Raw genomic sequence first — 57,119 nt, 5'->3', positions numbered from 1 at the left:
TGCTGCTGCCCGTGACCATGCCGGACATGCCGTCGCCGCCCGTGGTGTCGGCCCCCAGCGCGCGTGTGGTGCGGGCGGTCAGCTCGTTCAGGCTCCACACGTCCATGCCGGCCAGTTCGTCGGCGGCGCGCCGCAGCCGCTCCAGGTGCACCGTGCCGCCGTAGGTCTCACCGACGCCGCTGACCCCCGACTCGGTGGTGATCTCCACGATGGTGCGCAGCGCGTAGGGCTCGTGCACCCCGACCGTGTTCAGCAGGGGGTGGTCCCGGAAGGCCACGGGGGTCACGGTGACGCCGGCGATCCGCTCTGAGGTCCGAACCATGAATGCCATCCTCATATGTAGTCGGCGTTCTCATTTGTAGACAGCCGGGTGGGGCGGTGTCAATGGGCGGACTCCGGTACCGGGGTGAGCAGCACCCCCTCGGTCATGAACCGCTCCACGTTGCGCAGCACCAGGTCGCCCATGGCCTCGCGGGTCTCCCGGGTGGCGCTGGCGATGTGGGGGAGCAGGACCACCCGGTCCGAGTCCAGGAGCGCCCGCGGCACGTGCGGCTCGTCGGCGAAGACGTCGAGCGCCGCTCCCGCGATCCGTCCCGCCTCCACCGCCGCGACCAGGGCGGATTCGTCGACGACGCTGCCCCGCGCGACGTTCACCAGATACCCGTCGGACCCGAGTGCCTCCAGCACCTCCGCCGAGACCAGGCCCTTGGTGCCGGTGCCTCCGGCGACCGTGACGACGAGCGCGTCGCACCACTCCGCCAGCGCCCGGGCGGTCGGCAGGCGGCGGTACGCGACACCGGGCACCGGGACGCGCGAGCAGTACGCCACCTCCACACCGAACCCCTCGAGCCGTCGCGCCACGGCCCGGCCGATCCGGCCCAGCCCGAGCACGCCGACCCGCTTGCCGCTCACCCGCGAGGCCAGCGGGAAGGGCGCGGTGCTCCAGCGGCCGGCCCGCACGTACCGGTCGGCCTCCGACATCCGGCGCATGACGTCGATCAGCGCGCCGACGGCGAGGTCGGCCACGCAGTCGGTGAGCACGTCCGGGGTGTTGCTGACGTCGATGCCGCGTGCCCGGGCGCGGACCACGTCCGTGGTCTCGTGGCCGACGCCGAAGTGCATGATCGCGCGGAGGTTCGGCAGGGCGTCCATCAGGGCGTCGCCGACCCCGAACCGCGCGCTGGTGACGGCGGCGACCACGTCCCCGCCGCGGTCGCGCAGGAAGCCGTCCGGGTCGGGCAGTTCGTGCAGCCGCACCGTGCGGTGGCGCTCGGCCAGGGCCCGCTCCAGGCGGGGGAGCAGGGGGGAGACCTGGAGCAGGGTGGCCGGGCCGGCGGGGACGTCGGGGGTGGTGCCGGGGCTGGACATGGTGTTCTCCTGTCGTCGGCGAGGTTGCGGAATGCGGCGCTCCGACCTCTGGGGCGGGATCTCGTGGTCGTCGCGACGGGTCGGCGCGGGCGCCCGGCCGGGCCCGGAGGGTCTGGGGGGCAGGGGCGGGGCGGGGCGAATCCGTTCCTGCGCACGTCTTGACGCTGCCACGGTGCCGGTTTAGCTTCGGCGTTCACAGATGCGGACCGGGTACGCAAGTGTAGACAGCCTCTCGCAGTCGCCGTACGTGGAACGCGACACACCAGCACTCACCGGAGACAGGCCGACGATGAAGTTCTCCGTTTCCTCCCACCCGCCCACCGGACGAAGGCGCCGCCGCGCGCCGACGGCGACACTCCTGGCGGGCACGGTGCTGCTGTCCAGCGGCTGCGCCGTGGCGGGCAGCGCCGCCGGTGACGCCGGCCGTGCCGACGGACGCACCCTGCGGGTGGTGCTCACCCAGGAACCACCGACCCTGGAACCCTGCGAGGCGTCGCTGACCGGCACCGGCGTGGTCGTCCGGTCCAACATCACCGAACCCCTCGTCGAACGCGACCCCGACTCCGGCGAGCTGCACCCGCTGCTCGCCACCGGCTGGGAACGGACCGGCGACCGCACCTGGACCTTCGACACGCGCGAGGGGGTGACCTTCCAGAACGGCGAGCCGTTCACCGCGCGGGACGCCGCCTTCTCCATCGACCGGGCCGTCAACTCCGACCTCGCCTGCAACGTCGAGGGCTATGTCTTCGGCGACGAGGACCTGGAGGTGAAGGCGGAGAGCGACACCCGGCTGACCGTCACCACCGAGCAGCCCGACCCGATCCTGCCGCTGCGCCTGAGCTTCGTGGAGATCGTGCCGCGCACGACGGACGCCGAGGCCAAGGTCCGTGTCCCCGTCGGCACCGGCCCCTACGCCGTCAGCTCCTGGCAGCCCGGAGCGGCGATCGACCTCAGCCGCCACGACGGCTACTGGGGCGAGGCCCCGGACTTCCCCCGCGCCCGCTACGTGTGGCGCAGCGACGCCAGTGTCCGCGCCGCCATGATCGACAAGGACGAGGCGGAGATCGCCGTGGCCCTCGACCCCGTCGAGGCGGAGAAGGACACCACGGTCGCCTACCCCAACAACGAGACCACCGCGCTGCGGCTGGACGGCCGCGAGGCACCGCTCGACGACATCCGGGTACGCCGCGCCGTCGACCTGGCGGTGGACCGGGACGGCATCATCGACGCCCTGCTCGGCGGACTCGCCGAACCGGCCGGCCAGCTGGTCCCGCCCGGAGTGGTGGGACACGACGAGGAGATCGAACCGACCCCGCAGAACGTGGCGGAGGCCAGGGCCCTGATCGAGGAGGCCGAGGCCGACGGCGTACCCGTCGGCCGGCAGATCACCCTGGTCGCCCGCAACGGCATGTTCTCCGGGGTGTCGGAGACGGCCGAGGCGCTCCAGTACCAGATGCGGCGGATCGGACTGAACGTCAAGGTCCGGATGGCGGACACCGCCACCCAGCTCCAGTACCAGCTCCGGCCGCTGCCCGAGAACGTCGGCCCCATCGCCCTGCTGATCATGCACGGCAACCAGGCCGGTGACGCGGCCTTCACCACGAGCCAGTACCTGCTGAGCGACGGCCCCCAGTCCACCTTCGGCACCGGGGAACTCGACCGGCGCATCGCCGACGCCGGCGCGCTCTCCGGCGAGCAGCGGCAGCAGGCCTTCGCCGGCCTGCTCGCGGACCAGAACAGGTCGGTCGTCCAGTACGCCCACCTGGCCCACATGAGCGGACTGCTCGGCCTGTCACCGTCCATCCGGTACGAGCCGAACTCCGCCACCGGCGACGAGATGCGGCTGGCAGAGGTCAGCCCGGCGAAGGCGGGACAGCACTGACATGGTCACCTTTCTGCGCAAACGCATCCTCTCCAGCGCCGTCCCCCTGGTGTGCGTGGTGCTGGGCGTGTTCTTCCTGGCCCGGATGACCGGCAACCCGGTCGACCTCTACCTCCCGCTGAGCGCCACCGCCGAGCAGCGCGCGGAGTTCTCCGCCGCGCAGGGCTTCGACCTCTCCGTCCCGGCCCAGCTGTGGAACTACCTCGTCGACGCCGCGCACCTGGACTTCGGCACCTCGCTGCGGACCGGGCAGTCCGCCACCGAGATGGTGCTGGACGCCTTCCCCGTCACCCTCCAGCTCGCCGGCGTCACCATGCTCCTCGCGATCACCGGGGCGGTGCTGATCGGCAGCCTGGCCGCCTACCGGCCCAACTCCCTGGTCGACCGGATCGCCAGCCTGCTGTCGATGACGGCCGCCAGCATCCCCGACTTCTGGTTCGCCGTCATGGGCGTCCTCGTCTTCGGCGTGAGCCTCGCCTGGCTGCCCACCTCGGGCACCCTGGGCGGACCCGAGGTCTGGGTCCTGCCCGTCGCGACCCTGCTGATCCGCCCGTTCGGCGTACTGGTCCAGGTGGTGCGCGGCAGCATGGTCTCCGCGCTCTCCGCGCCCTACGTCAAGATCGCCCGCAGCAAGGGCGCCACGCCCCGGCGGGTGATCTTCGGCCACGCCCTGCGCAACGCCGTGACGCCGGTGCTGACCGTCGCCGGTGACCTGACGGTGGGCCTGGTCAACGGCGCCGTCATCGTGGAGACGATCTTCGGCTGGCCCGGCATCGGCAAACTCATGATCGACTCCATCCTCCAGCGCGACTTCGCGGTCCTCCAGGCGGCCGTCCTGCTGACCGCCGTGACGATCTTCGCGCTGAACATCCTCGTCGACGTCTGCCACGCGCTGACCGACCCCCGAGTACGTCAGGCGGTGCCGGCGTGAGCGAAGGAGGCATCATGACCGAAGAAGAGACCGCGGCCGCGGACGGCCGTGCGGACGCCCCCGAGTCCGCCCCCGCCCGGAAGAGCCCACCGCGCTGGTGGCGGCTGCTCGGCCGGGACCGCACCGCCGCCGTCGGAGCCGTCGTCCTCGCCGTGGTCGTCCTGGTCGCCCTCTTCGGCCGGCTGTTCATCGGCGACCGCGCACAACGCCAGGACCTGGACGCCTCCCTGCGGGCGCCCTCCCTGAGCGACGGCTTCTACGGACTGCTCGGCACCGACGTCCTCGGCCGCAGCGTGCTGGCCCGGCTGATCGACGCCGCCGCGACGACCCTGTCCGTGGCCGTCCCCGCGGTGCTCTGCTCCCTGGTGATCGGATCGGCGATCGGCCTGTGGGCCGGCTACCACGGGGGCCGCCGGGAGAGCGTGGCGATGCGCGTCGCCGACGTCATCCTCAGCTTCCCCTCCCTGCTCATCGCGGTCGTCGTGCTGTACGTCTTCTCGCCCTCCGCACTCAACATCGTGCTGATCCTCGCCGTGGCCCGCATCCCCGTGTATCTGCGCACCTCCCGCGCGGAGGCGGCCGAGCTGAGGAGCCGTCTGTTCGTCGACGCGGCCCGCACCTTCGGCACCCCCAGCCGGCACATCATCCACCGGCACATCCTGCCGATCGCCCTGCCGACGCTGCTGACGGTCGCCACCCTCGACTTCTGCTTCGTGATGCTCACCGAGTCCTCGCTGAGCTTCCTCGGCATCGGCATCCAGCCCCCGGACGTCAGCTGGGGCCTGATGGTCGCCCAGGGCCGGCAGTACCTCCAGACCGCCTGGTGGATCACCGTGCTGCCCGGGCTGGCCATCGTGCTCACCACCGTGTCCGCCACGGTGCTCGCCGCCTGGGCCCGCATCGCCACCGACCCCGCCCAGCGCTGGCGTCTGACGCTGCCCCGCAAGCGCCGCGGAGCCTCCGCCGCCGTTCCCCCGGAGATGATCCCGTGACGACCGCATCCGCATCCGTGCCCGCCCCGTCCGTCCCCGGCCCCGCCCTCGACGTCGAAGGGCTGTGCGTGGACCTGAGCACGGCCTCCGGGACGGTACGCGCCGTCGACGGCGTCAGCTTCAGCGTCCGCCGCGGCCGCACCCTGGCCCTCCTCGGCGAGTCCGGCTGCGGCAAGTCGATGACCGCGCTGTCGGTCGTGGGCCTGCTCGACCCCGCGGCCGAGGTGACCGGAGGCGCCGTACGGGTCAGGGGCGAGGACACCCTGCGGCTCAGCCCGGCCGAGCGCCGCAAACTGGCCGGCCCCGTCCTGTCCATCGTCTTCCAGGACGCCCTGACCGCCCTCAACCCGGTGCAGCCGGTGGGCCGGCAGATCGGCGAGCCGTTCCGCATCCACCGCGGACTCTCCCGGCGCGAGGCCCGGGAGAAGGCGATCGAGCTGATGACCCGCGTCGGCATCCCCGAACCGAGGCAACGGGCCAAGTCCTACCCGCACCAGTTCTCCGGCGGCATGCGCCAGCGGCTGCTGATCGCGATGGCCGTCGCCCTCGACCCCGACGTGCTCATCGCCGACGAACCGACCACCGCCCTCGACGTCACCGTGCAGGCCCAGATCATGCGGCTGCTGCGGGACCTCCAGGACGAGCGGGACATGGCCGTCGTCCTGATCACCCACGACCTCGCCGTGGTCGCCCAGCGCGCCGACGACGTCGTCGTGATGTACGCCGGAACGGTCGTGGAGCAGGGCACGGTGCGCGACGTCTTCTCCGCACCCCGCCACCCCTACACCCGCGGACTGCTCGACTCCGTCCCCGAGGACGCCGAACGCGGACAGCCGCTGCCCGCCGTCCCCGGCAGCCCGCCCGAGCTGAGCGCGGTGCCGCCCGGCTGTGTCTTCCAGGCCCGCTGCCCGCTGGTGCGGGAACGCTGCGTACGGGAACGGCCGTCCCTGCGCGCCACCGGCGACGGACGGTCGGCCGCCTGTCACTTCTCCGAGGAGCTCGACCGTGACTGAGTCCCGCACCACCACCGAGACCGCCGGGCCCCGGGCCGACGGACACCCGCCGCTGCTGGAGGTCCGCGGTGTCACCAAGAGCTTCGGCAGCGGCCGCCGCCGACTGACCGCCCTGGACGGGGTGGACGTACGGCTCGGCCGGGGAGAGACCCTCGGGCTCGTCGGCGAGTCCGGCTGCGGCAAGTCCACCCTCGCCCGGGTGCTGCTCGGCCTGGAACGCCCCGACGCGGGCACGGTGCGGTACGACGGCGTCGACCCGTTCGCCCTGCGCGGCAAGGAACTGCTGAACTGGCGGCGCCGCGTCCAGATGGTCTTCCAGGACCCCTTCGCCTCGCTCAACGCCCGCATGTCGGCCGCCGATCTGATCGGCGAGCCCTGGCGCACCCACAAGGACGTCGTCCCGGACGCGAAGGCGCGCGAGAAGCGGATCCGCGAACTGCTCTCCCTGGTCGGGCTCCGGGACAGCGACGCCCACCGCTACCCCAACGAGTTCTCCGGCGGGCAGCGCCAGCGCATCGGCATCGCCCGCGCGCTGGCCCTGGACCCCGACCTCATCGTGTGCGACGAACCGGTCTCCGCCCTGGACCTGTCGGTACAGGCCCAGGTCCTCAACGTGCTCTCCGAACTCCAGTCCCGGCTCGGCGTCGCGTACGTGTTCATCTCCCACGACCTGTCCGTGGTGCGGTACATCTCCGACCGGGTGACGGTGATGTACCTGGGCAAGGTCATCGAACACGGCGGGACCGAGGACGTCTTCGACCGCCCCCAGCACCCCTACACCGCCGCGCTGATGTCGGCCGCCCCGGTCCTGGACGCCACCCGTGCCGCCCACGACCAGGAGATCCGGCTCAAGGGCGAGATCCCCTCGCCCTTCGACATCCCCTCCGGCTGCCGCTTCCGCACCCGCTGCTGGCGCGCGGAGGACACGTGCGCCACCGAGGTGCCCCCGGTCGTCGTCCGGGAGTCCGAGGGCGACGGCGACGACCACACCGCCCTGTGCCACTTCCCCCTGGAGGCGCGGCCCGCGTGGGCATGACCGGCGCGGAGTTCGCCCTGCTCTCCCTCACGGTGGGCGTCGGCGCGGTGCTCCAGGTGTCCGTCGGCTTCGGCCTGGGCATGATCGCCGCGCCGGTGTTCTCCCTGGTCGACCCCACCTTGGCACCACCGGTGGTGCTGCTGCTCGCCGCCGGGGTGACGGCGGCGGTGCTGGCGCGGGAACGGGGCGCGGCGGACCTGCGCGGCTGCGGCTGGGCCCTCGTCGGACGGGTACCGGGCGCGGCCGCGGGCGCGCTGCTCGTGGTGGTGCTGCCGGCGAAGTACCTCGCACTGCTCATCGCCGGGGTGGTGCTCACCGGCGTCGCGGTGAGCGCGGCGGGGTACGTACCCCGGGCGCGGCGCTCCTCGGTGTTCCTGGCCGGGATGGCGTCGGGGCTGATGGGCACGGCGACCTCCATCGGGGGCCCGCCGATGGCGATGGTGTGGCAGCGGCTGAGCGGGCCGCGGCTGCGGGCCACGATGAGCGCGTTCTTCCTGGCCGGCTCGCTGATGAGCCTGGTCGCGCTGGCGGCGGCGGGGGCGGTCGGGGCGCACACCCTGCAGCGCACGGTACTGCTCGCGCCGGCGGCGGTCGCCGGCGTGCTGCTCGCCGGTCCGCTGACCCGGCGGCTGAACGCGCGGCACACGCGTACGGCGGCCATGGCGCTCGCGGTCGCCGGTGCGGCGGGGCTGGTGGCGCAGCAACTGAGGGCTTAGGCGGCCTAAGTACCTCCTAAGGCCCCGCGCCGGCCGGAAGATACGGAACCCTCCCGATGTGGCGGACCCGCCTCGGAGACGAAGGTGGAGACATCGCGGAAAGCGATGACCGACACCGACTCCTCCGGGGGGAACACACCATGTTCGAGTACGCACTCCACCAGCTCCGTCACGACGACCTTCTCCGCCGCGCGGAGCACGAGCGCCAGGTCCGGCAGGCCCTCCGTCTCCGCCGCACCACCCGCCGCAACGCCGCCCCACACCACACCGAGGCGGAAAGCCATACCCGGCGGCACCGCTTCCCCCGAGCCGCATGAGCCGCCGCTCCTGCCCCTCCTGCCGCTCCCGCGGGCAGTCGTGCCTCCCCCAGTGCCTTAAAGGCCTGGGAGGTGCCCCCAGGGCGGCACGGGTGGGCTGGGGGTACCCCCTCTGGGGGAGGCACCCCGCAAGCGCCGGGCTGCGTAACACCCCCCGCCCAGCCCGGACATGCGCCGGCCCCGCCGACGGGGGAAGATCGACGGGGCCGACAGGGTGGTGCGGCAATGGCTCAGTGCACGGAGTGCGCCTCCGTCGGGAAGGTCCCGCCGACCACGTCCTCGGCGAACGCCTTCGCCGCCCCGCTCATGACCTCACGCAGATCCGCGTACTGCTTGACGAACTTGGGCACACGCCCACCCGTCAGCCCCAGCATGTCGGTCCACACCAACACCTGCGCGTCCGTCTGAGGCCCGGCCCCGATCCCGACGGTCGGGATGTGCAGCACCCGCGTCACCTCGGCCGCCAGCTCCGCCGGCACCAGCTCCAGCACCACCGCGAACGCCCCCGCGTCCTGCACGGCCTTGGCGTCCCGCAGCAGCTGCTGCGCCGCCTCCTCGCCCCGCCCCTGCACCCGGTAGCCCATCGCGTTCACCGACTGCGGCGTCAGCCCGATGTGGGCCATCACCGGGATCCCGGACTCCACCAGCAGCTCGATCTGCCGGTGCGACCGCTCGCCGCCCTCCAGCTTCACCGCGCCGACCCCCGCCTCCTTCACCAGCCGGGTCGCCGAGCGCAGCGCCTGCACCGGACCCTCCTGGTAGGAGCCGAAGGGCAGGTCGCCCACGATCAGGGCGCGCGAGGTGCCCCGTACGACCGCGGCGGACAGCATGGTCATCTCGTCGAGGGTGACGGGCACGGTGGTCTCGTACCCGAGGTGGCAGTTGCCCGCGGAGTCGCCGACGAGCATCACCGGGATACCGGCCTCGTCGAACACGGACGCGGTCATCGCGTCGTACGCGGTGAGCATGGGCCACTTCTCGCCGCGCTCCTTGGCGGCGGCGATGTCGCGGACAGTGATACGGCGCGTGCCCTTGCCCCCGTACAGCGTCCTGCCGTCGGAGGGGGAACCGGACGTCGTCCCGGTCTGGGCAGCCGAAAGCTGCGTCATTGAACCGTCTCCCAACACGTCATCTCGAGGCGCCCTGACGGCGTCCCCGGACCACATCCATGGTGGCACCTCGCCCGGACGAGGGCCAGAGGCATCCCTGTGAGTTCCACCGTGCAATATTCCGGCAAGAACTGGGCGAAACGCTTTCGATACGAGACGGTCTCGTATCGTAAATGACTACTCTGGACCGCATGACTCCTCCCCCCACCCCTGCCCGCCGGGTACCGGAGGCCGTGCACCGGCGCCGTTGGGCGATCCTCGGCGTACTGATGCTGAGCCTGCTGATCGTCGTACTCGACAACTCGATCCTGAACGTCGCCATCAAGACGATCTCCACCCCCGCACCCACCGGCCTGGGCGCCACCCAGAGCGAGCTGGAGTGGGCGATCAACGCCTACACGCTCGTCTTCGCCGGTCTGCTCTTCAGCGCGGGGCTGCTGGGTGACCGGCTCGGCCGCAAGAAGATGCTGATCGGCGGTCTCGTCGCGTTCGGCACCGGCTCGGCGCTCGCCGCGTTCTCCGGCTCACCGGCCGAGCTGATCGGCTTCCGCGCGGTGATGGGGCTGGGCGCGGCGTTCGTCATGCCGGCCACTCTGGCGGTCCTGATGAACGTGTTCGAACGCGACGAACAGCCCAAGGCCATCGGCGTCTGGACGGGCGGCGTGGGCCTGGCCATCGCCATCGGCCCGATCACCGGCGGCATCCTCCTGGACCACTTCTGGTGGGGCTCGGTCTTCCTGGTCAACGTGCCCATCGTGGTCCTCGCCGTCGCCCTGATGCTGTGGCTGGTCCCCGACTCCCGCGACCCGAACCCGGGCCGGATCGACCCCGTCGGCGTCGTCCTGTCCGTGGCCGGACTGGTCCTGCTGGTCTACGGCATCATCAAGGGCGGCCAGCTCGCCGACTTCACCGACGTCACGGTGGTGTCGACGATCGGCGCCGGTCTCGCCGTACTCGCCGCGTTCGTGGCGTTCGAGAAGCGCAGCGACCACCCGTCCGTCGACGTCACCTACTTCAGGAACAAGGTGTTCTCCGCCGCGATCGCCGCGGTCGCGCTGGTCTTCTTCGCGCTGATGGGCGTGACGTTCTTCGCGGTGTTCTACCTCCAGAGCGTGCGCGGTTACTCGCCGCTGGAGACCGGGCTGCTGATGCTGCCGCTGGCCGCCACGCAGATGATCTTCGCGCCCCAGGCCCGCCTCCTGGTGGACCGCTTCGGCGACAAGGCCACCACGGCCACCGGCCTGGTGGTGCTCGCGGGGACACTGGCCGCGTTCGCCACCCTGGACGGAGACACGCCGATCTGGACGCTGGAAGTCGTCTTCTTCCTCATGGGCACCGGCATGGCGTACGTCATGACACCGGTCAGCGTCGTCATCATGCAGGCCCTGCCCCGCGAGAAGGCCGGCTCCGCCTCCGCCCTGAGCAACACCTTCCGCCAGGTCGGCGGCGCCCTCGGCATCGCCGTACTCGGCTCGGTGCTGTCCACCGCCTACCGCAACGGCGTCGAGGACGAGCTCGGCCTGCTGCCGCCCGGCGCACGGCACGCCGCCGGTGAGTCCATCGAGGCCACCCTGGCCGTGGCGGACCGGCTGGGCGCGCGCGGCGAGGTCCTGGCCGGCGCGGCCGACGACGCGTTCCTGCACGCGATGCACATCACGGCGCTGTGGGGAGCGGGCATCACGGTGCTGTGCGCGATCGTCGCCGTGGTGTTCCTGCCCGGCCGTACGCCGACGTCCGAAGGGGACGGGGGGAAGCGGGAACTGGTCTCGGCGGCGGACTGAGAACCCCTGGGCGGTGGACCGTTCCCACCACCCACCGGGGAGAATCGTCCCAGCCCACCGAAAGGACCCGACGACGTGAGCCCGGCCGGCACCGACCCCCGGCGGGACGGCCCCGCACGGGGGCGCCCCCGCAGCGAGGCGGTCGAACGCGCCATCATCGAGGGAGTGATGGAACTCCTGGAGGACGGCGTGCCCCTCGCCGAGCTCTCCATCGAGCGCATCGCCCGCACCGCCGGCGTCGGCAAGGCCACCATCTACCGCCGCTGGAGCGGCAAGGAGCAGCTCTTCGTCGACGTCATGCGCGCCGCCGAGCCGCCGGACCCCCAACTCCCCGGCACGTCCCTGCGTGACGACCTCGTGGTCCTGCTGGAGTCCCTGCGCCGGCGGGGCCTGGCGGGCCGCACCTCGGCGATCCTGCACAACGTGCGCGCCCAGATGAAGAGCAGCCCCGACCTCTGGGCCGCCTACCACGACACCGTCATCGTGCCGCGCCGCAGACTCGGCCTGGAGGTGCTGCGCCGGGGCCGGGAGACCGGCGAACTGCGCGCCGACGTCGACATAGAACTCCTCAACGACATCGTCGTGGGTCCCCTCCTCGTCCGCACCGTCCTGCGCCCCGACGCCGACCTCCCGGACGACCTCGCCGAACAGGTGGTCGACACCCTCCTCGAGGGCCTACGCCCCGTCAGCGGCTGACCGCAGCGTGCGCGTTTCGTCACAGAGGGCGCTTTCACCACCCCCGCCCGGAACTCCCCGAGCGCCCCCGCGCGTCCTCGCCCCCGTACGGCCGTCGCGGGGCGGCAGGAACAGAACCGATCATCCCCTAGGGTCTTCACGAACACGGGGTGACGGCGTGCACGGCAGGTTGTGAGGCGACGGTATGGCGCAGCAGGCGTACATGACGGAGACGGACAACGGCGGTTCGGGGTCCGGGCCGCAGCCGACCCGGTTCCGGCGCCTGCGCGAGCGCCTCACCAGAGGCTGGCGCGGCGACCGCCGCATCTGGCGCCGCGGCCTCGTCCTGGCCGCCTGCGCGGTCCTGCTGGCGCTGGTCATGCTGGCCCACGGCCACATCCCGAACGCGATCGGCAACCTGGGCAGCCTGGTGGACACCTTCCTGCCCTGGCTGGGGCTGCTGATCCCCGTGCTGCTCGTCCTCGGCCTGATCCGCAAGTCGGCGACGGCACTGATCGCGACGATCCTGCCGGTGGCCGTCTGGCTGGACCTCTTCGGCGGCCTGCTCACCGACAAGACCGCCACGGGCGGCGACCTCACGGTGGCCACGCACAACGTCAACGCCGACAACCCGGACCCGTCCGCCACCGCCCGCGACGTGGCCGCCTCGGGCGCGGACGTGCTGGCCCTCGAGGAGCTGAAGGCGTCGCAGGTCCCGACGTACGAGCGGGCGCTGGCGTCGACGTACGAGTACCACGAGGTGGTCGGCACCGTCGGCCTGTGGAGCAAGTACCCCCTGAGCGACGTGAAGGCGGTCGACATCCGCCTCGGCTGGAAGCGCGCGATGCGCGCCACGGTGGACGCCCCCGCAGGCCAGGTCGCCGTCTACGTCGCCCACCTCCCCTCGGTCCGGGTGAAGCTGGAAGCGGGCTTCACGGCCCGTCAGCGGGACAAGAGCGCCGACGCCCTGGGCGAGGCCATCGCCGACGAACCGCTGCCGAACATCGTCCTGCTCGGTGACCTGAACGGCACGATGAACGACCGCGCCCTGAACGCCGTCACCTCCCAGATGCGCTCCACCCAGGGTGCCGTGGGCAGCGGCTTCGGCTTCAGCTGGCCGGCGTCGTTCCCGATGGCGCGGATCGACCAGATCCTGGTCAAGGGCGCCGAACCGGAGAGCTCCTGGACCCTCCCGGCCACGGCGAGCGACCACCTCCCCATCGCGGCCCGTGTGAGGGTCACCACACAGGACGACTGAAAACCGCAGGTCAGCCGCCCTTCCTTCACCTGCTCGTCATTCAACGGAATACCGGACCTGCGAGACTTTGTTCCGCACGTGAACATATTGCGTCCCTGAAAGGTCCGTACGTCATGCCCCTGGCCCTGCTCGCCCTTGCCGTGGGTGCCTTCGGCATCGGTACCACCGAGTTCGTGATGATGGGGCTGCTCCCCGACGTCGCGGACGACCTCGGCATCTCCCTCCCCAGCGCGGGTCACCTGGTCTCGGCCTACGCCCTGGGCGTGGTCGTCGGCGCCCCGCTGCTGGCCGCCGCGACCGCGCGGATGGCCCGCCGCACGGTCCTGATCGCCCTCATGGCCCTCTTCGTGGCGGGCAACGCCCTCTCGGCGTTCGCCCCCGACCACACCTGGCTGCTGGCCGCCCGCTTCCTCAGCGGCCTCCCGCACGGCGCCTTCTTCGGCGTGGGAGCGGTGGTCGCCACGACGATGGTGGCCCCGGAACGCAAGGCCCGCTCGGTCTCCCTGATGTTCCTCGGCCTGACCACGGCCAACGTGGTGGGTGTCCCCGTGGCCACGCTCATGGGCCAGAACTTCGGCTGGCGGGCCACCTTCCTCGGGGTCAGCGCCATCGGCCTGGCGGCGATAGCGTCCCTGGCCCTCCTGATCCCCCGGGACCGCACCCCCGCCCCCCGGTCCGCGCTGCGCGGCGAACTGGCCGCCCTGCGCTCCCTCCCGGTCTGGCTGGCCCTCGGTACGACGGTCGCGGGCTTCGGAGCCCTCTTCGCGGCGTACAGCTACATCACGCCGATGCTGACCGAATCCGCGGGGTACGCCGACACGAGCGTGACGCTGCTGCTGGCCCTGTTCGGCGTGGGCGCCACGGCCGGCAACCTGCTGGGCGGCCGGCTGGCCGACCGCTCCCTGCGCGGGACGCTGTTCGGCGGTCTGGTGTCGCTGACGGTGATCCTGGCGCTGTTCCCGCTGCTGATGCGGACGGAGGTGAGCGCGGCGCTCGCGGTGACCGTGCTCGGTACGGCGGCGTTCGTGACGGGGTCGCCGTTGCAGCTGATGGTGATGGAGAAGGCGTCCGCGGCACCGTCCCTGGCCTCGTCGGCCAACCAGGCGGCCTTCAACCTGGCGAACGCGGGTGGTGCGTGGATCGGGGGCCTGGCGCTGTCGGCGGGCTTCGGGACGACGTCGCCGGCGCTCGCGGGGGCGCTGCTGTCCGCCTTCGGCGTCGGGGTGGCGACGGTGGCGTACGCGGTGGACCGCAGGGTGACGCCGGTCGCCGGCCGCGAGCGGGTGGTCGCGGGGCGCGTGCCGCGGCAGCACGAGGCGAGCGGCGTCTGAACGGGGGGCGCCCGGCGCCTTGCCGGGTGCGCCGTGTCGGTGTGGGCCGGGGGTAGGTCGCGCGGCCCGGCGCCAGCGGGGTGCCTCCCCCACTCTCGACTTCTCCCCCACTCTCGACTTCGCTCGAGCGGGGGGACCACCCCCATGAGCGGGAGGTACCCCCACCGCCCACCCGTGCCGCCCTGGGGGCACCTCCCAGGCCTTCAAGGCACTGGGGGAGGCACGACCGCCCGCGGTGGCGGCGGTAGGTAGCCGCTCTCGACACGGCTCCGACCCACCCACCCACCGCAGGCGCTACCGCAACCCCCACCGAAGCCGCAGGCGTCTGACGCGCGTCAGACGCGCACCCCCTCGCGCCAGCCGTTCGTGATCGGCAGCCGGCGGTCCTTGCCGAAGCCCTTCGGGGAGATCTTCGTGCCCGGCGGATACTGCCGCCGCTTGTACTCCGCCCGGTCCACCATCCGCAGCGTCTTCGTGACCAGCTCCGCGTCGAACCCGGCCGCGACGATCTCGTCCGCCCCCCGGTCCCGGTCCACGTACAGCGCCAGGATCGCGTCCAGCACCGGATAGTCCGGCAGCGAGTCCGTGTCCACCTGCCCCGGCCGCAACTCCGCGCTCGGCGGCTTCGTGATCGAGTTCTCCGGGATCGGCGGCGTCTGCCCCCGCTCCGTCGCCGCCCGGTTGCGCCACTCCGCCAACCGGAACACCGACGTCTTGTACACGTCCTTGATCGGCCCGTACGCCCCCACGGAGTCCCCGTACAGCGTCGAGTACCCCACCGCCAGCTCCGACTTGTTCCCCGGCGCCAGCACGATGTGCCCCTCCTGATTGGAGATCGCCATCAGCAGCGTCCCCCGCAGCCGCGACTGCAGGTTCTCCTCCGCCAGCCCCGTCAGCCCCAGCGCCCCCATGTACGCGTCGAACATCGGCTCGATCGCAACGGTGCGATAGTTCAGCCCGGTCCGCCGCGCCAGCTCCGCCGCGTCGTCCTTCGAGTGCTCCGACGAGTACTTCGACGGCATCGACACGCCGTACACGTTCTCCGCGCCCACCGCGTCGCACGCGATCGCGGCGACCAGCGCCGAGTCGATCCCCCCGGACAACCCGATCAGCACCGACCGGAACCCGTTCTTCGCGACGTACGCCCGCAGCCCGACCACCAGCGCGGAGTACACCTCCTCGTCGTCGTCGAGCCGCTCGGCGTACCCCCCGGACGACGAGGCGTCGTACGCGGGCACGGGCGCCTCCGACAGCACGACCCGGTCGATCCGCAGCCCGTCGTCGACGATCCCCGTCGGCGCGTCGGCCTCCGCCGCCGGAAGCTCGAGATCGACCACGACACACGCCTCGGCGAACTGCGGCGCACGCGTCACGACCTCGCCGTCACGGTCCACCACGATCGAGTCCCCGTCGAAGACCAGCTCGTCCTGCCCGCCCATCATCGCGAGGTACGCGGTCGTGCATCCGGCCTCCTGCGCACGCTTGCGCACCAGCTCCAGCCGGGTGTCGTCCTTGTCCCGCTCGTACGGCGAGGCGTTGATCGACAGCAGCAGCCCGGCCCGCGCGGACCGCGCCGCCGGCACCCGCCCCCCGTCCTGCCACAGGTCCTCGCAGATGGCGAGGGCGACGTCGACCCCGCGCACCCGCACCACCGGCATGGTGTCGCCGGGCACGAAGTACCGGAACTCGTCGAAGACGCCGTAGTTCGGCAGGTGGTGCTTGGCGTAGCTCAGCACCACCTCACCCCCGTACAGCACGGCGCCCGCGTTCTGCGGCGCACCGGCCGGCTGCCCGTACTTCGGCTGGGCGGCGGCGCTGCGGTCGAGGTACCCGACGACCACCGGAAGGTCCCCGAACCCCTCCTCGGCGAGCCGCGCGGCCAGCGAGCGCAGCGCCGCCCGCGAGGCCTCCACGAAGGACGACCGCAGGGCGAGGTCCTCGACGGGATACCCGGTCAGCGCCATCTCGGGGAACGCCACGAGGTGCGCTCCCTGCTCGGCGGAGTGCCGGGTCCAGCGGACGATCGTTTCGGCGTTGCCGACGAGGTCACCGACGCTCGAGTCGATCTGATTCAGGGCGAGACGTAGTTGAGGCACGGGCCCAGTGTAATCGTCAAAGCGACGCGATGTCCCGGAGCCCCGTCCGCTACGGCCGGGCCGCCGCTCCCCGCTCCTCCAGCATCCCCGCCATCAACGCGATCTCGGACTCCTGCCCCTCCACCATCCCCCGGGCGAGCCGCTTCTCGACCGCCACCTCGCACGCCCGGACGCACGCCTGGGCCATGTGCACCCCGCCCTTGTGGTGGTCCGTCATGAGCTGCAGGTAGAAGACCTCCGCCCGCTCCCCGCTCAGCGACCCCAGCCGCTTCATCTCGGTGTTGGTCGCCATCCCCGGCATCAGCGCCCCGTCCTTGCCGGAGGCCGCGTCCCCCATGCCCATCCAGGTCATGGGCGGATCCGCGGACACCTTGGGCAGCTCCCACAGGTCGAGCCAGCCCAGCAGCATGCCCCGCTGGTTGGCCTGCGTCTGGGCGATGTCGTAGGCGAGCCGCCGGACCTCCTCGTCGTCCGTGCGGTCCCGCACGACGTACGACATCTCGACGGCCTGCTGGTGGTGCACGGCCATGTCCCGGGCGAACCCGGCGTCCGCGGACTCCGCGGACGGAACCGAGCCCGAGGACCCCTCGTCCCCGGCCACCGCGTAGGTGATCGCCCCGGCCGCGACCAGCGCCGTGGCCGCGGCCCCCGCGATCAGTCCCACCTGCCTCACTCGGACAGCCCGTTGGTGCAGGCGGCCCCCGGCTCCGGCGTCTGCTCCCCCTGGACGAACTTCTCGAAGAACGCGTCCACGTTCGGATCCTCCGCGCCGGTCACCGTGCGCTGGTGCCCCCAGGCGGACAGCATGATCGGGTCCTTCTGACCGTCCACCGGGCTCATCAGCGTGTACGGCGTCTTCTTCACCTTCGCCGCGAGCGCGTCGACGTCCGCCTTGTCGGCCGAGGCGTTGTACGTCACCCACACGGCACCGTGCTCCAGCGAGTGCACGGCGTTGGTGTTGTTGATCTCGTCGGTGTAGACGTCCCCGTTGCAGTTCATCCACACCGGGTTGTGGTCACCGCCGACCGGGGGCGAGACGGCGTAGTCCACCGCCTTGGTCACGTGGTTGCGCCCCAGTTCGCCCTCCCACTTCCGCACACCGTCGGCATCCGTGACGAACTTGCCCGAGTTCTTCGAGTCGGCGGCCGCGCCGCCGTCGTCGTCCGACTGGGACTGGACGAGCACCACACTGCCGGCGACGAGTCCGGCGACGACCACCACACTGGCGGCGATGACGAGGAGCCGGTTGCGGCGCTCGCGGGCCTTCTCGGCGCGCCGCATCTCCTCTATGCGCGCCGAACGTGACGCGCTGCTCTTCTTGGCGGAGCCCATGGGAGTGTCCTTCGGGAGAGGAAGAGTGTGACGAACGGATCAGCTGATCGTAATGGGGAAGGCGGGGCGAGCCGTAGAGGGCGCGGGAATCCGGCCCGGCACCCACGCGCACGCCCTCCGCACACATTCTCCACGCCGAATAATTTGAACCCCAGATGCGTATTACTTACGCTGCGTGGTATGCGGCTCCTCCGCTCCACCGACCTGGCTCTCCGGGTCCTCATGCGCCTCGCCGTGGCCGGCGACTCCCATCCGACGACACGCGACGTCTCGGAAGCCATGGACGTGCCCTACACCCACGCCGCGAAGGTCGTCGCCGAACTCCAGCGCAGGGGCCTGCTCACGGCCCGTCGCGGCAGGGGAGGTGGCCTCGCGCTCACGGAGGAGGGCCGCACCGCCTCGGTGGGCGCCCTGGTCCGGGCCTTCGAGGGCGAGGGTGACGTCGTCGACTGCGAGGGCACCGCCACCTCGTCCCCCTGCCCGCTGAGCTCGGCCTGCCGGCTGCGCGGCGCCCTGCGCCAGGCCCAGGAGGCGTTCTTCGCCTCGCTGGACCCGGTCACGGTGGCGGACATCGTCACGACCCCCACGGGCCCCCTCCTGCTGGGCATCTCCCCGAGGCCGTGAGCCACCGGCCGTAAGTCGCCGGTCGCGAGCCACCGGCCGTGAGCCGCCCATTACGGATGCCGGTCCGAACGGGCAAGATGGGCCCCGGAGCGGTACACCTGTCGTGTGCGAGGCGTTCAGGCCGCGGCAAGCCGGCCGATCGAGGTCGGCAACGCGTGTGAAACGCTGGTGTGGTGGGATGCTCGGGACGCCCGGCCGCCTCCCGGGGGCGTGGGAGCGGACAGGCGGCCTGACCGGCAAGGATGGGGAAGCGGAAGATGGACAAGCAGCAGGAGTTCGTGCTCCGGACGTTGGAGGAGCGCGACATCCGGTTCGTGCGCCTGTGGTTCACCGACGTGCTGGGCTTCCTCAAGTCGGTGGCCGTCGCCCCCGCCGAGCTCGAACAGGCATTCGACGAGGGGATCGGCTTCGACGGCTCCGCCATCGAGGGCTTCGCCCGGGTGTACGAGTCCGACATGATCGCCAAGCCGGACCCGTCGACGTTCCAGATCCTCCCCTGGCGCGCCGAGGCCCCCGGTACGGCCCGCATGTTCTGCGACATCCTCATGCCGGACGGCTCCCCGTCCTTCGCCGACCCGCGCTACGTCCTCAAGCGCGCGCTCGCCCGCACCTCCGACCTGGGCTTCACCTTCTACACCCACCCGGAGATCGAGTTCTTCCTGCTGAAGAACAAGCCGCTGGACGGCAGCCGCCCGACCCCCGCGGACAACTCCGGCTACTTCGACCACACCCCGCAGAACGTCGGCATGGACTTCCGCCGCCAGGCGATCACCATGCTGGAGTCGATGGGCATCTCGGTGGAGTTCTCCCACCACGAGGGCGCCCCCGGCCAGCAGGAGATCGACCTCCGCTACGCGGACGCGCTCTCCACGGCCGACAACATCATGACGTTCCGCCTGGTCATGAAGCAGGTGGCCCTCGAGCAGGGCGTCCAGGCGACCTTCATGCCGAAGCCCTTCTCCGAGCACCCCGGCTCCGGCATGCACACCCACCTCTCCCTCTTCGAGGGCGACCGCAACGCGTTCTACGAGTCCGGCGCGGAGTACCAGCTCTCCAAGGTCGGCCGTTCCTTCATCGCGGGCCTGCTGCGGCACGCGGCGGAGGTGTCCGCGGTCACCAACCAGTGGGTCAACTCCTACAAGCGCATCTGGGGCGGCACGGAGCGCACGGCCGGCGCCGGCGGCGAGGCCCCGTCGTACATCTGCTGGGGCCACAACAACCGCTCGGCGCTGGTCCGCGTGCCCATGTACAAGCCCGGCAAGACCGGCTCGGCGCGCGTGGAGGTCCGCTCCATCGACTCCGGCGCCAACCCGTACCTGACCTACGCCGTCCTGCTGGCCGCCGGCCTGAAGGGCATCGAGGAGGGCTACGAGCTCCCGCCGGGCGCCGAGGACGACGTGTGGGCCCTGTCCGACGCGGAACGCCGCGCGCTGGGCATCGAGCCACTGCCGCAGAACCTGGGCGAGGCCCTGACCCTGATGGAACGCAGCGACCTGGTCGCCGAGACCCTCGGCGAGCACGTCTTCGACTTCTTCCTGCGCAACAAGAAGCAGGAGTGGGAGGAGTACCGCTCCGAGGTCACCGCCTTCGAGCTGCGCAAGAACCTGCCGGTGCTGTAGGCGCGGGTCGCCGTCAGGTGTCCGGCTGACGGGGCGGAAGGGACCGATGGCCGTGGGCCCCGGCCCCTTCCGCGGGCGCCCCGGCGGTCAGCCCATGCTCTTGGAGCCGTCCAGCGACTCACGGATGATGTCGGCGTGGCCGGCGTGCTGGGCGGTCTCGGCGATGACGTGCATCAGCACCCTGCGGGCCGACCACCGCGCGTCGGACTCGAACCACGGGGCCTTCGGCAGCGGCCACGTGGCCCCCAGGTCGGGCAGGGCGGCGACCAGGTCGTCGGTCCGGCGGGCCACGTCGGCGTACTCGGCCAGCACACCGGCCAGCGTCTCACCGGGCAGCATCCGGAACTCGTCGGCCCGCCGGGCCCAGTCGTCCTCGGTCATGGCCGTGAAGTCCCCCATCGCCGAGGGGCCGTTCAGGATGAAGTCCACCCAGTTCCGCTCGACCGAGGTGACGTGCTTGATCAGACCGCCCAGGCAGAGCTCGCTGGCGGTGGTCCGCAGCCCGGCCTGCTCGTCCGTGAGGTCACGGGTGGTGAAGCGCAGGAAGTGCCGGTGCTTGGCCAGCGTCTCCAGCAGGTCGGCGCGCTCGCCGGTGACGGCCGGGGCTCCGGCCGGTTCCTGGGTGGCCGGTTCGTTCACAGTCATGATCTCCGCCTTCCGGGGTTCTTCCGTCGGTCGAGGACCACGCTAGGAGCCATTGAGGTCAGATCTTGTCCTAGAACGCACGGAGGCGGCGGGCCGCACTGCGGAGGCGGCGGGCCGCGCTGAATCGGAAGGCTGTATTCCGTAACTGCGCGGAACCTTGCCAGTCCCTCGGGCGTGCCCCTACTGTCATCGACAGACCAAAAGAAAGCGCTTTCCCGCCGATGAGTCCGGCTCACCCCGCCCTCTCTCATCGGTCTTACTGTCATGCCCATGACATTCAGTCCGGCGCAACTCGGAGTACGAAAGGCGAGACGAGAATGAGACGATCAGTCGCCGTGCGACTCTCCGCTCTCCTGGCCACGGGCGCCCTCGCGGCGGCGACCGGTATGGCCCTGTCCACCTCCACGGCGTCCGCCGCCACCGGCGGCGTCACCGGCTACGCGACCCAGAACGGCGGAACCACCGGCGGTGCGGGCGGCCAGACGGTCCGCGCCACCACCGGCACCGCGATCCACCAGGCCCTGTGCAGCCGGGCCAGCAGTTCCACCCCGATCGTCATCCAGGTCGAGGGCACCATCAACCACGGCAACACCGCCAAGGTGTCCGGCGACAGCTGCAGCACCGCCGCCGGTGTCATCGAGCTCAAGCAGATCAGCAACGTCACGATCGTCGGTGTCGGCAACGGCGCCGTCTTCGACCAACTGGGCATCCACATCCGGGACTCCAGCAACATCATCATTCAGAACGTGACGATCCGGAACGTCAAGAAGTCGGGCTCGCCCACGTCGAACGGCGGAGACGCCATCGGCATGGAAAGCGGTGTCCGCAACGTCTGGGTCGACCACGCCACCCTGGAGGCGTCCGGCGGTGAGTCGGAGGGCTACGACGGCCTCTTCGACATGAAGGACAACACCCAGTACGTGACGCTGTCCTACAGCATCCTGCGCAACTCCGGCCGCGGCGGCCTCATCGGCTCCAGCGAGAGCGACACCTCGAACGGGTACGTCACGTTCCACCACAACCTGTACGAGAACATCGACTCGCGTACGCCCCTGCTGCGCGGCGGCATCTCGCACATCTACAACAACCACTACAAGAACCTGAACGAGTCCGGCATCAACTCCCGTGCCGGAGCCCGTGCGAAGGTGGACAACAACTACTTCGAGGACTCCAAGGACGTCCTCGGCACCTTCTACACCGACCAGGCCGGCTACTGGCAGGTCAGCGGCAACATCTTCGACAACGTGACCTGGTCCGAGCGGGAGGGCGACAACAACCCCGCCGGCCCGAACCCGACGTCGAACACGTCGGTCGGCATCCCGTACGCGTACACCCTCGACGCGGCCAACTGCGTGCCGAGCGTGGTGAGCCAGACGGCGGGAGCCAACAAGGGCCTGAAGGTCTCCGACGGCAGCTGCACCCCGCAGACCCCGGACCCGACCGACCCCGACCCGACGGACCCGGACCCGACCGACCCGGACCCCACTGACCCGCCCACCGGCACCAACCTCAGCATCGGCGCGGGCGCCGACGGCTCCTCCAAGGCCTCCGGGACGAGCTACGGCAACGTCGTCGACGGCAGCACGAGCACGTACTGGTCGCCGTCCGGCTCGACCGGCTCCGTCTCGGTCAAGTGGGGCTCGGCCACCACGGTCTCCAAGATCAACATCCGTGAGGCGTCGGGCTCGGGAGCCGTCGGCTCCTACCGCGTCATCAACCACGACACGGGCGCCGTCCTGGCCTCCGGCAGCGGAACGGGCGTCATCAGCTTCTCCGCGACCTCCCTGAAGAAGATCACCTTCGAGATCACCAGCGCCTCGGGCACCCCGAGGATCGCCGAATTCGAGACGTACGCGGGCTGACGGGTACCGGGGGCCGTCCTCGCGGCGGCCCCCGGTCCCGGTCGGTGTCGTACGCCACGAAACGGGCCCACGCCGCCGGAGGGCATCGCGACCGCTTCGGGCCGGTCACCGGCCGTCCGGCCAAGGCCCCGTCGAAGCGCCCCACCGCGGCGCCGTCCGCGGACTCCAGCACCTCGGTCACCCCGCCCGCCCCGACGTGTTCCTCGGCCTCGGTCGGCGGCACCTGGACCGACACGCGCCGCAACTTCCCCAGCCCCAGCAGGCGTTCGAGTTGCCGACGCCACACCACTGTGCCCCCGACCGGGCGGCGGAGTGAGGCGGACGAACCCCGGGGCACGCCGACGAGTGACATCCCTCGACGGCCGATGTCAGTGACGTGCCCTACATTGCGGTTGACCGAGTGAGCGGGAACAGCGGGAACGAGGAGGAGCCATGGCCGGGATCACGATTCAGATCGCACCGCCGGACGATCCCCAGTGGGACAAGGCATGGCCGGTCGCCCTGGCCACGGGGGAGTACCTGTCGAAGGTGCTGGGGATGCCGGTGACCGTGAGCGACAACTACGGGAGCGCGCACGACTTCGAGCCGGAGAGCGGCTGACGGGCCGGACGGCCGGAGCCCCGCCTCCGGGCCCGTGCGGGCGCCGCAGACAGGGCTCTCCCCGTTCTCTCCGTTCTTCTCGGTCTTCCCGTTCCCGCCGCCGCGTCGCTCACGCGGGTCCGGAGCGGCCGCCGGCCTCGTCCTTGAGGCTGCGGCCGGAGTCCTTGGCCTGGTCGGTGACCTGGCCGGCCTGGTCGCGGGCCTCGTCCTGAGTGGTGCGGGCCGCCTGCTGCGCGGTGTCCTTCACCTCCGCGGCCGCGCTCTGCGCGGCCTCCTTGGCGTCCTCCTTCAGGTGCTGCGCGGACTCGGTGGCGGCCTGCTTGACCGGCTCCAGCGCCTCGGCGCCGCGCTCCATCAGCTCGGACGCCTTCTGCTGCTCCTTCTCGGAAGCGGGCACCATCGAGGCGGCCAGCAGGCCGACGCCGAAGGCGACCAGGCCGGCGGCGATCGGGTTGCCCTGCGTCTGGCGGCGGGCCATCTCGGGCGTCTGCTGGACGGCCTCTCCCGCCTGACCGGCGACCTCGCGCGCCGAGTCGGCCGCGCGTCCGGTGCCCTCCTGCACCGAACCGGCCGCCGAGCCCGCCGCCGACTGCACCGAACCGGCCGCCGACCGGGCGGTGTCGGCCACTCCGTGCGCCGTGTACGAGGCGGTTCCCATGACGCGGTCGCGGACGCCCGACACCGTGCGGCGCATCCTCGCCTTGCGGCGGCGGGCCATGCGGCGCGGGCTGGCCCGGTCGGCGAGCCGGTCCACGTCCGCGGACAGCTGGTTGCGGGTGGCCGCTATCTCGGCCCTCATTTGGTCGGGTGACGTGCCCATTCCGCGTCCTCCTTCAGGGTCTGGACGGTGCGCTCGGGCTTCGGCGAGACGGTGCGCATCTGCGCTCGGCCCTTCTGGTACAGCACGGCCGCGGCGACGGCCCACAGCGCGGCGATGATCAGCGCGGCCCAGCCGTCGTCCATCACGTTGGCCAGACCGAACATGGCCGCCAGTGACAGGAACAGCAGGACCATGTAGCCGGCGAAGCCGGCACCGCCGTACATGCCGGCCGCCTTGCCCGCCTTGCTGCCCTCCTCCTTGATCTCGGCCTTGGCCAGCTCCACCTCCTGACGGAAGAGGACCTGGAGGTCGGAGGTCACCCGGGACAGCAGCTCACCCGCGGACCGCTCTCCTTCGTACGGCTCGGCCGAGCGGGCCCGGGACAGCGGTGACATCGTGGCCATCTCACGCCTCCGGGAACGGGCGGCCCGGCGTGCCGAGGCTCGGCGGAGCGGACGGTGCGGGCGGTGCGGTCCCCGGCGGGGGAGCGACCGGCAGGGCCTCGGAGGCCGGGGCCGCGGTGACCCGCCGCTGCCCGTCCCCGTCGGCCCGGGACGCCGTCTGCGTCACCTTCGCCAGGCGTCCGACGGCCAGCCCGGCCAGCAGCGCGCCGCCGAGGAAGGCGCCGGGGCGGCGCCGGGCGAAGCCCTGGAGGTCGGCGACGATGCCTTCGACCCCCTGCCGCTCCAGATAGTCGGCCGCCCGCTGCCCCTTGTCGCCCGCCCGGGCCGCCAGGCCCCGGGCGGGCGAGTCGTGCTCGGCGTGCGCGGCCAGGTTCGAGAAGTCGTTCGCCCACTGCCGCAGCGTGCCGGCCGCCCGCCTGGTCTGCCCGTCGGCCTCGTCGATCGCCCGGGTGCGCAGGTCCTCGATGACCGTGCCGGCCTGCTGCCGCGCCTCACCCACGACGGTCCGGGCCTGTTCCGCCGCGGTCCCCGCGACCTGGCCGGCGGCCTGCCTGGCCTGGTCGGCCGTCGCGGAGGTCTCTGCCTTGACCTTCTCTCCGGTGCTCCCGGATCCGGTTCGTACGGACTCACTCATCGGCGACTTCCCCTCATCGGATGTGTGCGTACGGCCCGTGCCCGATGACCCGGTGTGGGCCGGAACTCGCGTCCCGGACCGCACACGTGGCCGTCCGTCTCGGCCCGAGTGGCCATTTACGACGGTTTGACACGCTATGAGGGAAACCTGTGCCATGTCGTGGGGCGAGTGTGGCGGGCGGTTCGCCCTCCGTTCCCGCCGCGCCTGACCCATGAGCGAGCCGTACCGTGCGGGTACGGCTCTGAGGTGCACCGTTATCTGTGCCGACGACGGTGATCGAGGGGCGTGCGGGGGCTACAGATCGTCGGGCAGGAGCCGGAACGCCGGGTGTGCGGTGAGTGGGCGGATGGCGCGGAAGTCCTTCCGGTCGAGCGTGAGCACGGCGTCCGTCGCGTACTCGCGGGCCATGACCGCGATCACCGAGTCGGTCAGGTCGAGCGCGAGTTCCCGGTACCTGCGCTGAACGTGCCTGGCGTCCGCGAGGAGATCGGCGTGCGCGTCACCGAGGACGTAGCGCCCCGTCCTGGCCTGTGCCACGAGTGAGTCCATGACCTGCCCTGCGGCATCCTTGTTGAACCGGCGGCTCAACAGGTGGTCCAGTTCGGCGAGGACGAGTTGGGGGATCACCAGAAGGCCGGCCGTGTCCATCACGTGACGGGCGGTCTTGTGCTCGGGGCAAGCGTGATCGACGGAGGCGATGACCCCCGACGTGTCGGCGATGGCGATCACTTATGAGGCCTCGTTCCGGCGGCCGAAGCCCGTCTCGCCCAGTATCTCGTCACCTCGCTCCGCGAAGGTGGGGTCGCCGCTGTCGAAGACGGGAAGCCCCACGGGCTCGTCCCAGACACGATTGCGGGCGATGGCCAGGCGGACGCCCTCACGAATCAGTTCGGCTTCGCTGATCCCTCTCCGCGCAGCCGTGTCTTTGAGGTCGTGGAGATCGTCTTCCTCGAGATAGACCGTCGTTCGCTTGAGGCTCATGACTGTATGGTACTCCCGCCATACGTTGCCCTACGCCCCTGCCAGATCCCCCAGCACCTTGTGCAGCGGCTCCGTCGCCCGCCGCCGGTACTCCTGGACCGCCCAGCCGTTGCCGTCCGGGTCCGTGAAGTACATGAAGGTGGCGCCGTCGGCGTCGGCGTACCGGACCGGTTCGGAGACGTCCAGGCCGCGGGCGGTCAGTTCCGCGTGGGCCGCCCCGATGTCGGCGACGCAGAGCTGGAGCCCCCGGTAGGAGCCGGGGGCCGGGGCGGACCCGGGGGTCATCTTCCAGATGCTGTCGCCGAGGGCGATCGAGCAGCCGGAGCCGGGCGGGGTCAGCTGCACGATGCGCATGCCCGGCATGACCTCCTGGTCGATGTCGACGTGGAAGCCGACCTTGTCACGGTAGAAGTCCCTGGCGCGGTCGATGTCGCTCACCGGGAGGGGGATCACTTCGAGGGTCATGTCCATGGAACAGCGACTCCTTCGTCGGGGGTCGGCTCGGCGTCAGGCGAACCGCCACCTGGTCTGGCTGAACGGCTTCCCCTTACCGAAGCCGAACACGGTCCGCGGCGCCACCGAAAACACGACAGCGTGTCCCGGACCGTGGTGGAAGTGGCCGTCTCGGACCTCGAAGTGCCAGAAGCCGCCGTACTTCGCCTCCCACGCCGCCGCCAGCTCGCGCAGCCGCGCGTCATCGGTGACCCGTACCGCCTCGCCCTCCACCACCACGTCGTAGCCCTGGTTCCAGGTGTTGGTGCCGGTCGTCAGCACGACGTGCGGGTTCTCCGCCAGGTTGCGGGCCTTGCGCTCGTCCGGGCCGGTGCAGAAGTGCAGGGCGCCGGCCGACCAGACGGCCGGGAGCGGGGTGACGTGGGGGCGGCCGTCGGGGCGGACCGTGGAGATCCAGAACAGTTCCGCCTCGGCGAGCAGCCGCTCCGTCTCCGACCAGGGCGGCGCACCGGCCGCCGGGTCGCTGTAGCGCGGGTCGAGGCGGGTCTCGGGGGCGTCGCTCATGGGACCTCCATCGCCGGTCGGCCGTACGTGCCGTCTCTCCATCAGACCCCGTCCGCTCCCGGAACTCATCGCGGGCCGCCCCGGGGCCGCGGGCCCGTACTCCGGATAGGCTCATGGCCGTACGACCCTGATCCGAGGCATGTGCATCAGGCACAGGCACGAGGCACGAGGGAGGCCGGGGATGACGTCGGCGCCGGGGCGCAGGAGCAGTACCTTCACGCGGCTGCTGCGGCACGGCTTCACCGATCCGTCCGCCGCCGAGCGGCTGCTCGACAGTGCCGGACTCGCGCTCGTGCGCAACGACCCCGTGCTGCTGGACGCCCTCGGCGCCACCGCCGACCCCGACCTCGCGCTCCAGGGGCTCGTACGGTTGCTGGAGGCGCAGGGCGGGGCCACCGCCCACCAGGAGCTGCTGGACACGCTGATAGCCGCCAAGCCGCTGCGGGACCGGCTGCTCGGAGTGCTCGGCGCGTCCGAGGCGCTCGCCGACCACCTGGCCCGGCACCCGAGCGACTGGCAGGCCCTCGTCACCTACGAGCCGCGCGACCTCCACCCGGGCCTCGAGGAGTTCGAGCGGGGCCTCGCCGGGGCCGGCGACCCGGTCTCGCTCCGCGTCGCCTACCGGCGCTGTCTGCTGTCCATCGCCGCCCGTGACGTCTGCGGCACCATCGAGGTCGCCCAGACCGCCGCCGAGCTCGCCGACCTCGCCACCGCCACCCTGCGCGCCGCCCTCGCCCTCGCCCAGGCCGCGGCGCCCGAGGACGCCGCCCTGTGCCGGCTGGCGGTGATCGCGATGGGCAAGTGCGGCGGACACGAGCTGAACTACGTCTCCGACGTCGACGTCATCTTCGTCGGCGAGGCGGTGAACGGCGCCGACGAGGACAAGGCGCTGCGCGCCGCGACCCGGCTCGCCTCGCACCTGATGCGGATCTGCTCCGAGACCACCGTCGAGGGCTCCATCTGGCCCGTCGACGCCAATCTGCGCCCCGAGGGCCGCAACGGGCCGCTCGTGCGCACCCTCGCCTCCCACCTCGCCTACTACCAGCGCTGGGCCAAGACCTGGGAGTTCCAGGCGCTGCTCAAGGCCCGCCCGGTCGCCGGCGACCAGGCGCTCGGCGAGGAGTACGTCGCCGCGCTCCAGCCGCTGGTGTGGCAGGCCGCCGAGCGGGAGAACTTCGTCGCCGACGTGCAGAAGATGCGCCGCCGGGTGGTGGAGAACATCCCCGCCGCCGAGATCGACCGCCAGCTGAAGCTGGGCCCGGGCGGCCTGCGGGACGTCGAGTTCGCGGTGCAGCTGCTCCAGCTGGTGCACGGCCGCTCCGACGCCTCGCTGCGCAGCGGCACCACCCTCGACGCGCTGAAGGCCCTCGCCGCCGGCGGCTACGTCGGCCGCGCGGACGCCGCCCAGCTCGACGACGCCTACCGCTTCCTGCGCTCCATGGAGCACCGCATCCAGCTCCACCGGCTGCGCCGCACCCACCTCGTCCCCGAGGACGAGGCCGACCTGCGCCGCCTGGGCCGCTCCCTGGACCTGCGCACCGACCCGGTCGCCACCCTGACCCGGGAGTGGAAGCGGCACGCCTCCGTCGTACGGCGGTTGCACGAGAAGCTGTTCTACCGGCCGCTGCTGGACGCCGTCGCCGCGCTCGCCCCCGGTGAGGCCCGGCTCAGCGCCGAGGCCGCGCGGGAGCGGCTGATCGCGCTCGGGTACGCCGATCCGGCCGCCGCGCTGCGCCACCTGGAGGCGCTGGCGTCCGGTGTCACCCGCAAGGCCGCCATCCAGCGCACCCTGCTGCCCGTGCTGCTCGGCTGGTTCGCGGACTCCGCCGACCCGGACGCCGGTCTGCTCACCTTCCGCAAGGTCTCCGACGCGCTCGGCAAGACGCCCTGGTACCTGCGGCTGCTGCGCGACGAGGGCGCCGCCGCCGAGAACCTGGCCCGCGTGCTGTCCGCCGGCCGGCTCGCCCCCGACCTGCTGATGCGCGCCCCCGAGGCGGTGGCGCTGCTCGGCGACGGGGGCGGGGGGCTCGAACCGCGGCCCCGCGCCCATCTGGAGCAGGAGATGCTCGCCGCCGTCCGCCGCGCCGACAACGCCGTCCAGGGCGTCACGGCCGCCCGCGGGGTGCGCCGCCGCGAGCTGTTCCGCACGTCCGCCGCCGACATCGTCGGCTCCTACGGCACCGAGTCGCAGCCCGCCGAGGCCGACCAGGGCGCCCTGGTGGACCTGGTGGGCGGCGCGGTGTCCGACCTGACCGCCGCGACCCTCTCGGGCACGCTCCGCGCGGTGGTCCGGGAGGGCTGGGGGGACACGCTCCCCACCCGGTTCGCGATCATCGGCATGGGCCGCTTCGGCGGGCACGAGCTGGGCTACGGCTCCGACGCGGACGTCCTGTTCGTGCACGAACCGCGCGACGGCGTGGACGAGCGGGAGGCCGCCGAGGCGGCCAACAAGGTGGTCGCCGAGATGCGCCGCCTGCTGCAGATACCCAGTGCCGACCCGCCCCTGCTCATCGACGCCGACCTGCGCCCGGAGGGCAAGTCCGGCCCGCTGGTGCGCACGCTCAAGTCGTACGAGGCGTACTACCGCCGCTGGTCGCTGGTGTGGGAGCGGCACGCGCTGCTGCGCGCCGAGCACGTCGCCGGGGACGAGGACCTGGGCCGCCGCTTCACCGAGCTGATCGACCCGCTGCGCTACCCGGCCGGCGGACTCGACGAGGAGGCCGTCCGCGAGATCCGGCGGCTGAAGGCCCGTATGGAGTCCGAGCGGCTGCCGCGCGGAGCCGACCCCAAGCTGCACGCCAAGCTCGGGCCGGGCGGGCTGTCCGACGTGGAGTGGACCGTGCAGCTGCTCCAGCTGCGGCACGGCGCGAAGGAGCCGGGCCTGCGCACGACCCGCACGCGGCAGGCGCTGGCCGCCGCCCGCGCGGCCGGGCTGATCTCCGAGGAGGACACCGCCACCCTCGACGAGGCCTGGGTGCTCGCCACCCGCGTGCGCAACGCGGTGATGCTGGTCCGGGGCCGGGCCGGGGACACCTTCCCCACCGTGCCCCGCGAACTGGGCGCCGTCGGCCGCTACCTGGGCTACGGCCCCGGTCACGCCGGCGACATGCTCGACGCGTACCGGCGTACGGCACGGCGGGCGCGGGGCGTGGTGGAGGAGCTGTTCTACGGGGGGTCGTGACCCCGGGTCATCCCTGCTTCGGCACCGGAATCCGGGCCGGCCCCCGTTTCTCCCGTCCGCCCGCCTGCCTCGGCAGGGCGTACGGCTGCCGGCCGTACCAGACCAGGGCGATGCCGTAGCCGAAGGCCAGGCAGAGGACGCCGCCCACCGCGTCCAGCCAGAAGTGGTTGGCGGTGGCGACGATGACCACCAGCGTGGCCGCCGGGTACACCAGGCCCAGCACCCGCACCCACGGGACGGTGGCCAGCGCGAAGATCGTCAGACCGGACCAGACCGACCAGCCGATGTGCATCGACGGCATCGCGGCGTACTGGTTCGACATGTTCTTCAGGTCACCGGAGGCCATCGAGCCCCACGTCTGGTGGACCAGGACGGTGTCGATGAAGTCCTGGCCGTTCATCAGCCGGGGCGGGGCGAGCGGATACAGGTAGTAGCCGACGAGGGCGATGCCCGTGGTGGTGAAGAGGACCAGGCGGGTCGCCGAATAGCGGCCGGGATGACCACGGTAGAGCCACACCAGGACACCCAGCGTCACCACGAAGTGCAGGGTGGCGTAGTAGTAGTTCATGCCGACGATGAGCCAAGTCACCGAGTTCACGGCATGGTTGACGGACTCCTCGACGGCGAGGCCCAGCTGCTGCTCGAGCCGCCAGATCCAGTCGGCGTTGCGCAGCGCCTCGGACCGCTGTTCCGGCACGGCGTTGCGCACGAGCGAGTACGTCCAGTAACTCACCGCGATCAGCAGGATCTCGAACCACAGCCGGGGCCGGCGCGGTACGCGCAGACGGCGCAGGCGGCCCGGCCCCGTCTTCTCCGCGACGGGGCGCGCTGCGGCCTCTTCCTGGCCTTCCAGCGTTGTCACCGTCGTGTCACCCATGGGCCAGAGTCTGCCAGAAAAGACCCTCCGGTCAGATCATCCCCCGGTCGGGCCCGACCCGCACGTGCTCCCCCGACGGCAGGCCCGCTCCTTCCTCCTGTGGCAGTGCGCCGGAGGCCCTACTCTCCGCCTTGAGGACGATTCCGGTCCCCAGGGGCCGAAGCGGTCGAACCGCGCACCACCAGTTCCGGCATGAACACGAACTCGCTGTGCGGCGCGGGCGTCCCGCCGATCTCCTCCAGCAGCGTGCGCACCGCGGCCTGGCCCATCGCCGGGACCGGCTTGCGGACCGTGGTCAGCGGCGGGTCGGTGAAGGCGATCAGCGGGGAGTCGTCGAAGCCGACCACCGAGATGTCCTTCGGCACGTCCAGACCGCGCTGCCGGGCCGCCCGTATCGCGCCCAGCGCCATCATGTCGCTCGCGCACACCACCGCCGTGCAGTCGCGGTCCATCAGCGCGGTGGCGGCGGCCTGGCCGCCCTCCAGCGTGTACAGCGAGTGCTGGACCAGCTCCGTCTCGACCGTCTCGGCGCTCAGACCCAGTTGCTCCTGCACGGTGCGCACGAAGCCCTCGATCTTGCGCTGCACCGGCACGAACCGCTTCGGCCCGAGCGCGAGCCCGATGCGGGTGTGGCCGAGGGAGACGAGGTGGGTGACGGCGAGCGCCATCGCGGCCCGGTCGTCGGGGGAGATGAACGGCGCCTGCACCTTCGGCGAGAAACCGTCCACGAGCACGAACGGCACGCCCTGCGCCCGCAGCCGTTCGTAGCGCTGCGTGTCGGCGGTGGTGTCGGCGTGCAGCCCGGAGACGTAGATGATGCCGGCCACGCCGCGGTCCACGAGCATCTCGGTGAGCTCGTCCTCCGTCGACCCGCCCGGGGTCTGGGTGGCGAGCACCGGCGTGTAGCCCTGGCGGGTCAGCGCCTGCCCGATGACCTGGGCCAGCGCCGGGAAGATCGGGTTCTCCAGCTCCGGGGTGATCAGACCGACCAGGCCCTCGCTGCGCTGCCGCAGCCGCACCGGACGCTCGTAGCCGAGGACGTCGAGGGCGGCGAGCACGGACTGGCGGGTGGTGGCGGCGACGCCCGGTTTGCCGTTGAGGACGCGGCTGACGGTCGCCTCGCTCACCCCCGCCTGAGCAGCGATATCGGCAAGGCGTGTGGTCACAGGAGTGGACTGTAGCCGCCGGTTCTCCCCTTGCACACCGATCGGACGCCTGGTGCGCGCGGCGCGTGCCGTCGAACGGCCCGCTGCGGGCTGCTGGGTCATCGCGGTCCTCAAGTCGTGGTCGGCGTCCGGTCCGCAAGGGATGATTCCCCCGGCGGCAACGGATGGCAAGTGCTTGCAGAGTCTTGCACAACAGTCCGAACCCTTGCCGTACGGGCGGAAACCCGGGTCGCCGAGCGGTCGAGAACAGGTCACGGCGGGGTAACTCTCGGCGTTGCTTGCAAAACTTTTCTGCAAGGTCTTTCGAAACGGTTCCATCGCTGTTACGTTCACGTCGCCCGGCGGCGGCAACGGCGCGGTCGGCAAGTTCGCAGGACGGCAGACGGGGCCGCACCTGCGGGGCCCTGTCGTCACCTTCCCGTCTGCCTCGCGACGCCTGGCACGCACGCTCGCAATGTTGCCGAAACGCCCACGTGGCTCCGCCACGAGGGCGCTCCGGCGCCTTGCGATCGCACGCACCAGACGCCGCGAGGCCCGCCCTTCGGGCGGACGACGCGAATGTGACGACAGGGCCCACCACACGGGCTTAACCCTCAAGGAGAACCTCATGCGGCGTGGCATAGCGGCCACCGCGCTGGTGGCGTCCCTCGCCCTCGCGGCGACGGCCTGCGGCGGAGACAGCGACAGCGGCGACTCGGCCGGCGGCCCGGTCACCATCACCTGGTGGGACACCTCCAACGCGACCAACGAGGCGCCGACGTACAAGGCCCTGGTCAAGGAGTTCGAGGCGGCCAACAAGGACATCAAGGTCGACTACGTCAACGTCCCCTTCGACCAGGCGCAGAACAAGTTCGACACCGCCGCCGGTTCCAAGGGCGCCCCCGACGTGCTGCGCTCCGAGGTCGGCTGGACCCCCGCCTTCGCCAAGAAGAGCTTCTTCCTGCCGCTGGACGGCACCGAGGCCCTCGCCGAGCAGGACAAGTTCAAGCCCAACCTGATCGAGCAGGCCAAGTACGAGGGCAAGACCTACGGCGTCCCCTTCACCACGGACACCCTCGCCTTCGTCTACAACAAGGAAATCTTCGAGAAGGCCGGCGTCGAGGCCCCCAAGACCTGGGACGACCTGAAGAAGGCCGCCGCCACCATCAAGGCCAAGACCGGCGTCGACGGCTACTGGGGCTCCACCGCGGGCTACTACGCCCAGCCGTTCCTGTACGGCGAGGGCACCGACATGGTCGACGCCGACGCCAAGAAGGTCACCGTGAAGTCGGCCGCGGCCGAGAAGGCCTACGGCACCTGGCTGGACCTCTTCGACGGCAAGGGCCTGCACAAGGCCGACGTGACCGCCGACGCCTACGCCCACATCCAGGACGCGTTCGTCAACGGCAAGGTCGCCTCGATCATCCAGGGCCCGTGGGAGATCACCAACTTCTACAAGGGCTCCGCCTTCAAGGACAAGGACAACCTCGGCATCGCCACCGTCCCGGCCGGCTCCACCGGCAAGGCGGGCGCCCCGACCGGCGGCCACAACCTCTCCGTCTACGCCGGTTCCACCGAGGACAAGCAGCAGGCCGCGCTGAAGTTCGTGAAGTTCATGACCTCGGCCAAGGCGCAGGAGACCATCGCGCTGAAGAACTCCACGCTGCCCACGCGCGACGACGCCTACACCGACCAGGTCAAGGCCGACCCGGGCATCGCCGGCTACCAGACGGTCCTCTCCGCCGCGCAGCCGCGCCCGGCCCTGCCCGAGTACAGCTCGCTGTGGGGTCCGCTGGACGACGAGCTCCCGCAGATCGCGAGCGGCAAGGAGTCCCTGGACAAGGGCCTGGGCGACGCGGAGACCGCGATCGCCAAGCTGGTGCCGGACTTCAGCAAGTAACGCCCGCGTGGCCGCCGGACCCGCTTCCCGTCAGGGGAGGGTCCGGCGGTCGCCGGCCTGTGTGCCGTACTCCTTGATCATCCAGAAGGTGCCGAACCATGACAGTCGCCATCGACCGCGCGACCGGCAAGCGCCGCGGTGACCGCGCGCCCCGCCCCGGGCCGGTCAGCCGCCTGAAGCGCAGTTTCCAGAAGCACTGGTACGCCTACGCCATGATCGCGCCGGTGGCCCTCGTGCTCGGCGTCATCGTGCTGTACCCCCTGACGTACGGCTTCTACCTCACCCTCACCGACGCGGACAGCCTGAACTCGGCCCGCACCATCGGCGTCAACGAGATCGAGGCCACCTACAAGTTCATCGGCATCGACAACTACGCCGACATCCTGTGGGGCGAGACGGCCTACGACCGCTTCTGGTCCAAGTTCCTCTGGACGATCGTGTGGACGGCGGCCTGCGTCACCCTGCACTACGGCATCGGCCTGGGCCTGGCCCTGCTGCTCAACCAGAAGATCCGGGGCCGTACCTTCTACCGGCTCGTCCTCATCCTGCCGTGGGCCGTGCCGACCTTCGTCACCGTCTTCGGCTGGCGCTTCATGCTCGCTGACGCCGGCATCATCAACACCGCCCTGGACTCCCTCGGCCTGCCCTCGCCGGCGTGGCTGGAGGACACCTTCTGGCAGCGGTTCGCCGCGATCATGGTCAACACCTGGTGCGGTGTGCCGTTCATGATGATCTCCCTGCTCGGCGGACTGCAGTCCATCGACGCCAGCCTGTACGAGGCGGCCGAGATGGACGGCGCGAACGCCTGGCAGCGGTTCCGCCACGTCACCCTGCCCGGCCTGCGCTCGGTCAGCTCCACCGTGGTCCTGCTCGGCGTCATCTGGACCTTCAACCAGTTCGCGATCATCTTCCTGCTGTTCGGCAACACCGCCCCGGACGCCCAGATCCTCGTCACCTGGTCCTACTACCTGGGCTTCGGACAGCAGCCGCGCGAATTCGCCGAGTCCGCGGCCTACGGCATGCTGCTGCTGGCCATCCTGGTCGTCTTCACCTCCTTCTACCGCCGCTGGCTGAACCGCAATGAGCAGCAGCTCGCGATCTGAGGCAGGAGTCCCCATGAGCACCTCCACCGTCACCACCACTGCTCCGGCGGACCGGCCTGCCGACGCCCCGCTCCCGCCCCGCAAGGCGCGCCGGCGCGGCGAGAGCGGCCCTCTGGGCCGCCTCACCTCGCACGGCATCCTGACCGTCGCCAGCCTGATCGCGCTGTTCCCGGTCGTCTGGCTGGTCTTCCTCTCCCTCGGCCCGGACAAGGACGACTATCTGCGCCCCGGCGGCATCTGGGGCAAGATGACGCTCGACAACTACACGTTCGTCCTGCAGAACACGAACTTCTTCGACTGGCTGAAGAGCTCGCTGATCGTCTCGCTCGGCACCACGGTCATCGGCGTCCTCGTCGCCGCCACCACCGGCTACGCGGTCTCCCGCATGCGCTTCCCCGGCTACCGGAAGTTCATGTGGGTGCTCCTGCTCACCCAGATGTTCCCGGTGGCCGTCCTGATGGTCCCGATGTACCAGATCCTCTCGGACCTGCAGCTCGTCGACAGCTACCTTGGACTCATCCTCGTCTACTGCTCGACGGCGGTGCCGTACTGCGCCTGGCTGATGAAGGGCTACTTCGACACCATCCCGTTCGAGATCGACGAGGCGGGACGCGTCGACGGGCTGACCCCCTTCGGCACGTTCGCACGGCTGATCCTGCCGCTCTCCAAGCCGGGGCTGGCGGTCGCCGCGTTCTACAGCTTCATCACCGCGTTCGGCGAGGTCGCCTTCGCCACGACGTTCATGCTCGACGACGAGAAGTACACCCTCGCCGTCGGTCTGCAGAGCTTCGTCAGCGAGCACGACGCACAGCGCAACCTCATGGCCGCCACCGCGGTCCTGATCGCGATACCGGTCTCCGCGTTCTTCTACCTCGTGCAGAAGAACCTGGTGGCCGGCCTCACCGCCGGCGGCACGAAGGGCTGACCCCCTCCGTGGAACGACTCCCGCGCGCCTGACTCGCGCGGGTAGGCGGCCGCGGGTGTCCATCCGACCCCGCTGACCCCCGCGGCCGCCTCGTCTCCCCGCCGCACCCCACTCGCCTTCCCGACCGAACTCGTATCAAGGACGACATGAGCCAGCAGCACTCCGCCGCCCCGGCCCCGACCCCCACGACCGACTCGGCCGTCGCCACCGTCGCACGGCGCCGCGACTGGTGGCGGGACGCGGTGATCTACCAGGTGTACCCGCGCAGCTTCGCCGACAGCAACGGCGACGGCATGGGCGACCTGGAAGGCATCCGCTCCCGCCTGCCGTACCTGCGCGACCTCGGCGTGGACGCCGTGTGGCTCAGCCCCTTCTACGCCTCCCCGCAGGCCGACGCCGGCTACGACGTCGCCGACTACCGCGCCGTCGACCCCATGTTCGGCACCCTCCTCGACGCGGACGCGCTGATCCGCGACGCCCACGGCCTCGGCCTCAGGATCATCGTCGACCTGGTCCCGAACCACTCCTCCGACCAGCACGAATGGTTCAAGCGCGCCCTCGCCGAGGGCCCCGGCTCGCCCTCCCGCGACCGCTACCACTTCCGCCCCGGCAAGGGCGAGAACGGCGAGCTGCCGCCCAACGACTGGGAGTCGATCTTCGGCGGCCCGGCCTGGACCCGGGTCACCGAGCCCGACGGCACGCCCGGCGAGTGGTACCTGCACCTGTTCGCGCCCGAGCAGCCCGACTTCAACTGGGAGCACCCGGCCGTCGGCGACGAGTTCCGCTCCATCCTGCGGTTCTGGCTCGACATGGGCGTGGACGGCTTCCGCATCGACGTCGCCCACGGCATGGTGAAGGCGGAAGGGCTTCCCGACCTTGGATCCCATGAGCAACTGAAGCTGCTGGGCAACGATGTCATGCCGTTCTTCGACCAGGACGGCGTCCACGACATCTACCGCCAGTGGCGCCTCATCCTCGACGAGTACAGCGGCGAGCGCATCTTCGTCGCCGAGGCCTGGACCCCGACCGTCGAGCGCACCGCGAACTACGTCCGCCCCGACGAACTGCACCAGGCGTTCAACTTCCAGTACCTGGGCACCCACTGGGACGCGTCGGAACTGCGCGAGGTCATCGACCGCACCCTGGACGCCATGCGCCCGGTCGGCGCCCCCGCCACCTGGGTGCTGTCCAACCACGACGTCACCCGGCACGCCACCCGCTTCGCCAACCCGGCCGGCCTCGGCACCCAGATCCGTCTGGCCGGCGACCGCGAACTGGGCCTGCGCCGGGCGCGCGCGGCGACCCTGCTGATGCTGGCACTGCCCGGTTCGGCCTACGTCTACCAGGGCGAGGAGCTCGGCCTGCCGGACGTCGTCGACCTGCCGGACGAGGTGCGCCAGGACCCGGCGTACTTCCGGGGCGCGGGCCAGGACGGCTTCCGCGACGGCTGCCGCGTCCCGATCCCGTGGACCCGCGAGGGCTCCTCGTACGGCTTCGGCGACGGCGGCAGCTGGCTGCCGCAGCCGGCGAGCTGGGGCGGGCTGAGCGTCGAGGCGCAGACCGGCGACCCCGGCTCGACCCTGGAGCTGTACCGGTCCGCGCTCGCCGTGCGCCGGGACCAGGCCGACCTGGGCGCGGGCGACGCGGTGGAGTGGCTGCGGGCACCCGAGGGCGTCCTCGCCTTCCGGCGCGGCGACTTCGTGTGCGTCGCCAACACCACGGGGGAGTCGGTGACCACGCCGTCGTACGGTCGTGTCCTGCTCGCCAGCGGTGAGGTGGAGGAGACGGCCGGCGAGGCGAAGCTGCCCGCCGACACGACCGTGTGGTGGACCACGGCCTGACGTTCGGCTCGCAACTTTTTTCGTTCAAGTTGGTACGGCCCGCTGCCCTTTCGGGTGGCGGGCCTCTAACATCTGCGTTGCCGCAAGGTTGCTGAAGTTTTCTGCAAGAAGATTCAGCCGACTTGGGCGGTTTCCCCACACCCTTCGATGAAGAAGGACACCCCTCATGGCACGCAGAACCCTCTCCGGGGTGGTCGCCCTCGCGGCCGCCTCGGTTGTCATGGCCCCGACTGGGGCGCAGGCGTCCCCGCCCGGTAGCAAGGACGTCACCGCCGTCCTCTTCGAGTGGAACTTCGCCTCGGTCGCCCGCGAGTGCACCACCACCCTCGGCCCCGCCGGATACGGATACGTCCAGGTCTCCCCGCCCGCCGAGCACATACAGGGCGCGCAGTGGTGGACGTCGTACCAGCCGGTCAGCTACAGGATCGCCGGGCGCCTCGGCGACCGCGCCGCGTTCAAGAACATGGTCGACACGTGTCACGCGGCCGGCGTGAAGGTCGTCGCCGACACGGTCATCAACCACATGTCCGCGGGCAACGGCACCGGCACCGGCGGCTCCTCGTACACCAAGTACAACTACCCCGGCCTGTACTCCTCGTACGACTTCGACAACTGCACCTCGCAGATCAGCAACTACGGCGACCGCGGGAACGTCCAGAACTGCGAACTGGTCGGCCTCGCCGACCTCGACACCGGCGAGGAGTACGTCCGCAGGACCATCGCCGGGTACATGAACGACCTGCTGTCGCTGGGCGTGGACGGCTTCCGCGTCGACGCGGCCAAGCACATGCCGGCCGCCGACCTGGCCAACATCAAGTCCCGGCTGACCAACCCCTCCGCGTACTGGAAGCAGGAGGTCATTTACGGCGCCGGCGAGGCCGTCCAGCCCACCGAGTACACGGGCAACGGGGACGTCCAGGAGTTCCGGTACGCCTACGACCTCAAGCGGGTCTTCACCAACGAGAAGCTCGCCTACCTGAAGAACTACGGCGAGGGCTGGGGCTACCTGAACAGCTCCGTCTCCGGCGTCTTCGTCGACAACCACGACACCGAGCGCAACGGCTCCACCCTGAACTACAAGGACGGCGCCACCTACACCCTGGCCAACGTCTTCATGCTGGCCTGGCCCTACGGCGCCCCGGACGTCAACTCCGGGTACGAGTTCTCCGACCACGACGCCGGACCGCCGAACGGAGGCCGGGTCGACGCCTGCTGGCAGAGCGGCTGGAAGTGCCAGCACGCCTGGCCGGAGATCAAGTCCATGGTCGCCTTCCGCAACGCCACCCGCGGCCAGGCGGTCACCAACTGGTGGGACAACGGCAATGACGCCATCGCCTTCGGCCGGGGCGGCAAGGGCTTCGTGGCCGTCAACCACGAGCCGAGCAGTCTGAGCCGCACCTACCAGACCTCCCTCCCCGCAGGCACGTACTGCAACGTCCAGAACAACACCACGGTGACGGTGAACGGTTCCGGACAGCTGACCGCCACCCTGGGCTCCCACACGGCCCTCGCGGTGTACGCCGGCAAGTCGTCCTGCTGAAGACGCGCGGGCCGCGCCGCCGTTCACGGGGCGGCGGCGCGGCCCGCGTCCGCATGCAAGTCCTTACCGTTACTTTCACAACCCTTGCTGTAAAGCTTTCAACGGCGGTACGGTCACGCCGACGCTCCGGTGACGTGGCCGAAACAGGGCCATGCCGCGGCGTATGGGGTCGGACCCGAATCGAGCCGTAAGCGCAAGGAGTTCTCGCCTTGATACCCAGATGGCCCGCGCCCCCGGGGCGCCGCACCGCACGCGGCAGACGCGTCGCCGCCGTCACCGTGGCCGCGCTCGCCGCCGCCGTGGTGCAGCCGGTCGCCGCCAGTGCCGCCACCCCGCCCGCGCCGCCCTCGGACGCGAAGCTCGCCGAGTCGCCCGCGCGGCACGAGCTGACCCGCGAGCAGTTCTACTTCGTCCTGCCGGACCGTTTCGCCAACGGCGACCCGAAGAACGACCGCGGCGGACTGACCGGTTCGCGCCTCACCACCGGGTACGACCCCACCGACAAGGGCTTCTACCAGGGCGGCGACCTCAAGGGCCTGACGAAGAAGCTCGACTACATCAAGGGTCTCGGCACCACCGCCATCTGGATGGCGCCCATCTTCAAGAACCAGCCCGTGCAGGGGACGGGGGAGAACGCCTCCGCCGGTTACCACGGTTACTGGATCACCGACTTCACCCAGGTCGACCCGCACTTCGGCACCAACGAGGACCTCGAGACCCTCATCGACAAGGCCCACGACAAGGGCATGAAGGTCTTCTTCGACGTCATCACCAACCACACCGCCGACGTCGTCGACTACGAGGAGAAGTCCTACGGCTACCTGTCCAAGGGCGCCTTCCCGTACCTGACGAAGGACGGGGAGCCCTTCGACGACGCCGACTACGCCGACGGCTCGCGCAGGTTCCCGCGCGTCGACTCCGGCTCCTTCCCGCGCACCCCGGTCGTGCCCGACGCGAAGGAGGACCTCAAGGTCCCGTCCTGGCTCAACGACCCGGACATGTACCACAACCGGGGCGACTCCACCTTCGCCGGCGAGTCCGCCGAGTACGGCGACTTCTCCGGCCTCGACGACCTGTGGACCGAGCGTCCCGAGGTCGTCGACGGCATGGAGAAGATCTACCAGCGGTGGGTGAAGGACTTCGACATCGACGGCTTCCGGATCGACACCGTGAAGCACGTCAACATGGAGTTCTGGACCCAGTGGGCCACCGCCCTGGACGCCTACGCGGCGAAGAAGGGCCGCGACGACTTCTTCATGTTCGGCGAGGTGTACTCCGCCGACACGGACGTCACCGCCCCGTACGTCACCGAGGGACGCCTGGACGCCACGCTCGACTTCCCCTTCCAGGAGGCGGCACGGCAGTACGCCTCCCAGGGCGGCAGCGCGAAGAAGCTGGCCTCGGTCTTCGGCGACGACTACAAGTACGCCACCGACAAGGCCAACGCCTACGAGCAGGTCACCTTCCTCGGCAACCACGACATGGGCCGCTTCGGGACATTCCTGAAGCAGGACGACCCGGAGGCGTCCGACGCGGAGCTGCTGAAGAAGGACATGCTCGCCAACGAGCTGATGTTCCTCAGCCGCGGCAACCCGGTCGTCTACTACGGCGACGAGCAGGGCTTCACCGGCGCCGGCGGCGACAAGGACGCCCGCCAGACCCTGTTCGCCTCCCGCACGGCCGACTACCTCGACGACGACCTGATCGGCACCGACCGCACCCACGCCGAGGACGCCTACGACACGCGCGCACCGCTCTATCAGCAGATCAGTGCTCTCGCGAAGCTCCGCAAGGCCCACCCGGCGCTCACCGACGGCATCCAGCAGGAGCGGTACGCGGCCGACGGCGCGGGCGTCTACGCCTTCTCCCGCACCGGCACCGGCAAGGACACCACCGAGTACGTCGTCGCCTTCAACAACTCCGGCGAGGCCGAGAAGGCCACCTTCGCGACCGGCTCCGCGCGGATGACGTTCAAGGGCCTCCACGGCACCGACGCCTCCGTCACCAGCGACGCCGACAAGAAGATCACCGTCACCGTCCCGGCGGGCTCGGCGATCGTCCTCAAGGCGTCCGGCCCGCTCGCCGAGCCGGCTGCCGAGCCCACGGTCACCCTCAAGGCCCCCGAGGCGGGCGCCACCGGCACCGTCGAGGTCACCGCTGATGTCGACGGCGGGCAGCTCAACCGGGTCGTCTTCGCCGCCCGGACCGGCAACGGCAGGTGGCAGACGCTCGGCTCCGCCGACCACGCCCCCTACAAGGTCACCCACACCATCGGCGAGGACGTCCCCGCCGGCACCGCCCTGCGCTACAAGGCCGTCGTGATCGACTCGGCAGGCCGCACCGCGAGCGCCCTGGCCGCCTCCACCACGGGCACCCCGCCCGTCGCGGAGCCGCCCACCGCCGCCTCCCGCGACTACGCGATCGTCCACTACAAGCGCACGGACGGCGACTACGACGACTGGGGCCTGTACGCCTGGGGCGACCTGGCGGACGGCGAGGCCACCGAGTGGCCGGACAGCCACCCCTTCACCGGCCGCGACGCCTACGGCGCCTTCGCCTACGTCAAGCTCAAGCCGGGCGCGTCCGACCTCGGCTTCCTCGTCATCGACAAGGACGGCAACAAGGACGTCGCCACCGACCGCACCATCGACGTCACCCAGCACGGCGAGATCTGGATCGAGCAGGGCAAGGAGACCGTCACCACCGAACGGCCCGAGTACCCGGCCCAGGACAAGAGCAAGGCGATCCTGCACTACCACCGCGCCGACGGGAACTACGACGGCTGGGGCCTGCACACCTGGACCGGCGCCGCGGACCCCACCGACTGGTCGAACCCCCTGGAGCCGGTGAAGACTGATGCCTATGGCGCTGTCTTCGAGGTGCCGCTCACCGAGGGTGCCACCAGCCTCAGCTACATCCTCCACAAGGGCGACGAGAAGGACCTGCCCACCGACCGGTCGCTGGACCTCAAGGCCGACGGCCACGAGGTGTGGCTGTTGAACGGCCAGGAGAAGCACCTGCTGCCGCAGCCGGCCGGCTCGGCGGCCGCCCTCGACCCGACCACCTCCAAGGCGGTCTGGATCGACCGGGACACCGTCGTCTGGGACGGCTCGAAGGCCGCCGCCTCCACCCAGCTGCTCGCCTCCCGCACCGGTTCCATCAAGGTGCGGGACGGTGCGCTGACCGGCGAGGACGCGCGCTGGATCCGGCTGACGAGCGCGACGCTCACCGACGCCCAGAAAGCGAAGTTCCCGCACCTGAAGGACGGCACCGCCTGGTCCGTCGACCCGCGTGACCGGGACCGGGTGCGCGAGGCCCTGCGCGGCCAGGTCGTCGCCTCCCAGCGGGCCGCCAACGGCGCCGTGCTCGCGGCGACCGGCGTGCAGATCGCGGGCGTCCTCGACGACCTCTACGCCGCCGGCGCCACGAAGGCGAAGCTCGGCCCGACCTTCCGCCACGGCCGCCCCACCCTCTCCGTGTGGGCGCCGACCGCGCAGAACGTCTCCCTGGAGATCGGCGACCGCACCGTCCGGATGCGCCGCGACGACGCCACCGGCGTCTGGTCCGTCACCGGCCCGCGCTCCTGGAAGGGCGAGGAGTACCGGTACGCGGTGAAGGTGTGGGCGCCCGGCGCCCGCGAGGTCGTCACCAACAAGGTCACCGACCCCTACTCGGTCGCCCTGACCACCGACTCCGAGCGCAGCCTCGTCGTCGACCTCGGCGACCGGTCCCTGAAGCCGCGTGAGTGGTCGACGTACGACAAGCCGAAGGCCGTGCCGCTCAAGGACGCCCAGATCCAGGAGCTGCACATCCGCGACTTCTCCGTGGCGGACCGCACGGCGGAGAACCCCGGCACCTACCTGGCCTTCACCGACAAGGACAGCGACGGCAGCAGGCACCTGCGCGAGTTGGCTGAGGCCGGCACCTCGTACGTGCACCTGCTGCCCGCGTTCGACATCGCCACCATCCCCGAGAAGAAGTCCGACCAGGCGACCGTCGGCTGCGACCTGGCCTCCTACCCGGCCGACTCCGACAAGCAGCAGGAGTGCGTGGCGAAGGCCGCCGCCAAGGACGCCTACAACTGGGGCTACGACCCGTACCACTACACGGTCCCCGAGGGCTCCTACGCCACCGACCCGGACGGCACCGAGCGCACGGTCGAGTTCCGGAAGATGGTGAAGGCGCTCAACGAGGACGGCCTCCGCGTCGTGATGGACGTCGTCTACAACCACACCGCCGCGAGCGGCCAGGCGAAGACGAGCGTCCTCGACCGGATCGTCCCCGGCTACTACCAGCGGCTCCTCGCCGACGGCTCGGTCGCGAACAGCACCTGCTGCGCCAACACGGCCACCGAGAACGCCATGATGGGCAAGCTCGTCGTCGACTCGGTCGTCACCTGGGCCAAGGAGTACAAGGTCGACGGCTTCCGCTTCGACCTCATGGGCCACCACCCGAAGGCCAACATCCTCGCCGTCCGCGAGGCCCTCGACGCGCTGACCCTCGAGAAGGACGGCGTCGACGGCAAGGAGATCATCCTGTACGGCGAGGGCTGGAACTTCGGCGAGATCGCCGACGACGCCCGCTTCGAACAGGCCACGCAGAAGAACATGGCCGGCACCGGCATCGCCACCTTCTCCGACCGGGCCCGCGACGCCGTGCGCGGCGGCGGCCCCTTCGACGAGGACCCCGGCGTGCAGGGCTTCGCCTCCGGCCTCTACACCGACCCCAACTCCTCGACGGGCAACGGCACCGAGGCCGAGCAGAAGGCCCGCCTCCTGCACTACCAGGACCTGATCAAGGTGGGCCTGAGCGGCAACCTCGCCGACTACACCTTCACCGACACCGGCGGCAAGGAGGTCAAGGGCTCCCAGGTCGACTACAACGGCGCCCCCGCCGGATACGCGGCCGCGCCCGGCGACGCCCTCGCCTACGCGGACGCGCACGACAACGAGACGCTGTTCGACGCGCTCGCCTTCAAGCTGCCGAAGGACACCCCGGCCGCGGACCGGGCCCGTATGCAGGTCCTCGCCATGGCGACGGCCACCCTCTCGCAGGGCCCGGCCCTCTCCCAGGCGGGCACCGACCTGCTGCGCTCCAAGTCCCTGGACCGCAACTCCTATGACAGCGGCGACTGGTTCAACGCCATCCACTGGAACTGCGCGGACGGCAACGGCTTCGGCCGCGGTCTGCCGCCGGCCGCCGACAACGAGGCCAAGTGGTCCTACGCCAAGCCCCTGCTCGGCGCGGTCGAGGTCGGCTGCCCGCAGATCGAGGGAGCTTCGGCCGCGTACCGGGACCTGCTGAGCATCCGTACGACGGAGAAGGCCTTCTCCCTCGACACGGCCGCCCAGGTGCAGTCCCGGCTCTCCTTCCCGCTGTCCGGGAAGGACGAGACGCCCGGCGTGATCACGATGACCCTCGGTGACCTGGTCGTGGTCTTCAACGCCACGCCCGAGGAGCAGGAGCAGCGGGTCGCCGCGCTCGCCGGGACCGGCTACCGGCTGCACCCGGTGCAGGCGGCGGGCGGGGACGCGGTCGTGAAGACCTCGGCGTACGCGAAGGGGTCCGGCACGTTCACCGTCCCGGCGCGCACGGTCGCCGTGTTCACCACCGCCGGCTGACCCCGCAAGGGGCCTGCGGCTAGTGTGAGCCCTCCTGACCAGGAACAGGAGGGCTCATGCCGCAGATCACCGTCGACTACTCCGGGCCGCTGGCGGAGGGCTTCGACCGGCCCGCCTTCGCGCGGGACCTGCACACCGCCGTGGTGGAGATCGCGGCCGCCAAGCAGCCGGCGTGCAAGACCCGGTTCCGGCGGACCGAGGACGTCGTGGTCGGTCCCGACACCGACGGACACGCCCTCGTGCACGTCCACATCGCCCTGCTGGCCGGCCGCGGTGACGAGACCAAGGCCCGCCTCACCGAGGCCGTCCTGGAACTGCTGCGGCAGTACGTCAAGCCGGCCGAAGGGGTGGTGCTGCACGCCTCCGCCGAGGTGCGCGACCTCGACGCCTCCTACCGGAAGTTCGAGGAGTAGGGGCCGCTAGGAGGCGGCCAGCGAGATCAGCCGGGTGGCGAGGTCGGTGAACGGCCCGTCGCCCGGCTCGTTCTTGACCAGGCCACGGAGCAGCGCGGCCAGTTCCTCGTCACGGGCGGCGGCGACGGCGGCCAGCGCGGCGAAGTCCTGCACCAGCTGGACCTCCAGCTCCTCACGCGGCACGCGCCGCCCGTCCAGCCAGATCAGCGCCGTCGACTCGACGAGCGAGATCCAGGACCTCACGACCAGTTCCAGCCGCGCCGGCGCCGGTCCCACCACACCCATGTGCGACAACATCTGGTCATACGCGGCCTGCCGTACGGAGTCGATCAGCGCGTTCGTGGTGGAGGAGCCGACCGCCGGGCCGCCGCGCATCAGGGCGGCGAAACCGGGCCCGTGCTCGTCGACGAAGTCGAAGAAGCGGACCATCACCCGCCGCAGCCGCGACCCCAGCGGACCCTCGTGCGGCTCCACGAACCGGGACGCCAGATCATCCGCCGCCCGCCTCAACGCGGCCTCGTACAGGCTGAGTTTGCCGGGAAAGTAGTGATAGACCAGCGGGCGGGAGATGCCCGCCCGCGACGCTATCTCGTCGATGGAGACCTCGTCGGGGGAACGCCGGCTGAACAGTTCGAGGGCCACGCCGATCAACTGCTGCCGCCGCTCCTCCACTCCCATTCTGCGCCGTGCCCCGGTAGTCATGCGAACACCTTACCGATCGATTCCGGCCTCGAACGGCCCGGACCGGACGGCGGTGTTCATCCGGCTAGCGCAGTCCGCCGATCGACCGCCCGTCCTCCAGCCTGCCCCTGAGCTCGGCCCGGGCGCCCTTCTTCGCGCGGACGGCCAGCAGACGGCCCCGGGCCGACCCCTCGACCCCGCCGGTCGCCCTGACCGACACCGTGTCGCTGCTGCCGGCGGCCAGCAGGTACCAGGTGCCCGCCCCGGACTTCCACAGCACCCCGGCGAGCACCCGGGGCTCCCGCTCCCCGCAGGCCGGCACGGACTCGGCCTTCGCCGCCACCGCCCCGAACCGCCCGCCCGGCGTGTGGAACTGCGCCAGCACCCGGGCCCCGCCGCCCCGCCAGGTCTCCGCGCGGGTGCACACCCACTCCGCCGTGCCTCCCGCTCCGGGCAGCGGCTGCTCGGCGAACGCCCAGGCGTTCACGCTCCGCACGCCCGCCGAGCGCACCGCGCCCAGCGAGCAGGCGTACGGCGCCCAGGTGCGCAGCGCCCTGGCACCGGAGACCTCACGCGCCCCGCCCGGACGTCCGGCGGTGAGGTGGGCCGGGACCAGCTCGCCGAGGTCGGTCACCAGCCGGGTGCCGGTGCCGTCGGTCAGTTGCAGCACGTTCCAGGAGGTGCACGGCCCCGGCCGCAGGGCGGAACTGGCCAGCGGCGAGGTCACCCCGTCGCTGAGGGGGAGGGACATCACGCCCGAGCCCGGCTCGCGCAGGTCCCGCTCGCCGGCCTCACGCACCCAGGGGGCCAGCAGATAGCGGACGTTGCCGTCGGCCCGGCTCAGCACCACCGCGCCCGACCCGGCCCGCCCGGCGCCGTCGACGCGGGCGAAGTCGAGGACGGCGCCCTGCGTGCCGTCCTTCGGCTCGGCGTACCTGGCGAGGCGCAGACCGTCGTACAGGACCACCACGCGCGCGGTGTCGACCGTCCCCGCGTACAGCAGCTGGGGCGGTCCGGCGGGGCCGCCGGACGGGGTGCCCGGGGTCGCCGACACCCGGACGCTCTCCCCGGGCCGGGCCCAGACGGCGAGGGCGCGGCGCAGCAGGGCCCGGTCACCGGTACGGTCGCCGCGCGCCGGCCACACGGAGAAGTCGGTGCGCGCCGAGGTCCGCCACGCGGTGGGGGAGACCCGGGCCAGCTTCCCCGGGTCCAGTGCGGCCTGCGCGGCCGGGTTGCGCGCGTACGGGGGTGCGGCGGCGCCGTCCGGGCCCCAGCCGTCGCCCGGCAGCCCGAGCAGCGTCCCGCACACCGCCAGCGCCGCCCCGGCGACCAGCGTGGCCTTCAGACGCCGTCGGCGGCGCAGCAGGTCGGTCGGCCGGACCTGCAGCGCGCAGGGGTCGAACTCGGGGGAGTCGAGCAGCCGGTACGGGTCGGGGATCCGGTCGGCCTCCTCCAGCGCGGCGTCCACGTCGGCGACGCCCGCGGCCGTGAGCACCTCGCGCACGTCCCCGTCCGGAAGCCGTTCCAGGCCGCGCAGGGCGTGGGCGGCGCGGGCCGGTCCCGACAGCGCGGACAGCCGCTGGTCCAGCGCGAGTTCGTCGGCGCCGCCCGAGCGCGGGAACAGCTTCAGCCCCCACACCTGCGGAAGCGGCGGCGGCAGCCGCACCCCGCGCCCCAGCGCCGTACGCAGCACCTGGAGGCGGATCAGCGCGTACCCCGGGTCGCCGTCCCGGCCGGCCCGCTGGGCGGGGATCAACGGCGCGGGGGTGCGGCCCCGGGGCAGTGCCCGCTGGACCAGGGCGTGCGCGGTGAGCACCCGCCTGCTCCGGCCCCTGCCGGACGGCAGCACCAGGTAGGCGAGCCGGACGAGCCGCGGATAGTGCTCGACGAGCGCTGCCTCGGCCTGCTCGACACCCACGACCGGACCGGCCGCGGAGGGGGCGGGGGAGTCGGGGGAGGGCGGGACGACATCCTGTGGCTGCACGCTCAGCAGAACGAGGGAACCGGCGGATGGTCACCTGCCCCGCGCGGTCGTTGAGCGTTGCGGGCGTCGCAGCCGTATCGAAGGCGGAGGGCCCCGGTACGGGGCTCCGTGCGGCGTGTCGCCGCCACGATGTCGCCGTCAGAACCGGAGGAACACATGAGGGTGACCCGACCGATGCTCGCGCTGACCGGCGCGGTGGCGGCCCTGGCGCTGGCGGGCTGCGGAACCGGCGGTGGCGACGGGAAGGACGACGTGCCGCCCACCGCGACCGGCAGCCTGGAGCACCTGGCCGCCGAGGCGGAGTGCGATCCGAACATGCAGACCGACGCCGACACCATCCGCCAGGCGCTGTGCGAGAAGGGCGACGAGAAGTACGTCCTCGCCACCTTCGCCACCGACCGCGGCCAGCGCGAGTGGCTCGACACGGCCAAGGACTACGGCGGGTACTACCTCGTCGGCCGCAAGTGGGTGGCCGTCGGCGAGGAACGGACCGTCACGGCCCTGCGGGGCACGCTCGGCGGGACCATGGAGGAAGGCTCCGAGCACATGAACCCCGGCGGCAGCCACAACCGGGGCGGCCACCACGGCTGACCCCGGAGCCCCGGACGGATGAGGAGGCCGGCGGTGGGAGATCCCACCGCCGGCCTCCTCCCGCCACCGGACTACTGGCAGTCCTGGCCGCTGTTGATGCAGTCGACCATCTCGTTCATCAGATCCTCGTCGAAGAAGTTGATGAAGTCGTTGTGGTCGGTGATCGGCTTGTGCAGCTGCTCCGGGAAGGAGTCCAGCGCGAACGGGTTCACCACCTGCCCGTTCTCGATCCGCGGGGCCGGGATGTTGTCGTAGACCAGGCGGACCTGGAGCTGGGGGACGGCCTGGAAGCCGTTCGAGCAGGTGCCGTCCGCCTCGACGAAGTCCATGTGCGTACGGTGGTTGGCGCTGTCGGTGTTCTGACCGTCCCAGCAGCTCTGGAAGTTGGTCGTCCGGACCACGCCGCTGCCCTCGGGGCAGATCGGGTACTTGTCCGTCACCTGCCGGTCCTCGAAGCCGGTGCAGCTCCAGGCGGTGTTGGCGTTGTTCAGCCCGTTGGTGAAGGACTTGGCGTCACCGGTGATGATGCGCAGGGCCCTCGGCATCGCGACGACGTCGCTCGTCCGGTTGCCGACGAACTTCAGGTCCACCTCGGTGGGCGCGACGATCTTGCCGACGTTGCCGTCCTGACCGCCGCCCGGCTGGTCCTGGTCGATGTCCTGCGTACCGTCCTGGATCCGCAGCACCGGCCAGAAGTACGTCGACCTGTCGCCCTGGTTCTGGCAGGTCGTCTCACCATTGGCCAGGTCCTCGTCGCTCGCGAAGGCGTTGTTGGCCTGGTTGCCGACGTAGTCGTGCTGGTGCTGGGCGCCGTTGCTGACGCCGGGAGCGGCGATCACGTTGTCCGAGTTGCGGAGCGCGTTCTCGTTGGTGCCGCACTCGGTGGTGAAGCTGCCCGTCGAACCGCCGTCGCCGTTCGCGGCCAGACCGTTGGGCAGGTTGCGGGAGTTCGGCTGGACGTCCTCGATGTCGATGAAGTCGTCCGCCACGGGGCCGTTGCCGGCCTGACCGCCGTTGCCCTGGTCCTGACCGCCGTCGCCCTGGTCCTGGCCGTTGTCCTGATCCTGACCGTCGCCGTCGCCGCCGTCGGGTTGTTCGACGGGAACGCCCTGGCACCGGGCGAACCGGCCGAGGTCGCGCGGCGCCGTGCCGCCCGCGCGGTTGATGTTGATGCCGATCCGGTCCAGGGTGGCCGTCCGCTTGGACTTCAGCGGTCCGAGGATGGCGTTGTCGACGTAGCCGGCGTCTCCCGCCTGGGCCTGGCGCGTCTCCGCGAGACGCGTGTAGGCGTCCGTGATCTGCCGGTCCAGCAGCGCCAGTTCCTTCGCCACGCCCCGGCGCGCCTGCCTCGGCACCTTCGTCAGCTTCTGGCCGACGTCGGGGCAGTTGATCGTGGCGACCTGCGCCCCCCTCGACTTCGTCCGGTGGTGGCCTCCGTCCTCGTGTGCCGAGGCGTAGAAGTTCGCCCAGACGAGCCCGCCCCCACCGAGCGCCAGGGCCGCCGCCCCGGCTGTCACTTTGGTGGCCAGCGGCATACGGCGTTTTCTTGTGTTGCGTCCCATGGAAATCCTCTTGACCTTCCTTACGGGGGCACCTTTGCGGGGCGTCGAGCGGCCCGGCAGGAGTGAAGCGGCTCCCTTGAGTACGGGAGCCGCCCCACGGGTGTTCACCCGTCCCGGAAATCGATGAGAGGTCCGTACGGTCACATGGGTTTCAACAGGCCCTGGAACACCGGAAGTTGTTGACCGCGTACCCGGAGTGAAGGGGCGGTGGGTCCGGTTTCACCGGCCGTGGTCGAGATACGCGAGAACCGCCAGCACGCGCCGGTTGTCGTCGTCCGAGACCTCGAGGCCCAGTTTGGCGAAGATGTTCGCGGTGTGCTTCGCGATCGCCCGTTCCGTCACCACCAGCCGGGCCGCGATCGCCGCGTTGGTCCGCCCCTGCGCCATCAGCTCCAGCACCTCCAGCTCCCGGGGCGTCAGCCGCGCCAGCGGCCGGTCACCGCCCGACTGCCGTGCCAGCAGCTGCTGGATCACCTGCGGGTCCATCGCCGTACCCCCCTGCGCCACCCGTCGCACCGCGTCCACGAACTGCTCCGCGTCGAACACCCGGTCCTTCAGCAGATAGCCCACCCCACCGCTGCCGTCCGCCAGCAGCTCCCGCGCGTACAGCTGCTCCACGTGCTGCGAGAGCACCAGCACCGGCAGCCCCGGCCGCCTGCGGCGCGCCTCCAGCGCGCACTGCAGCCCCTCGTCGGTGTGCGTCGGCGGCAGCCGTACGTCGACCACGGCGACGTCGGGCTCCAGCTCGGCCAGCGCCCGGGCCAGCTCGGGCCCGGACTCCACGGCCGCCGCGATCTCGAAGTCGTGCGCTTCGAGCATCCGGACGAGTCCGTCGCGCAGCAGGAACAGGTCTTCGGCTAGGACAACGCGCAAGGCATCTCCATGGTGACCATGGTGGGGCCGCCCGCGGGGCTGCTGACGGCCAGGACGCCGTCGAATGTACCCAGTCGCCGCTCCACCCCGGTCAGTCCCGAACCGGCTCCGATCACCGCGCCGCCCTTGCCGTTGTCGGTGACCGTCACCCGCAGATGACCGTCGGCGTGATGCAGGTCGATCCAGATCCGGTCCGCGCCGGAGTGCTTCACCGCGTTGGTGAGCACCTCGCTCACCGCGAAGTACGCGGCCGACTCCACCGGCGCCTCGGCCCGCCCCGGCAGTTCCACGGTCACCTCGGTGGCCACCGGCAGCCGCAGCGCCAGCGCCCGCACCGCGTCACCGAGCCCGCGCTCGGCCAGCACCGGCGGATGGATGCCGCGCACCAGCTCCCGCAGCTCGGTCAGCGCCTCGGCGGAGGACTGCCGGGCGTGCGCCAGCAGCTCACGCGCCTTCGCCGGGTCCTTCTCGATCAGCGCCTCGATCGTCCCGAGGTCCATGCCCATGGCGACCAGCCGCGCCTGCGCCCCGTCGTGCAGGTCCCGCTCGATGCGCCGCAGCTCGGCGGCGGAGGTGTCCACGGCGTCCCGCCGGGTCTCGGTCAGCACCCGCACCCGCTCGGCCAGCTCACCCCGGCCCGAGCCGAGGACGGCCCGCGTGAGCAGGAAGTGCACGTGCAGCAGGCGCACGGAGAAGAAGTGCGCGAAGAGCAGCAGTACGAGGGCGAGGGCACCGGCGCCGAGTGCGGACGCCTGGCCGGAGACCGGCACGAAGCCGTACCAGTACCCGTCGGGCATCACCCGCCACAGGCCGGCCGCCAGCGCGAGCCCCTCCAGGGGGTAGGCCAGCAGCGCGAGGGGGAGCAGCGCGGTGACGAAGCCGAAGGTCATGTCGACCAGCAGCCACCCCAGATCCCGCCAGGTCGCCGGGTCGCCCAGCATCCCGAACGTCCGGCCCCAGGGGTTGGCGCCCCGCGGGATCGGCCGGTACGAGGGCGGGATCCGCACCCCGGCCCATTCCGCCGCCAGCACCCGCCGCCAGTTCGCGAACGTCCGCACGCCCGTCAGCACGTACGGGGTGGTGACGATGCCGACCCCGATCGGGATCAGCGCGATGGACACGACGGACAGCACGAAGCACAGCACCGCCCCCGGCAGCGACACCAGGCAGAGTGCCAGCCCTCGTATCGCGGCGAGCCCGATGGCCCGCCCCCCGGTTCGCATGTCGCCGCTCTTCGTATCGGTGGTCATGGCAACAGTCTGGTCGAGCCGGACGGACGGGGCACTGGGCCGGGCCCCCGTTTCCGGGGGTGGTGCTGGCTACACCCCTTGAGGCGTCCCCAGCACCTTCGCCTCCACCTGAGGATCGAGCCCCTTGACGGTCCGGTCCGGGCGCTGGGGCGCGGTGCCGATGTCCTTCAGCCAGGCCCAGGTGTCGGCCACGGTCTCGGCGACCGGGCGGCAGCGCAGCCCCGCCGCGACCGCCCGGGAGACGTCCGCCGAGTGCAGCGCGTCGTGCAGGTCGCTGCCCGGCGGCACCCAGACCGGCAGCTGCGTCCACGGCTCGATCCCCGCTTCGAGGATCACCTCCGGCGCGGTCCACCGCAGCTCGGCCGCGCCCCCGGTCACCCCGGCGCACGCCTCCAGCAGCTCTCCCATCGTGGCGTGCCCCTGCGGCGAGATCAGGTTGTACGGCCCGCTCAGCCCCCGCTCCGCCGCCCCGAGGATCCACTCCGCGAGGTCGCGGACGTCGACGTACTGGAGCGGCAGGTCACGCGGACCCGGCGCGAGGACCGGCCCGCCGCGCGCCATCCGGTCCAGCCACCAGGGCAGCCGGCCCACGTTCTCGTACGGCCCGAGGATCAGTCCCGCCCGCACCAGCAGCGACCGGTCCGCGCCGAAGGCGTCCACGGCGGCCAGCTCACCGCCCCGCTTGTCCCGCGCGTAGTCCGTGAGGTCGGCGTCGGCGGAGGCGCCCTCCACCACGGGCGCCCGCTCGGTGTACCCGGCGGGCGGGGCCCAGTCGTACACCGAGCAGCTCGACACGTACACGTACCGCCCGGCGCGGCCCCGCAGCAGCCGCGCCGAGTCCCGCACCGCGCGCGGCGCGGACGACCAGGTGTCGACCACGACGTCCCACTCCCCGGGGTCCTCGTCGAGCGCGGCCAGACCGTCGGGCGCGGTGCGGTCGCCCAGCAGCGTCCGCACGCCCTTCGGGGCCCCGTGCCGGCCCCGGTGGAAGACGGTCACCTCCCAGCCCCGCCCGAGGGCCGCCTCGACGACGGCCCGGCCCGCGAACTCCGTACCACCCAGCACCAGAAGTCTCATACCGGTGACTCTGCCCGGCCGGGCGGCGTGAGGGAACGGGAATCTGCTGTCGGCAGACCGGACGCGGGCCGGCTCAGCGCCCCGCCGGCGGAACGTACTTGTAGCCGACCCGGCGCACCGTGCGGATCGTGTCCCGGTGCCCGGCGCCCAGTTTGCGGCGCAGCCGGGCGATGTGGACGTCGACGGTACGGCCGTCGCCGACATGGCCGTAGCCCCACACCGTGCCGACCAGGTGGTCCCGGGTGTGCACCCGGCCCGGGTGCGCCACGAGGTGGGCGAGCAGCTCGAACTCCAGGTAGGTGAGGTCGAGTTGCCGTCCGTCGACGTGTGCGGTGCGCTGTGTGGTGTCGACGTGGATGAGCGGATCGCCGTCGGGGTGCCCGGCCGGCTCCGGTACCGCGGCCGGGAACGGCGGCTGCCGGTCGGCGGGGACCAGCACCAGGTAGCCGACCATCGGCGGGCGGCCGGGCAGGACGGGCAGGGCGTTCTGCGGCGCGGGCAGCCAGGTGGCGCCCGGCGGCAGCAGGTCCGCGACGGTCACCACCTCGTCCCGGTCGACGGCGCGCAGCCGGGGAGGGGCGGAAGGGGAGGCGGAGGGCAGGGAACGGGTGGTCGCCATGAGTCGTCAGCTCTTTCGCGCGAAGGGGTTCGTCGGGGACGTACGCGGTTCGCGCCGGCCGAAGGCCGGGAGAGGATCCGGGCGTTAGAGGGCCGGCGCGTTCGTCGCGCGACAACACACCCGGTCGAAGTCGTGGTGCTGACGGGAGGGCCAGAACGGCTCGAGGTCACGGCGACCCGTCGCGTCGTACTTCCGGAAGCTGGCCATGTCCCCCATTGAAGCAGACACCCGCGGTCCGCAGGAGCCCTCTTCCACCGCTCGGACAACGCGCGAGGGCGCCCACCCCCCCCACGGTGGACGCCCTCGCGCGGACTGCGGTACGGATCAGACCTGGCCGGCCTTCTCCAGCGCGGTGCAGCACGTGTCGACCAGCAGACGGGTCACCACGTACGGGTCGACGTTGGCGTTCGGACGGCGGTCCTCGATGTAGCCCTTGCCGTCCTTCTCGACCTGCCACGGGATGCGGACCGAGGCGCCGCGGTCGGAGACGCCGTAGGAGTACTCGTTCCACGGGGCGGTCTCGTGCAGACCGGTGAGGCGGTCGTCGATGCCGGCGCCGTAGTTCTTGACGTGGTCCAGCGGCTTGGAGCCCTCACCGAGCGACTCGCAGGCGGTGATGATCGCGTCGTAGCCCTCGCGCATCGCCTTGGTGGAGAAGTTGGTGTGCGCGCCCGCGCCGTTCCAGTCGCCCTTGACCGGCTTGGGGTCCAGGGTCGCGGAGACCTCGAAGTCCTCGGCCGTGCGGTAGAGCAGCCAGCGGGCCACCCACAGCTGGTCGGAGACCTCCAGCGGGGCCAGCGGGCCGACCTGGAACTCCCACTGGCCGGGCATGACCTCGGCGTTGATGCCGGAGATGCCGAGGCCCGCCTTCAGACAGTTCTCCAGGTGCGCCTCGACGACGTCGCGGCCGAAGATCTCGTCCGAGCCGACACCGCAGTAGTAGCCGCCCTGCGCGGCCGGGAAGCCGCCCTCGGGGAAGCCGAGCGGGCGGGCGCCCTTGAAGAAGGTGTACTCCTGCTCGATGCCGAAGATCGGCTCCTGCGCGGCGAACTTCTCGGCGACCTCGGCCAGCGCGGCACGGGTGTTGGTCTCGTGCGGCGTCATGTCCGTGTTCAGGACCTCGCACAGCACCAGGACGTCGTCACCGCCGCGGATGGGGTCCGGGCAGACGAAGACCGGCTTGAGGACGCGGTCGGAGTTGTGGCCCTTGGCCTGGTTGGTGGAGGAGCCGTCGAAGCCCCAGATCGGCAGCTCCGCGCCCTTGGCGTCGTCGGCCAGGATCTTCGTCTTGGAACGCAGCTTGGCGGTCGGCTCGGTGCCGTCGATCCAGATGTACTCGGCCTTGAAGCTCACGGTCCACATCCTTCGGGGGTGGGTCTGGGCGCTTGTGCGGGTGCTGCGGCGCTGCGGCACTGGGGCGCCGCCGTCGATGCCCGCAGCCTGTCAACAGGCGATTTCCCGGCCATTGCCCGAATGTGAACCCCGTGTTACCTGACACCGCCGTGTGCCGCCCCGCCGTGTGAGCACGCGTGCCCGGTCGCGGGGGACGCGGGCGGGTCCGCCGCCCCGGTGGGGGAGCGGCGGACCCTGGGAATCCGCGACGAACCCGGGCGTCACCCCACCTTCTCGATCACCGCCCGGCGGATCAGGAACTTGCCGGCCTCGCGGACCTGCTCGAAGGCCGCGTTGTTGAGCAGCACGCAGCTGCCGGACACCGAGGTGACCTCCACCGTCGTGGACTTGTCGTTGTCCAGGTTGGTCACCTTCAGCTTCGTACCGGCCGGGAACTGGTTGCTGGACGCGGCCGGGGCGCCGTCCTCGCCGGAGAGGGTGACGGTCGACCCGGTGCACACCTGCTCGCCGGAGACCTGGCCGCCCTGGTCACCCGCGGCCGGCTGCGAGGGAGCGGGCTGCTCCGGCCGCGCGGCCTGGGAGTCCTGAGCCGACTCCCCCACCGTGCACCCGGACGCCTCCTGCTGGCGCTGGATCTGGGCGATGACCGCCTCGCGGTTGGCGATCCGCGCCTCGGACTGCGCGTCGGGGGCGGCCCGCTGGCCCTCGATGAACTTCTGGTTGTTGCCGAGCGCGGTGGCGAGACCCTGGCAGACGGTCGACTCCGCCGCCGACCTGGTGGTGGCCGGCGGCGCCGCGTTCGACGTGTTCGCCATGACGAAGGCCCCGCCTCCCGCCACCGTCGCGGCGCTCAGCAGCAGCGCGAGCTTCTTCTTCGAGCCGAGAGTTCTCCTGCGCGACATGCGCGCCTCCTGAAGAGGTAGGGGAGCGTACGCCGCTATGTACGAGATACCGAACAGAGTTGCTCAGCGGTCGGGTCAACTCGCCGAAGTGGCCTGCGTCACACGGCTGTCAGCGGGAGAGGGCGTCCCGTACGGCGTCCTCCGTGCGGCCCACGACCGCCGTACCGTCGTCCGCCGTGATGATCGGCCGCTGGATCAGCTTGGGATGCGAGGCGAGCGCCGCGATCCAGCGGTCCCGCGTGCCGGCGTCCCGCGCCCACTCCTCGATCCCCAGCTCCGTCGCGACGGCCTCCTGGGTCCGGGTGATGTCCCACGGCTCCAGCCCGAGCCGCTCCAGCACCGCCCGGATCTCGTCCTCGCTCGGCACGTCCTCCAGGTACCGGCGGACGGTGTACTCGGCCCCCTCGGCGTCGAGCAGGCTGATGGCGCTACGGCACTTGGAACAGGCGGGATTGATCCAGATCTCCATGCCGCCCACGGTACGCCGCCCTGTCGTTGTTCGAATTCTCCACCCTTGTGCGCGTGTCTCCCGGGACCGGTGTGGCGCTCTGTCAAAACCGGTGCTCACCAGGGGATTTATTGGCTCCTTCAGGTCTGCTGATTGTCAGTGGGGGGCAGTAAACTGGAAGCAGTGTTCG

Annotated in this window: 51 protein-coding genes (1 of these 51 only partly in view); 24 read left to right on the top strand and 27 right to left on the bottom strand. The window is 71.4% G+C overall.

Translation table 11 applies throughout. The features are described 5' to 3' along the window. Together KUM38_RS38500 and KUM38_RS38495 are read right to left on the bottom strand one after the other, a co-directional pair. Window positions 1-322, bottom strand: partial view of a glucarate dehydratase family protein gene (locus tag KUM38_RS38500; RefSeq protein ID WP_254398307.1) — the 5' end (the start) only. It extends 953 nt beyond the left edge of the window; only the first 322 of its 1,275 coding nucleotides appear in the window; its start codon is at window positions 320-322; its stop codon lies off the left edge, out of view. Between the two features lie 59 nt (window positions 323-381). Next, window positions 382-1,368: a 2-hydroxyacid dehydrogenase gene (locus KUM38_RS38495; RefSeq protein ID WP_254398306.1), complete on the bottom strand. Its 987-nt coding sequence runs from the start codon at window positions 1,366-1,368 to the stop codon at window positions 382-384. Window positions 1,369-1,657: 289 nt separating this feature from the next. Here KUM38_RS38495 and KUM38_RS38490 point away from each other — a divergent pair, with 289 nt between their 5' ends. From KUM38_RS38490 to KUM38_RS38460, 7 genes are all read left to right on the top strand, one after another. Beyond that, window positions 1,658-3,250: an ABC transporter substrate-binding protein gene (locus KUM38_RS38490; protein ID WP_254398305.1), complete on the top strand. Its 1,593-nt coding sequence runs from the start codon at window positions 1,658-1,660 to the stop codon at window positions 3,248-3,250. Between the two features lies 1 nt (window position 3,251). After that, window positions 3,252-4,181 carry an ABC transporter permease gene (locus KUM38_RS38485; RefSeq protein ID WP_217136780.1) on the top strand — a complete coding sequence of 310 codons (930 nt, stop codon included), beginning with the start codon at window positions 3,252-3,254 and terminating at the stop codon, window positions 4,179-4,181. A gap of 14 nt (window positions 4,182-4,195) precedes the next feature. Continuing rightward, entirely contained in the window at window positions 4,196-5,173 is a 978-nt protein-coding gene (locus KUM38_RS38480) for an ABC transporter permease (RefSeq protein WP_254398304.1), read from the top strand. Next, a complete protein-coding gene (locus tag KUM38_RS38475) occupies window positions 5,170-6,186 on the top strand; it encodes an ABC transporter ATP-binding protein (protein ID WP_217136778.1) in 1,017 nt (338 codons plus the stop codon). The genes KUM38_RS38480 and KUM38_RS38475 overlap by 4 nt, the downstream gene beginning before the upstream one ends. Continuing rightward, window positions 6,179-7,222: an ABC transporter ATP-binding protein gene (locus KUM38_RS38470; RefSeq protein ID WP_217136777.1), complete on the top strand. Its 1,044-nt coding sequence runs from the start codon at window positions 6,179-6,181 to the stop codon at window positions 7,220-7,222. Before KUM38_RS38475 ends, KUM38_RS38470 begins: the two co-directional genes overlap by 8 nt. Next, window positions 7,219-7,938: a sulfite exporter TauE/SafE family protein gene (locus KUM38_RS38465; RefSeq protein ID WP_217136855.1), complete on the top strand. Its 720-nt coding sequence runs from the start codon at window positions 7,219-7,221 to the stop codon at window positions 7,936-7,938. Before KUM38_RS38470 ends, KUM38_RS38465 begins: the two co-directional genes overlap by 4 nt. Window positions 7,939-8,078: 140 nt before the next feature. After that, the gene (locus KUM38_RS38460; RefSeq protein ID WP_217136776.1) at window positions 8,079-8,255 is read left to right on the top strand and encodes a hypothetical protein; all 177 of its coding nucleotides are present in this window, start codon (window positions 8,079-8,081) and stop codon (window positions 8,253-8,255) included. 230 nt (window positions 8,256-8,485) lie between these two features. Here the strand turns inward: KUM38_RS38460 and panB are convergent, their stop codons facing one another. Then, entirely contained in the window at window positions 8,486-9,364 is an 879-nt protein-coding gene (panB, locus tag KUM38_RS38455) for a 3-methyl-2-oxobutanoate hydroxymethyltransferase (RefSeq protein ID WP_217136775.1), read from the bottom strand. A gap of 191 nt (window positions 9,365-9,555) precedes the next feature. Here panB and KUM38_RS38450 point away from each other — a divergent pair, with 191 nt between their 5' ends. From KUM38_RS38450 to KUM38_RS38435, 4 genes are all read left to right on the top strand, one after another. Continuing rightward, on the top strand, window positions 9,556-11,145 hold the full coding sequence (locus KUM38_RS38450; protein WP_217136774.1) for an MFS transporter: 1,590 nt from the start codon (window positions 9,556-9,558) through the stop codon (window positions 11,143-11,145). 75 nt (window positions 11,146-11,220) lie between these two features. Further along, on the top strand, window positions 11,221-11,841 hold the full coding sequence (locus KUM38_RS38445; protein WP_217136773.1) for a TetR/AcrR family transcriptional regulator: 621 nt from the start codon (window positions 11,221-11,223) through the stop codon (window positions 11,839-11,841). Window positions 11,842-12,025: 184 nt separating this feature from the next. After that, a complete protein-coding gene (locus KUM38_RS38440; protein ID WP_217136772.1) occupies window positions 12,026-13,078 on the top strand; it encodes an endonuclease/exonuclease/phosphatase family protein in 1,053 nt (350 codons plus the stop codon). Window positions 13,079-13,191: 113 nt separating this feature from the next. Continuing rightward, a complete protein-coding gene (locus KUM38_RS38435; protein WP_217136771.1) occupies window positions 13,192-14,409 on the top strand; it encodes an MFS transporter in 1,218 nt (405 codons plus the stop codon). Window positions 14,410-14,744: 335 nt separating this feature from the next. On the opposite strand, the gene KUM38_RS38430 is transcribed toward KUM38_RS38435, so the two are convergent. From KUM38_RS38430 to KUM38_RS38420, 3 genes are read right to left on the bottom strand one after another with little or no spacing between them, the layout of a single operon-like run. Beyond that, on the bottom strand, window positions 14,745-16,505 hold the full coding sequence (locus KUM38_RS38430) for an NAD+ synthase (protein WP_217136770.1): 1,761 nt from the start codon (window positions 16,503-16,505) through the stop codon (window positions 14,745-14,747). Window positions 16,506-16,554: 49 nt separating this feature from the next. Next, window positions 16,555-17,178, bottom strand: a complete 624-nt coding sequence (locus KUM38_RS38425) for a DUF305 domain-containing protein (RefSeq protein WP_217136769.1) — start codon at window positions 17,176-17,178, stop codon at window positions 16,555-16,557. Beyond that, complete coding sequence (locus KUM38_RS38420) at window positions 17,175-17,837, bottom strand: DUF3105 domain-containing protein (RefSeq protein ID WP_217136768.1); 663 nt, start codon at window positions 17,835-17,837, stop codon at window positions 17,175-17,177. The genes KUM38_RS38425 and KUM38_RS38420 overlap by 4 nt, the downstream gene beginning before the upstream one ends. Window positions 17,838-18,017: 180 nt before the next feature. On the opposite strand from KUM38_RS38420, the gene KUM38_RS38415 reads away from it, so the two are divergent. Together KUM38_RS38415 and glnA are read left to right on the top strand one after the other, a co-directional pair. Further along, window positions 18,018-18,461 carry an Rrf2 family transcriptional regulator gene (locus tag KUM38_RS38415; protein ID WP_217136767.1) on the top strand — a complete coding sequence of 148 codons (444 nt, stop codon included), beginning with the start codon at window positions 18,018-18,020 and terminating at the stop codon, window positions 18,459-18,461. Between the two features lie 257 nt (window positions 18,462-18,718). Next, entirely contained in the window at window positions 18,719-20,080 is a 1,362-nt protein-coding gene (glnA, locus tag KUM38_RS38410; RefSeq protein ID WP_217136766.1) for a type I glutamate--ammonia ligase, read from the top strand. Between the two features lie 87 nt (window positions 20,081-20,167). Here glnA and KUM38_RS38405 read toward each other — a convergent pair whose 3' ends face one another. Next, on the bottom strand, window positions 20,168-20,725 hold the full coding sequence (locus KUM38_RS38405) for a DinB family protein (protein WP_217136765.1): 558 nt from the start codon (window positions 20,723-20,725) through the stop codon (window positions 20,168-20,170). Window positions 20,726-21,042: 317 nt separating this feature from the next. Between KUM38_RS38405 and KUM38_RS38400 the strand changes: the two genes are divergently transcribed. Next, window positions 21,043-22,587, top strand: coding sequence for a polysaccharide lyase family 1 protein (locus tag KUM38_RS38400; protein ID WP_217136764.1), 1,545 nt, complete (start codon window positions 21,043-21,045; stop codon window positions 22,585-22,587). Here KUM38_RS38400 and KUM38_RS43905 read toward each other — a convergent pair. Continuing rightward, window positions 22,532-22,939, bottom strand: coding sequence for a Scr1 family TA system antitoxin-like transcriptional regulator (locus KUM38_RS43905; protein ID WP_374227128.1), 408 nt, complete (start codon window positions 22,937-22,939; stop codon window positions 22,532-22,534). The genes KUM38_RS38400 and KUM38_RS43905 overlap by 56 nt on opposite strands. Window positions 22,940-23,019: 80 nt before the next feature. Here KUM38_RS43905 and KUM38_RS38395 point away from each other — a divergent pair, with 80 nt between their 5' ends. Further along, window positions 23,020-23,187, top strand: a complete 168-nt coding sequence (locus KUM38_RS38395) for a hypothetical protein (RefSeq protein ID WP_217136763.1) — start codon at window positions 23,020-23,022, stop codon at window positions 23,185-23,187. A gap of 109 nt (window positions 23,188-23,296) precedes the next feature. Here KUM38_RS38395 and KUM38_RS38390 read toward each other — a convergent pair whose 3' ends face one another. The 7 genes from KUM38_RS38390 to KUM38_RS38360 form a co-directional block, all read right to left on the bottom strand. Next, window positions 23,297-24,007, bottom strand: coding sequence for a DUF3618 domain-containing protein (locus tag KUM38_RS38390; protein ID WP_217136762.1), 711 nt, complete (start codon window positions 24,005-24,007; stop codon window positions 23,297-23,299). Next, complete coding sequence (locus KUM38_RS38385; protein ID WP_217136761.1) at window positions 23,983-24,411, bottom strand: phage holin family protein; 429 nt, start codon at window positions 24,409-24,411, stop codon at window positions 23,983-23,985. Before KUM38_RS38385 ends, KUM38_RS38390 begins: the two co-directional genes overlap by 25 nt. A 1-nt stretch (window position 24,412) precedes the next feature. After that, a complete protein-coding gene (locus tag KUM38_RS38380) occupies window positions 24,413-25,045 on the bottom strand; it encodes a hypothetical protein (RefSeq protein ID WP_217136760.1) in 633 nt (210 codons plus the stop codon). A 294-nt stretch (window positions 25,046-25,339) separates the two neighbouring features. Next, window positions 25,340-25,774, bottom strand: a complete 435-nt coding sequence (locus KUM38_RS38375) for a type II toxin-antitoxin system VapC family toxin (RefSeq protein ID WP_217136759.1) — start codon at window positions 25,772-25,774, stop codon at window positions 25,340-25,342. Further along, a complete protein-coding gene (locus tag KUM38_RS38370; RefSeq protein WP_217136758.1) occupies window positions 25,775-26,026 on the bottom strand; it encodes a CopG family transcriptional regulator in 252 nt (83 codons plus the stop codon). Between the two features lie 30 nt (window positions 26,027-26,056). Further along, window positions 26,057-26,497: a VOC family protein gene (locus KUM38_RS38365; protein WP_217136757.1), complete on the bottom strand. Its 441-nt coding sequence runs from the start codon at window positions 26,495-26,497 to the stop codon at window positions 26,057-26,059. Between the two features lie 36 nt (window positions 26,498-26,533). Beyond that, window positions 26,534-27,043, bottom strand: a complete 510-nt coding sequence (locus tag KUM38_RS38360; RefSeq protein ID WP_217136756.1) for a pyridoxamine 5'-phosphate oxidase family protein — start codon at window positions 27,041-27,043, stop codon at window positions 26,534-26,536. 181 nt (window positions 27,044-27,224) lie between these two features. Here KUM38_RS38360 and KUM38_RS38355 point away from each other — a divergent pair, with 181 nt between their 5' ends. After that, a complete protein-coding gene (locus tag KUM38_RS38355; protein ID WP_217136755.1) occupies window positions 27,225-30,224 on the top strand; it encodes a bifunctional [glutamine synthetase] adenylyltransferase/[glutamine synthetase]-adenylyl-L-tyrosine phosphorylase in 3,000 nt (999 codons plus the stop codon). A 7-nt stretch (window positions 30,225-30,231) separates the two neighbouring features. Here KUM38_RS38355 and KUM38_RS38350 read toward each other — a convergent pair whose 3' ends face one another. Both KUM38_RS38350 and KUM38_RS38345 read right to left on the bottom strand, forming a co-directional pair. Beyond that, the gene (locus KUM38_RS38350) at window positions 30,232-31,101 is read right to left on the bottom strand and encodes a phosphatase PAP2 family protein (protein ID WP_217136754.1); all 870 of its coding nucleotides are present in this window, start codon (window positions 31,099-31,101) and stop codon (window positions 30,232-30,234) included. 119 nt (window positions 31,102-31,220) lie between these two features. After that, entirely contained in the window at window positions 31,221-32,267 is a 1,047-nt protein-coding gene (locus tag KUM38_RS38345; RefSeq protein WP_217136753.1) for a LacI family DNA-binding transcriptional regulator, read from the bottom strand. A 607-nt stretch (window positions 32,268-32,874) separates the two neighbouring features. On the opposite strand from KUM38_RS38345, the gene KUM38_RS38340 reads away from it, so the two are divergent. From KUM38_RS38340 to KUM38_RS38310, 7 genes are all read left to right on the top strand, one after another. Beyond that, window positions 32,875-34,146, top strand: coding sequence for an extracellular solute-binding protein (locus tag KUM38_RS38340; protein ID WP_217136752.1), 1,272 nt, complete (start codon window positions 32,875-32,877; stop codon window positions 34,144-34,146). 98 nt (window positions 34,147-34,244) lie between these two features. Then, window positions 34,245-35,249: a carbohydrate ABC transporter permease gene (locus tag KUM38_RS38335; RefSeq protein ID WP_217136751.1), complete on the top strand. Its 1,005-nt coding sequence runs from the start codon at window positions 34,245-34,247 to the stop codon at window positions 35,247-35,249. A gap of 13 nt (window positions 35,250-35,262) precedes the next feature. After that, window positions 35,263-36,174, top strand: a complete 912-nt coding sequence (locus tag KUM38_RS38330) for a sugar ABC transporter permease (RefSeq protein WP_217136750.1) — start codon at window positions 35,263-35,265, stop codon at window positions 36,172-36,174. Between the two features lie 146 nt (window positions 36,175-36,320). Continuing rightward, window positions 36,321-38,015: a glycoside hydrolase family 13 protein gene (locus tag KUM38_RS38325; protein WP_217136749.1), complete on the top strand. Its 1,695-nt coding sequence runs from the start codon at window positions 36,321-36,323 to the stop codon at window positions 38,013-38,015. Between the two features lie 166 nt (window positions 38,016-38,181). Then, window positions 38,182-39,555, top strand: coding sequence for an alpha-amylase family protein (locus KUM38_RS38320; RefSeq protein ID WP_217136748.1), 1,374 nt, complete (start codon window positions 38,182-38,184; stop codon window positions 39,553-39,555). 209 nt (window positions 39,556-39,764) lie between these two features. Continuing rightward, the gene (pulA, locus tag KUM38_RS38315; protein WP_217136747.1) at window positions 39,765-45,176 is read left to right on the top strand and encodes a pullulanase-type alpha-1,6-glucosidase; all 5,412 of its coding nucleotides are present in this window, start codon (window positions 39,765-39,767) and stop codon (window positions 45,174-45,176) included. 56 nt (window positions 45,177-45,232) lie between these two features. Continuing rightward, window positions 45,233-45,589 carry a 5-carboxymethyl-2-hydroxymuconate Delta-isomerase gene (locus KUM38_RS38310; protein ID WP_217136746.1) on the top strand — a complete coding sequence of 119 codons (357 nt, stop codon included), beginning with the start codon at window positions 45,233-45,235 and terminating at the stop codon, window positions 45,587-45,589. A 6-nt stretch (window positions 45,590-45,595) separates the two neighbouring features. Here the strand turns inward: KUM38_RS38310 and KUM38_RS38305 are convergent, their stop codons facing one another. Together KUM38_RS38305 and KUM38_RS38300 are read right to left on the bottom strand one after the other, a co-directional pair. Beyond that, on the bottom strand, window positions 45,596-46,291 hold the full coding sequence (locus KUM38_RS38305) for a TetR/AcrR family transcriptional regulator (protein ID WP_217136745.1): 696 nt from the start codon (window positions 46,289-46,291) through the stop codon (window positions 45,596-45,598). A 64-nt stretch (window positions 46,292-46,355) separates the two neighbouring features. Next, window positions 46,356-48,254 (bottom strand): hypothetical protein, encoded by a 1,899-nt coding sequence (locus KUM38_RS38300; RefSeq protein WP_308409148.1) that lies wholly within the window; start codon window positions 48,252-48,254, stop codon window positions 46,356-46,358. Between the two features lie 156 nt (window positions 48,255-48,410). Between KUM38_RS38300 and KUM38_RS38295 the strand changes: the two genes are divergently transcribed. Beyond that, the gene (locus tag KUM38_RS38295) at window positions 48,411-48,845 is read left to right on the top strand and encodes a hypothetical protein (protein WP_217136744.1); all 435 of its coding nucleotides are present in this window, start codon (window positions 48,411-48,413) and stop codon (window positions 48,843-48,845) included. 71 nt (window positions 48,846-48,916) lie between these two features. Here the strand turns inward: KUM38_RS38295 and KUM38_RS38290 are convergent, their stop codons facing one another. The 8 genes from KUM38_RS38290 to KUM38_RS38255 form a co-directional block, all read right to left on the bottom strand. Next, a complete protein-coding gene (locus KUM38_RS38290; protein ID WP_217136743.1) occupies window positions 48,917-50,407 on the bottom strand; it encodes a DUF1996 domain-containing protein in 1,491 nt (496 codons plus the stop codon). 219 nt (window positions 50,408-50,626) lie between these two features. Beyond that, entirely contained in the window at window positions 50,627-51,280 is a 654-nt protein-coding gene (locus tag KUM38_RS38285; RefSeq protein WP_217136742.1) for a response regulator transcription factor, read from the bottom strand. Next, window positions 51,265-52,530 carry a sensor histidine kinase gene (locus KUM38_RS38280; protein WP_217136741.1) on the bottom strand — a complete coding sequence of 422 codons (1,266 nt, stop codon included), beginning with the start codon at window positions 52,528-52,530 and terminating at the stop codon, window positions 51,265-51,267. The genes KUM38_RS38285 and KUM38_RS38280 overlap by 16 nt, the downstream gene beginning before the upstream one ends. 69 nt (window positions 52,531-52,599) lie before the next feature. Further along, window positions 52,600-53,607: an SDR family oxidoreductase gene (locus KUM38_RS38275; RefSeq protein ID WP_217136740.1), complete on the bottom strand. Its 1,008-nt coding sequence runs from the start codon at window positions 53,605-53,607 to the stop codon at window positions 52,600-52,602. Window positions 53,608-53,680: 73 nt separating this feature from the next. Then, window positions 53,681-54,226 (bottom strand): winged helix-turn-helix domain-containing protein, encoded by a 546-nt coding sequence (locus KUM38_RS38270; RefSeq protein WP_217136739.1) that lies wholly within the window; start codon window positions 54,224-54,226, stop codon window positions 53,681-53,683. Between the two features lie 324 nt (window positions 54,227-54,550). After that, window positions 54,551-55,579, bottom strand: coding sequence for a glutamine synthetase (gene glnII / locus KUM38_RS38265; RefSeq protein ID WP_217136738.1), 1,029 nt, complete (start codon window positions 55,577-55,579; stop codon window positions 54,551-54,553). A gap of 260 nt (window positions 55,580-55,839) precedes the next feature. Further along, a complete protein-coding gene (locus KUM38_RS38260) occupies window positions 55,840-56,481 on the bottom strand; it encodes a septal ring lytic transglycosylase RlpA family protein (RefSeq protein ID WP_217136737.1) in 642 nt (213 codons plus the stop codon). 109 nt (window positions 56,482-56,590) lie between these two features. Continuing rightward, a complete protein-coding gene (locus KUM38_RS38255) occupies window positions 56,591-56,950 on the bottom strand; it encodes an arsenate reductase family protein (protein ID WP_217136736.1) in 360 nt (119 codons plus the stop codon). Between the last annotated feature and the right edge of the window lie 169 nt (window positions 56,951-57,119).

Source organism: Streptomyces sp. AC558_RSS880 (assembly GCF_019049255.1).
In the GTDB taxonomy this organism is placed as follows: Bacteria; Actinomycetota; Actinomycetes; order Streptomycetales; family Streptomycetaceae; genus Streptomyces.
Note: the sequence above shows the minus strand (reverse complement) of the source record. Positions and strands in the feature narration are given on the sequence as shown.

Excerpts from the sequence above, each read along its gene's own strand:
- KUM38_RS38495 (WP_254398306.1), bottom strand. The coding sequence starts at position 1,368 with ATGTCCAGCCCCGGCACCACCCCCGACGTCCCCGCCGGCCCGGCCACC.
- KUM38_RS38490 (WP_254398305.1), top strand. The coding sequence starts at position 1,658 with ATGAAGTTCTCCGTTTCCTCCCACCCGCCCACCGGACGAAGGCGCCGC.
- KUM38_RS38485 (WP_217136780.1), top strand. The coding sequence starts at position 3,252 with ATGGTCACCTTTCTGCGCAAACGCATCCTCTCCAGCGCCGTCCCCCTG.
- KUM38_RS38480 (WP_254398304.1), top strand. The coding sequence starts at position 4,196 with ATGACCGAAGAAGAGACCGCGGCCGCGGACGGCCGTGCGGACGCCCCC.
- KUM38_RS38465 (WP_217136855.1), top strand. The coding sequence starts at position 7,219 with ATGACCGGCGCGGAGTTCGCCCTGCTCTCCCTCACGGTGGGCGTCGGC.
- KUM38_RS38460 (WP_217136776.1), top strand. The coding sequence starts at position 8,079 with ATGTTCGAGTACGCACTCCACCAGCTCCGTCACGACGACCTTCTCCGC.
- panB (WP_217136775.1), bottom strand. The coding sequence starts at position 9,364 with ATGACGCAGCTTTCGGCTGCCCAGACCGGGACGACGTCCGGTTCCCCC.
- KUM38_RS38450 (WP_217136774.1), top strand. The coding sequence starts at position 9,556 with ATGACTCCTCCCCCCACCCCTGCCCGCCGGGTACCGGAGGCCGTGCAC.
- KUM38_RS38440 (WP_217136772.1), top strand. The coding sequence starts at position 12,026 with ATGGCGCAGCAGGCGTACATGACGGAGACGGACAACGGCGGTTCGGGG.
- KUM38_RS38435 (WP_217136771.1), top strand. The coding sequence starts at position 13,192 with ATGCCCCTGGCCCTGCTCGCCCTTGCCGTGGGTGCCTTCGGCATCGGT.
- KUM38_RS38420 (WP_217136768.1), bottom strand. The coding sequence starts at position 17,837 with ATGGGCTCCGCCAAGAAGAGCAGCGCGTCACGTTCGGCGCGCATAGAG.
- KUM38_RS38415 (WP_217136767.1), top strand. The coding sequence starts at position 18,018 with ATGCGGCTCCTCCGCTCCACCGACCTGGCTCTCCGGGTCCTCATGCGC.
- glnA (WP_217136766.1), top strand. The coding sequence starts at position 18,719 with ATGGACAAGCAGCAGGAGTTCGTGCTCCGGACGTTGGAGGAGCGCGAC.
- KUM38_RS38405 (WP_217136765.1), bottom strand. The coding sequence starts at position 20,725 with ATGACTGTGAACGAACCGGCCACCCAGGAACCGGCCGGAGCCCCGGCC.
- KUM38_RS38400 (WP_217136764.1), top strand. The coding sequence starts at position 21,043 with ATGAGACGATCAGTCGCCGTGCGACTCTCCGCTCTCCTGGCCACGGGC.
- KUM38_RS43905 (WP_374227128.1), bottom strand. The coding sequence starts at position 22,939 with ATGTCACTCGTCGGCGTGCCCCGGGGTTCGTCCGCCTCACTCCGCCGC.
- KUM38_RS38395 (WP_217136763.1), top strand. The coding sequence starts at position 23,020 with ATGGCCGGGATCACGATTCAGATCGCACCGCCGGACGATCCCCAGTGG.
- KUM38_RS38390 (WP_217136762.1), bottom strand. The coding sequence starts at position 24,007 with ATGGGCACGTCACCCGACCAAATGAGGGCCGAGATAGCGGCCACCCGC.
- KUM38_RS38385 (WP_217136761.1), bottom strand. The coding sequence starts at position 24,411 with ATGGCCACGATGTCACCGCTGTCCCGGGCCCGCTCGGCCGAGCCGTAC.
- KUM38_RS38380 (WP_217136760.1), bottom strand. The coding sequence starts at position 25,045 with ATGAGTGAGTCCGTACGAACCGGATCCGGGAGCACCGGAGAGAAGGTC.
- KUM38_RS38370 (WP_217136758.1), bottom strand. The coding sequence starts at position 26,026 with ATGAGCCTCAAGCGAACGACGGTCTATCTCGAGGAAGACGATCTCCAC.
- KUM38_RS38365 (WP_217136757.1), bottom strand. The coding sequence starts at position 26,497 with ATGGACATGACCCTCGAAGTGATCCCCCTCCCGGTGAGCGACATCGAC.
- KUM38_RS38360 (WP_217136756.1), bottom strand. The coding sequence starts at position 27,043 with ATGAGCGACGCCCCCGAGACCCGCCTCGACCCGCGCTACAGCGACCCG.
- KUM38_RS38355 (WP_217136755.1), top strand. The coding sequence starts at position 27,225 with ATGACGTCGGCGCCGGGGCGCAGGAGCAGTACCTTCACGCGGCTGCTG.
- KUM38_RS38350 (WP_217136754.1), bottom strand. The coding sequence starts at position 31,101 with ATGGGTGACACGACGGTGACAACGCTGGAAGGCCAGGAAGAGGCCGCA.
- KUM38_RS38340 (WP_217136752.1), top strand. The coding sequence starts at position 32,875 with ATGCGGCGTGGCATAGCGGCCACCGCGCTGGTGGCGTCCCTCGCCCTC.
- KUM38_RS38335 (WP_217136751.1), top strand. The coding sequence starts at position 34,245 with ATGACAGTCGCCATCGACCGCGCGACCGGCAAGCGCCGCGGTGACCGC.
- KUM38_RS38330 (WP_217136750.1), top strand. The coding sequence starts at position 35,263 with ATGAGCACCTCCACCGTCACCACCACTGCTCCGGCGGACCGGCCTGCC.
- KUM38_RS38325 (WP_217136749.1), top strand. The coding sequence starts at position 36,321 with ATGAGCCAGCAGCACTCCGCCGCCCCGGCCCCGACCCCCACGACCGAC.
- KUM38_RS38320 (WP_217136748.1), top strand. The coding sequence starts at position 38,182 with ATGGCACGCAGAACCCTCTCCGGGGTGGTCGCCCTCGCGGCCGCCTCG.
- KUM38_RS38310 (WP_217136746.1), top strand. The coding sequence starts at position 45,233 with ATGCCGCAGATCACCGTCGACTACTCCGGGCCGCTGGCGGAGGGCTTC.
- KUM38_RS38305 (WP_217136745.1), bottom strand. The coding sequence starts at position 46,291 with ATGACTACCGGGGCACGGCGCAGAATGGGAGTGGAGGAGCGGCGGCAG.
- KUM38_RS38295 (WP_217136744.1), top strand. The coding sequence starts at position 48,411 with ATGAGGGTGACCCGACCGATGCTCGCGCTGACCGGCGCGGTGGCGGCC.
- KUM38_RS38290 (WP_217136743.1), bottom strand. The coding sequence starts at position 50,407 with ATGGGACGCAACACAAGAAAACGCCGTATGCCGCTGGCCACCAAAGTG.
- KUM38_RS38280 (WP_217136741.1), bottom strand. The coding sequence starts at position 52,530 with ATGACCACCGATACGAAGAGCGGCGACATGCGAACCGGGGGGCGGGCC.
- KUM38_RS38275 (WP_217136740.1), bottom strand. The coding sequence starts at position 53,607 with ATGAGACTTCTGGTGCTGGGTGGTACGGAGTTCGCGGGCCGGGCCGTC.
- KUM38_RS38270 (WP_217136739.1), bottom strand. The coding sequence starts at position 54,226 with ATGGCGACCACCCGTTCCCTGCCCTCCGCCTCCCCTTCCGCCCCTCCC.
- KUM38_RS38260 (WP_217136737.1), bottom strand. The coding sequence starts at position 56,481 with ATGTCGCGCAGGAGAACTCTCGGCTCGAAGAAGAAGCTCGCGCTGCTG.
- KUM38_RS38255 (WP_217136736.1), bottom strand. The coding sequence starts at position 56,950 with ATGGAGATCTGGATCAATCCCGCCTGTTCCAAGTGCCGTAGCGCCATC.